This is a genomic window from Alteromonas sp. (assembly GCF_984505615.1).
The window spans coordinates 173,015-230,685 of sequence record NZ_CFHOXV010000002.1 but is presented as its reverse complement, the minus strand read 5'-3'; the positions used below and the strand labels follow the sequence as shown (position 1 = coordinate 230,685).

Below are 57,671 nucleotides of genomic sequence, written 5' to 3'. Positions count from 1 at the left end.
TGGCTTCATCCAGTTCCATCAATTCAGTTTGCAGCGCATGGTTAGCGCGAATTTCTTCATTTACCCGGTTTTCAATTGTCAGCAACTGCTCTGCCGTCACGCCCTCAAAATGGGAGAAGTCAAAACGCAGGCGTTGTGCTTCTACCAGAGAACCTTTCTGAGTGACATGCTCACCTAAGATTTCTCTCAGTGCAGCATGCAGCAAGTGCGTCGCACTGTGATTTTGCTTCACGGCTTCACGATTGCTGTTGTCGATAGCCGCAGCCGCTTTTTCGCCTTTACGTATTTCACCGACGACCTTACCTTTGTGCGCGAATGCATTACCCATTTTCTGGGTATCAGTAACAATAAATTCACCGTTAGCTACTTTAAGCACACCACGGTCGCCGGCCTGACCACCGGACTCGGCATAAAAGGGCGTCTGGTCTAATACCACAATACCTTCCTGTCCGTCGGTGAGCGATTCGCAAAATTGATTGTCATGAATAAGTTCGACAACGTTTGCCTCACCTTCCACATCGGTATAACCGGTGAATGCTGTTTCATGTTCAATTTTCAGCAGGTCATTATAATTGGCACCGAAGTTACTGGCTTTCTGAGCACGGGCACGCTGAGCTTCCATGGCCTTTTCAAAACCGGCTTCGTCAATTTTTACATTGTGCTCGCGGGCAACATCGTTGGTTAAATCAACCGGGAATCCGTAAGTGTCATACAGTTTGAACACCACTTCACCGGGAATCGTATCGCCTTCCAGTGAAGATAACGTGTCATTGAGCATGTTCATGCCCCGTTCCAGTGTTTTACTGAATTGCTCTTCTTCAACCCGCAATACTTTCTCAATGACAGGTTGCTGATCAGCCAGTTCAGGGTAGAACTCACCCATCTCTTTCACCAGAGCCGCTACCAGTTTGTAGAAGAAAATGTCTTTCGCGCCAAGTTGATAGCCGTGACGTACTGCACGACGAATGATACGGCGCAGTACATAGCCGCGACCTTCGTTGCCGGGCATTACGCCGTCACATACCAGGAAGCCGCATGAACGGATGTGGTCAGCTACAACACGCAAAGACTTGTCTTCCAGGTCTTTAGCCCCTGTAATGTCAGCAGTCGCTTTAATCAGGTTCTGGAACAGGTCAATTTCATAGTTGCTGTGCACATTCTGAAGAATGGCAGAAATACGCTCCAGGCCCATACCGGTATCGATAGAAGGCTTAGGCAGCGGTTCCATGGTACCGTCTGCCTGCTTATTGAACTGCATGAAAACCAGGTTCCAGATTTCAATAAACCGGTCACCGTCTTCTTCAGGCGTTCCCGGAGGACCACCCCAGATGTGCTCACCGTGGTCATAGAAAATTTCAGAACAGGGACCGCAGGGGCCGGTATCACCCATCGACCAGAAGTTATCTGACGTGCTGATCCGGATGATTTTTTCTGCCGGTACGCCAATGTGGTTCTCCCACAAATCAAAGGCTTCATCGTCTTCTGAATAAACGGTTACCAGCAGTTTCTCTTTTGGTAATCCAAGCTCAACAGTCAGAAAGTTCCAGGCAAAGGAAATGGCGTCTTTTTTGAAGTAATCGCCAAAACTGAAGTTACCCAGCATTTCGAAAAAGGTGTGATGACGGGCGGTATAGCCAACGTTCTCCAGGTCATTGTGCTTACCACCGGCACGCACACAACGTTGTGAAGACACTGCGCGGGAGTAGCTGCGCTTTTCTGCGCCAAGGAAAACGTCTTTGAACTGGTTCATCCCCGCGTTGGTGAACAGGAGCGTAGGATCATCTGCAGGTACCAATGAGGAACTCGCCACTGCCTGGTGGCCGTGACTTTTAAAGTAATCGATAAACTTTTGGCGTATGTCAGCAGTTGATAATGTCATTGAAATCCTAACTTCCTACTCTTGTTAACGGTGAACATCGGGAGCACAAATTTACTCTGATAAAATGGCTCGTCAGATGCCGGGGAATTGTGGTGCACAAGTCACTAAATCGGGCATACGGCCCGCAGGGCGCAAACATATCATGGAACACGCGCCGTTGTTAAGGCATTCGCGGTTAATTTAGTCACCATTTACGGCGTATTGGATGTGTTCCTGAGTAAAGCCCCGGTAATTGAGAAACTGCATTTGCTTTTGTCTGGCTTTGAAGTCCCGCTCCTGCCCTTCGCCAAATTTCTTCTCTTTTACCTTCAGGGCTAATTCAAACCAGTCAATGTCAGCTTCGCTCATCGCAGACGCGATGGTAGCGTCATCGAGTTTATGCTGCGCCAGCTCACGCTTTATTCTGGCCGGCCCCTGGCCTTTCGATGCGCAGGCGCGGACACGCATTTCTGCGTATCTGGCATTACTTTGAATATCAGCGTCGGTGAATTCCTGCAAAATAGCCGACGACAAACCGGCGTCGAAACCTTTCTGTGTCAGTTTTGTCAGTACCTCCACATGGCTGTGCTCTCGTCGTGCCAGCATGCGCGTAATCGCGTCGATAATGATTTTGCGGTCAGGGTCTGTCATGTTGAAGAATGTTTAAATTAGCTCTAATGTAAATGTACCGGCATTCATGGAAGAGTTCGTCGCAGTACAATGCAGTGACTAACCACGATACAGCAGTGAATTAAAAACGTGTTTACTGCGAAAGTAAAAATGAAATATACCACATCCTTTATCTCATCGATTAAAGACATTGATTCATCACAGTGGCAGGCACTTGCACGGGACGCAGGTCCGTTTCTGCAATATCCGTTTCTTGCTGCCATGGAAGCATGTCACTGCGTAGGTCCTGAAACAGGCTGGCAACCTCATCATTTGAGTGTCTGCGACGGTGATAAACTCGTTGCGGTGATGCCGGGTTACCTGAAAGAAGACAGTTACGGGGAATATGTTTTTGACCACAGCTGGGCACATGCCTACGATCAGCACGGGCTGAATTATTATCCCAAGTGGATAAGTGCAGTGCCTTTTACACCGGTCACCGGCAACAGACTTCTGATATCTCCTGAGTATGAAGAAAGGGACATTCTGCAAGTAGCAGTGCCTGCTCTGAAGGCATTGTCAGAACAAGGATGCTCATCTTCTCACATTCTTTTTTCGCCATATCAAAATAGCAAGAGCTGGTATGAGCAGGGCTTTGCCCGGCGCTATTCCGTGCAGTTCCAGTGGTACAACTATGGCTATCAGACGTTCAGTGACTTTACCGCCGCACTGACATCGAGAAAGCGTAAAGCCCTGCGTAAGTCACGGGAGAAACTTGAACAGGCCGGTGTTTCGCTGACAAGAATTACCGGTGATGCCCTCACCTCTGAACACATTGAATTTTTCATCCGCTGCTATCAGCAAACTTATTTAAAACGATCCGGCCACACGGGATATCTGACTCCGGCTTTTTTCCGCCAGATCTTCAGCTCTATGGCATCGAATGTTTTGCTGGTCGTCGCCGCACAAGAACAGGAACCTGTAGCCAGTGCACTGTTTTTCTATGACGATAACGGGCTTTACGGGCGCTACTGGGGTGCAATGAAAGAGGTCGACGGCCTGCATTTCGAGACTTGTTACAATCAGGGCATTGCTTTTGCTGTTGAGCATGGCATACCTTTATTCAACCCCGGCACACAGGGCGAACACAAGATTTTACGGGGCTTTGAGCCCACCTGGTGTGTATCTCTTCACAAATTGTATGATGCAGATTTCCACCATGCTGTAGAACAATTTTTACAGCAGGAAACGCCACAGATTGCCCGTTACTTTCAACAGGCAGCCACTGTGTTACCTTTCAATGAAGCGATGCAAACAACACTAAGAACAACAAGTACAGCAGTGGTCACTCCGGACGCTGCAACAACAAAAAAGAGAAACGACAATGAAGTATAAATTACTCGCTGCCACTATTGCAGCGGCCTTAAGTTTAACCGGCTGTAGCAAACCGGAACAAAACACCACAGCCTCATCATCAGAGGCACAGTCTGCCGTACAAAAAGGCAGTGCGGAACTGGGCAGCTTCGGCATCGACCTGACAGCAATGGACAAAGCCGTAAAACCCGGCGACGACTTCTTTTCCTATGCCAGCGGCACCTGGTATAAAAATTATGAACTTCCGGCAGATAAAACCCGCTTCGGTGCATTTAATGCCCTGCGTGATCGCAGCGAAGAACAGGTTAAAGCCATCATCGACGACCTGATGACCAGGCAAGATCTGAATGCTGAAGAACAGATGGTAAAAGATTTCTACACCGCTTACATGGATGTGGAAGGCATAAATGCGAAAGGTATTGAGCCTGTTTCGGATGTATTGTCGAAAATTCAGGCCATCGATAACCGTCAGGCACTGACAGAGGTGTTCGGGAATGCCTGGTTATACGGCACAGCAACGCCTCTGCTGGGCAGCATGTGGTACAACCGTCTTGATCCCAACGAGTATCAGGTCAGTGTCAGTGTTGGCGGCCTGGGTCTGCCTGACCGGGACTATTACTTAAGTGATCAGGAACGCTTTGTTGATATTCGTGAAGCATACCTGTCTCATATCGAGAAAATGCTGTCGTTTGCCGGTGTTCAGGACGCTGCACAGCAGGCACAACAAATTATGGATCTGGAAACCCGTATTGCTCATGCCCAATGGCCGCGGGAAAAACGCCGGGATCGTGATCTGACATTAAACCAGATTGAAAGATCGTCTCTTTCCGATGCGTATCCGGGTTTTAACTGGGATACCTTTTTCGCACAAAGTGGCTTGAAAGTACCAGAGCTGAACATCACTACCCCGCAACCCGTTAAAGATGTCATTACCATCATCAACGAAACGGATCTTGCTGTGTGGAAGGCGTATCTGACTTTCCATACTCTGAGTGAAAATGCCTCTCTGCTGCCGGAAGAGATTTACCAGACATCTTTTGAATTCTATAACAAAAAGCTGAATGGTCAGGAAGAACCGGAAGCCCGCTGGAAACGCGCTGTTGCACAAATGTCCGGTACGCAGTCTCTGGGTTTCGCGCTGGGCAAGATTTATGTCGACCGTTACTTCCCTCAGTCTTCGAAAGAGCAAATGTCTGAACTGGTTGAAAACCTGCGCGCAGCGCTGGGCAAGCGCATTGACAACCTGGACTGGATGGGTGAAGAAACGAAGAAAGAAGCGAAAGAAAAACTGGCGGCTTTCCATCCTAAAATCGGCTATCCGGACGAATGGGTAGATTTAAGTGGTCTGGAAATATCTTCAGATAAGCTGGTTCAAAACATTCGTAACCTGCGCAAATTCTTTAACGCTAAAGATGTGGAAGCAGAACTTAAGCCGACTGACCGCGAACGCTGGGGTATGACACCTCAAACGGTCAACGCATATTACAATCCGTCATTTAATGAGATTGTATTCCCTGCTGCCATTCTTCAGCCTCCTTTCTTCGATCCGAATGCAGACCCTGCCGTGAACTATGGTGCTATCGGCGCTGTTATCGGACACGAAATGGGACACGGTTTCGACGATCAGGGCGCCAAGTCAGACGCCAAAGGTATTCAGCGCAACTGGTGGACTGAAGAAGATTTAGCTTCTTTTACTGCCAAAGTTGACCAGTTGGGTGCTCAGTATGATCAGTATGAGCCAATCCCCGGCAACCATGTAAATGGTCGTCTGACCATGGGTGAGAACATTGGTGATGTGGGTGGTTTGTCAATGGCCTATGAAGCCTACAAGCTGAGCCTGAATGGCAAAGAAGCCCCTGTCATCGACGGCTTCACCGGCGATCAACGCTTCTTCCTCGCCTGGGCACAGGTATGGCGTGAGAAACGCACTGAGCAAAGCCTGATCAACCAGCTCCGCTCTGATCCGCACTCTCCGGCCCGATACCGTACACAGGCGCCACGTAATCTGGATATCTGGTATAAAGCTTTCGACGTCCAGCCCGGCGATGCCTTGTATCTTGCACCGGAAGACCGCGTTCAGATCTGGTAACACGCTGACTGACTTGCTCCTCCGCACGGGGGAGCAAAATAAGCTCTAATGCCCTCCAACAAACTTTGTTCCTTACTCCTTCCTCACTCCTGAGAAACCAATATTTATTAAATACTTTGACACCAAATGCCACCGGTAGCATTATTAACTGATTGTAAATCTTGTAAACCAATTAACTTCCCGCAGTCGTAACATGACTCTTTCGGGAATACCGGAGCTTTCATGATATTCCGCCTTACCCTGATCCTGTGTTTTCTGATCCCGCTATCAACCCGCGCCTCTACTGAGCAAGACTGGCAAATTGCGACCGGAATTTTGCAGCAAATACGCCTGCCGGACATTCCGGATAAACAGTTTGTTGTGGAAGACTCACCTTCAATCAGAAAGACCGCCAGACAAACCATCCAGCAAACTATCGACAAAGCAGCGGCTGCCGGTGGTGGAATTGTTCATATTCAGGAGGGTATCTGGCATGTTGACGGGCCTTTGCACCTTAAAAGTAAAATCAATCTGCATCTCGGGAAAAACGCCACACTACTCTTTTCAGCTACGCCCTCTGATTTCCTTCCGGTTGTGAAAACACGCTGGGAAGGAACGGAAGTATTTACTTACTCACCAATGATTTACGCTGCCAATGTGGAAGATGTGGCTATCACAGGTGAAGGCACAATAGACGGCAATGCAAACTCTGCTTTTATCAACTGGTACGAAAAGCAAAATACTGACATGCATGCGCTGAGAAGAATGGGTTTTGACAGTGTGCCTGTGCAACAAAGGCAATTCGGTGAAGGGCATTTTCTTCGCCCCCCCCTTATCCAGTTTTTCCATGCCAAACGTGTTCTGCTGGAAGACTACACGGCCAAAAACTCCCCCTTCTGGGTTAACCATCTGGTATACACCTCTCACGCAACGGTTCGCAGGGTGAAAGTAGACAGCCACCTGTACAATAACGACGGACTGGACATTGAATCCAGTCAGTTTGTACTGGCAGAAAACAATCATTTCCGCACCGGTGATGACGGCATCGTAATCAAGTCCGGCCGCGATGCGGATGGCCGTAACATAGGTATTCCCAGCACTGATATCGTCGTAAGAAATAATGATCTTGGTGGCGAAGACGGCATTGGTCTGGGGTCGGAAATGTCCGGTGGTATCAAACGGGTTTTCTTCGAAAATAATACCCTCCACGAAGGAGATTCGGCTTACCGTTTCAAAAGCAACTTAGATCGTGGCGGACGTGTTGAAATGATTCGGATCCGCGGGAGTAAAGTCGCCTCATTTAAACATCTTTTCTGGTTCCAGCTTAATTACCCGAGCAATCTTCACGGTAATTTTCCGGCAACTTACACTGACATCATCATTGAAGATACGACCGTAGAGAATGTGGGTACTGTGCTTGAAATCCATGCTCCGGATGCAGCCCCTGTTTACGATGTCACTTTCCGGAATATCCGTATCAAAAAGGCTGACATTCCGCTGATTTTGGAAAATGCAGAAAATATTCATTTTGAGAATGTGCAGATTGGCAACCAGTTCTGGAACGGTAAATTCTCTGCGTTGAAGGATGCGGAAGCGGTGAAAGATTAGTTAACTATTTTGTAATCGCGATCACATTTTTATTGACAATATCATTAACAAGTCTGTAACGTTACGCCTAATTTGCCACCGGTGGCAAATTTAACACTGTCCAGTTCACACATGCACTTTCATTTATAAATATGTGTGAACATGGCTGTCATACCCTACGACACCCATTGTTGATTTCGTGCCGCTGTTAAGCACCCTACAACAATGCAGGACGAACTGAGCAGAGGAACACCATGAATAAAAACCGTTTCCGTAAAAACCCTGTATTCAGCGCGATGATTGTTGCGCTGAGCTGTTCTACTTCTTCCATGGCATTTGCACAGGAAGTACAAACTGAAGATACCACAGCAGAAGATTATGAAATCATTGAAGTCAGCGGCTTTCGTGGCGCGCTGAACCGTGCATTGTTTGAAAAACGCAGTGCTGTGACTTCAAAAGAAACCATACTCAGTGAAGACATTGGTAAATTTCCGGACCTGAATATTGCAGAGTCATTGCAACGGGTACCGGGTGTGGCAATTTCCCGCGAAGGGGGTGAAGGTCGCCAGATTACGCTGCGCGGCTTAGGTCCTGACTTCACCCGTACCACGTTAAATGGAATGGAAGTCCCGTCCAGTACCGACGGAACCGATTCCGGTGGTGGTGTAAACGGTGGCCGTGCTTTTGACTTCAACGTCTTTGCCTCTGAATTATTTAACCGGGTAGACATTCAGAAAACCTCGTCTGCATCTACGGAAGAAGGCGGTATTGCTGGTACTGTCGACCTGTATTCCGCGAAACCTTTCTCTAATCCGGGCTTTCACGTAGCTGCGTCAGGTCAGGCCGGCTATAACGATGTTACGGAAGAAGTCGATCCGCGCATGGTCTTTATGATCAGCAACACCTTTGCTGACGACACCATCGGCGCACTGTTTTCCGTTGCCAAATCACAGCGTACCGTCCGCCAGGAAGGTTTCGGCACCGTCCGCTGGACCACGCCGGTAAGAGACGGAGGTGGCATTTATACCGACACCGGGAACACAACCATCAACGGTACAATCAATACCGGTCCCTGTGAGGCTGACGGCGAAGCTGTCGACCCGGTAAACTGTTTATGGACACCCCGCCTGCCCCGCTATGATTTCTTCGGTAACAATCAGGACCGTCTGGGCATAACCGGTTCATTGCAATTTGCAGTCGGAGACGCAGGTACAATCACTTTCGATACCCTGCATTCCACGCTGGAGAACCAGCGTACCATGTACAACAACTTTGAAATGTTCCGCAGCACATTCAGCGATATCACACCGGTGTCACTGACAGTGGATGAAAGCGGTAAGCAGGTTGTTGCCGGTACCTTTGACAATATGACATCCCGGGTAGAGAGTCGTCAGCAGTTATCAGAAACCGACTTCAGCCAGTATGTGCTGAGTGGTGAGTTCTATTTATCTGATGAACTGAAAATGAATGCTATGGCCGGTACCGCTAAATCAGACGCCCGTTCTGAACAGTACCGCTATAACATGACGAACCTGACACCCCATACGTTCAGTTTTGATTTCAGTGGCAATGCCAATGTTCCGGTGATGGATTACGGTTACGATATCACCGACGCCAGCCTGTACGATTTATCTGATGGCCGGTTACGGGCCACTGACGTTGAACGCAAGAACGACACCGCGAAAGTCGACTTTATCTATACCAATGACAGTGTAGAAATCAAAATGGGTATGGCCTGGAACGACCGTACCGTCGCCTACAGTGAAGAGCAAATTAACGGCTTCCCTGATCAGGACTCGGCGGTAGGATTTGCAGAACTCATCCCTTACGACGACTTTGGTAACGGATTTGACGGAGAACTGAATCGCTTTATTGTGGCTGACTTTGGTGCTATCGAGTCTCAGCTGCTGGATAAAACCTGGACTCCCCGTACAGAGCAAAGCTGGGAAGTTGGCGAAGAAACGCTGGGTGGTTACCTTGAGTTTAATTCTGAGTACGATATCGCTGACATGAGCTTACGCACTAACTTCGGTATGCGTTATGTGAAAACCACGTCCACGGCCTCGGGCTACATTCAGCTGGATGAAGTCACTGTTGAGAACGACTATGACAATTTCCTGCCGTCGATGAACCTGTCTTTGTCGGTGACTGAAGATGTCATTGCCCGTCTGGGTTTATCACGCACGATGACCCGTCCTAGCCTCAGTTCACTGAACCCGGGTAATCCTTCATTTTCTTACGTAAACGGTACTGTCAGTTCCGGTAACCCGTATCTGGACCCGTTCACGTCTAACAACGTCGATTTGGGACTTGAATGGTACTTTGCGGAAGAGTCTTTACTGGCAGCTAACTACTTCTATAAAGATATAGAAACGTTTATCACCTCAGCAACAGAAGAGCGCCTGGTTGATGCGGTATATCTGCCATTTATTGATTCTGATCCGCAGTATGATCCTGCACTGGCCCTCGACCCGCGTACTGTGCCGTATACACATACCTCACCAGTAAACGGTGAAGGCACTACGGTAAATGGTTTTGAGATTATTTATCAGCAGCCTTTCCGTTTTCTGCCGGCTCCGTTTGACGGTTTAGGCACGGTGATGAACTATACCCGTGTGTCAGCAGGTGAAATTACCGGGCTTTCAAAAAATACCTATAATGCGACCCTCTATTATGAGCGGGAAGATTACGGTATCCGCCTGTCGCTGAACAAACGTGATGACTACATTACGGATTACAGCGGCAGTAACGGTAACGCGGAAGAAGCCACTACCGGCCCGACATACGTTGATTTGTCTGCTTATTACAATTACAACGAGAACCTCACATTTACCATCGAAGGCATTAACCTCACTGATGAATATGAGCGTTTGTTTACCACCGGTGACGGTTCACAAAACCTTATCCGTGAATACAACCATACAGGCACTCAGATCTTCCTGGGGGCCAGATACACCATGTAATTGCAGCCTTGCCGGATAATAAATATCCGGCATGGTCTGACGACGACACAAACTAAAAAGGCTTCCCCCCGGGAAGCCTTTTTCAGTATTACTGAACGTTAATTAATTCAGTTACACGCTGGCAAGATGTTGGGTAGCTGAACCGCTACCCTCAGCCTTTCCCGGCTGATTCACCATTTCAACAGCTTTCGCCAGTGCCTCTTTACGTGTTACACATACTGTTACACCGCTTTGATGCGCATTGATATTATTCAGTACCGTGTTAACCGCTTCAACAGCACCGCACATCAGTACCTGGCGGCCAGCGGCCTTAGCATCAGAAGTAATGGTCTCAACGGCCATGGCAGCGGAAACATCCATGGTTGGTACACGACTGAAATCGAGGATCAGGGCACTTGAACCACGACTGACTTTTTCGCGGACATGATGCCCTAAGTCTGCGGCAGCACCAAAGCTCAGAGGACCACCGAAACTGAAAATCTGCACCTTGCCTTTCGTCTGCTTGAGCAGCGCATCTTCTTCCGGATCCTGAAGAGTGTCAGGGATCTTCTTCACTTCATCTAACTGCAGTTGTGCAACCTGCTTAACATAGGCCAGGGCAGCCAGAACAACACCCACACCTACTGCCGTAATCAAATCGACAAATACAGTCAGGCCCAGTACCAGCAGCATCAGCGCGAAGTCCCAGCGAGGCCCGGTGTGGGCACGCTTCAGATAACTCCAGTCGATAATATCAAGACCTACCTTCACCAGAATACCAGCCAGAACAGCATGAGGGATCTTAGCCGCAAGAGGGCTCAGACCCAGCACAATAGCCAGTAACACAAGTGCGTGAACCATGCCTGATAAACGGTCTTTACCACCGCTGCGGATATTCACCACAGTACGCATGGTTGCACCGGCACCGGCAATACCACCAATCAAACCGGCAACCGTGTTACCCACACCCTGCCCGATCAGTTCTTTGTTACTGTCGTGACGTGTACGGGTCATGTTATCAGCAACCAGCGAAGTCAATAATGAGTCGATAGCACCCAGAATGGCCAGAATGAAGGCAGCCTCGAACACTAGCAGCGCCTTAGACTGGTCGAATACAGGCAAGTGCAACTCAGGCAATCCTGTAGGAATGTCACCTAATACCGGGGTTTCCAGAGACAAACTCACCAGTGTGCCGATGATAAGGGCAGCCAGCGCGCCGGGTACAATTTTGCCAAGTTTGGCAGGCCACTTATAAGCAATAATAAGCGTGCCCAATCCCAGACCCAGGGTCACAAAATCGATATCAGCAAGAGCCGTAGGCAGATAGATTAATGCGCCCATTGTACCGCCCGGAGGCTCATGGCCCATTAACCGTCCCAGTTGCAGGATGATGATGATCGCACCAATGCCTGACATAAAACCGGAAATAACCGGATAAGGTACAAGCCGGATATACTGACCAACTCCGGTGAAACCCATTATGATTTGCAACAAACCGGCAAGCATAACAGCGGTAAATATGAGGCCTAAGTCACCCGACAGAGATGCAAACAGACCAGCCAGAACCACAACCATCGGACCTGTCGGACCGGAAATTTGCGATGGTGTACCACCCAGCAAAGCTGCAAAGAAACCTACGGCAATCGCGCCGTATAAACCCGCCATCGGGCCTACGCCCGACGCAACACCTAACGCCAGCGCGAGAGGTAGAGCAACAATACCGGCCGTTAACCCGCCGGTAAGGTCACCACGTACATTATTAAATAAGCCTTTCATGGGTTATTCCCCCTTGCTGTCTTTTTTACCGAAAGGCTTACCGCCGTAAACCTCTTGCAACAGTCTGAATTCTTCAGCTTTTTCGTCATAGCAAAGTACATTGCCTGACTCTATGTCGTACACCCAGCCATGCAATTGCACCTGCTTAGTGGCAATTTTAGCTGCAACGGCAGGATGGGTTCTGATGTGCTGTATTTGCTGTAACACGTTTTCTTTAGTGACTTCATCAAGGTGATCAGCTGTCAGCTTTCCGTGTTTTTCTTTCACCACTTCTGTGGCACAACGACAGTGACTCAACCAGTCTTTTACATGCGGCAGGGCGTCTAACTTTTCAGGTGCCAGTGCGCCTTTCATTGCACCGCAGTCTGAGTGCCCGCAAATGATGATATGGCTTACGCCCAGAGCCGCTACGGCAAACTCGATCGACGCTGTCATACCACCGGTATGATTTGAATGCGGCGGCACAATGTTGCCCGCGTTACGGCAGATAAAGAGGTCACCCGGGCCGGTTTGAGTCACGAGGTTGGGGTCGATTCTCGAATCAGCGCAGGTGATGAACAGGACTTCAGGATTTTGGCCGTTTGCCAGTTTCTGAAAAACTTCTTTGTTTTTCGGAAAGACTTCTTTTTGAAACTTGGCAACGCCGGAAATGACATGATCCATGATAATTACCTCATATTAACATATTGTTATCATTATTTTCTAAAGAAAGTTTTAACTGATAGCTTTATAGAAAAACACCGTATCTCGCGATAGATAAAAACTATCAACATGAGATAAGTATCAATAATGCAGTCAGTTGAACGATAACGCAGTTAGCGGAGGTAAAGCAAAGGGGCCAAATCGCCGCCCCTTTTTAAAAGGCCGGTACGGAAGTACCGGCAGGTTGGGAAAGGTAAGTTACCTATTGTTGAAACTGAATCGTTTCAACTTTGATATTTTTACTGTCAGCCTGATTAAGATAGTCTTTCACCAGCTCTTTTACATCAAAGGCTACAGATTTACTCTTGGAGAAATCCAGTACAACTTTTGAGTTGCCGGGAATCGAGTTCAGCTTTTTCAGAATGCTTGGTTTGTTGAAGAAAGACACTTCTTCGGCCATAACAATGTGGTGCGTTTTGCTGCCACCTTCGTCTTCGTTCACTGTTTCAGTGAACTGGTACGAGTTGCGGTAGCTATGTTTAAGCGTAAAGAAAACACTCACACCCAGACCAACAACAACACCGGTCAGCAAGTCTGTGAACAACATTACGCCAATGGTAATGATAAACGGCAGGAACTGCTCCCAACCCGTTTTGTACATGACTTTGAACATAGCAGGCTTAGCCAGCTTATAACCCACAGTAATCAGGATAGCTGCCAGAGAAGCCAGCGGGATCTGATTCAGCATAGACGCAGCGGCAAACACAGCAATTAACAGAAACACACCGTGCAGAATGGCTGAAACTTTCGTTTTACCACCAAACGCAATGTTCGCAGAACTGCGTACAATTACCTGAGTGATTGGCAGACCACCAACCAGACCAGACACGATGTTACCGATACCCTGCGCTTTCAGTTCGCGGTTTGTGGGCGTGGTATTTTTCTGCGGGTCCAGTTTATCAGTCGCTTCAACACAAAGCAGTGTTTCGATGCTGGCAACCGCCGCCATAACAAGCGCGATGGTGAATACATCAATGTTCAGCATCTCCGAAAACGCCGGAAACGCCATTTCTGCCTTGAACGCCTCGAAGCTGTCGATAACCGGTAAACTTACCAGTTGATCAGACTGCAGAGGCATACCAGCCTGAGCCAGCATGATTGAAGCTACGATACCCAGTAACACAACGACAATCGGTCCCTGAATCAGCTGGAAGATTTTATGTGCTTTTGTAAGGTACTTATCCCAAATCACCAGCAGCGCAAGAGACACTGCCGAAATGGCAATAGCAGCCGGAGACATCATAGAAACCGCGTGCTCAATGGCAGAGAACGTATTCTCACCGTTAACCTGATTAAAGGCTTCTTCGCCCAGAAAATCAGAGTGCCAGCCGAACAGGTATGGCAATTGTTTAAGTACGATAAGCAAACCGATACCGGCAAGCATACCAGTGATAACTGACGTCGGGAAAAAGTACGCGACAAATCCGGCACGCATGAAGCCCAGAATTAGCTGGAACACACCCGCCAGAACCACAGCACAAAGGAATAACTCCCAGCTTCCCAGAGTACCGATGGCATCAAAAACGATAACAGCAAGACCCGCCGCCGGACCACTCACACCAAGGCGTGAACCACTGGCCAGACCGACGATAATACCACCGACGATTCCGGCGATTACGCCGGAAAATAACGGTGCGCCGGACGCCAGGGCGATACCCAGGCACAACGGCAGAGCTACAAAGAAAACGACAATACTGGCAGGTAAATCGCTTTTAATTTCTTTGAACGATAGATCAAATTTCATAGGCTATCCTTATGCGCCTGCTACCAGAGTGCGCTCGGCATAGGCCTGTTCCATTTCCTTGAACGTTTCCGTTTTCGGGTCATAACAATGGATCATGCCGGTTTCAATGTCGTAAACCCAACCGTGAAGCTGAACGGCTTTCGTAGCCAGCTTCGCAGCAACAGCAGGGTGAGTGCGTAGGTGTTGTAACTGCTGTAACACGTTTTCTTTGGTTACTTCGCCAAGCTGATCGGCAGTCAGTTCGCCGTGCTTTTCTTTCACAACTTCGGTTGCACAACGGCAGTGACCCAGCCATTCTTTTACATGTGGCAGGCTGTCCAGTTTCTCAGGGGCTAATGCACCTTTCATTGCGCCACAGTCTGTGTGGCCGCATACAACAATGTGCGTTACGCCCAGAGCAGCAACAGCAAATTCGATAGAGGCAGTCATGCCACCGGTTTGATTGCTATGTGGAGGTACAATGTTGCCGGCATTACGGCAGATAAACAGTTCACCCGGGTCTGTCTGGGTAACCAGGTTAGGATCGATACGGGAATCGGCACAAGTGATGAACAACACTTCCGGATTCTGACCGTTAGCTAATTTTTGGAAAGTTTCCTTTTTCTCAGGATAAACATCACGCTGGAATTTAGCTACGCCAGAGATTACGTGGTCCATTTAATACTCCTAAATTAAATTGAATAAAATACTGCTACATTCAGATACTATTAAGATTGACTGATAGCTTTATAGAATTATAGAGTAAATGGAGATAGCAATAAGCTATCAGAGACAGCGGATTTTAATCGAGTTAGCAGGACTACACCATGTTATTCAACGGCAAAACCCCATCGTTGAACCAGATCAGGTACTTCGTTACCGTCGCAAAACACCTCAATTTTCGCAGGGCGGCAAATATTTTAGGGATCAGTCAGCCCACGTTAACCAGCCAGATCAGTGCGCTTGAAAACACATTGGGTCTGATTTTGTTCGAACGTTCCCGATCAGGCACGCTGTTATCAGCACAGGGGAAGTCGTTACTTGAATACGCAGAAGCTGTGCTTCAGTCGACGATGCAGTTTGGTGAGATGGCACGGTCACTTGCTCAGGGCGAATCCACAACCTACCGGTTGGGGATCCCGCCGACGCTGGGCCCTTATCTGCTGCCCCATATTCTGCCGGACATTCATCGTCTGCGTCCCGGGCTGAAATTCTATGTCCGCGAAGCAGCCCCCAAACAATTGCTGCAAGGCCTGCTGACCGGCGAATTCGATATCACTTTGTCTCCCATGTCGAACCGCGACTCGCAAATTCAGGTTCAGCCTTTGTTTATAGAACCGCTGAAATTTGTATTGCCGGCAGACCATCCAATGTCCGGCAGGCAATTTATTGAACCGGAAGAAATTAGGGGCCAGAAAATTATGGCACTGGAAGACCGGCATCACTTTCACTATCAGGTACAGGAAATTTGTACTCAACTGGGTGCAAATGTCGACCGCGACTATGAGGGGACGAGTCTGGATACCTTGCGGCAGATGGTTGTTATGGGCATGGGAATGGCTTTTATGCCCGGACTCTATGTTCATTCTGAGTTGCATAACCCGGAAGCCCTTCACGTGTGTGAACTCGCTGATATGCCGGTAGTACGTCAGCACATGCTGGCATGGCGGAACACCTCCCCTGCCCGCGCTACGTTCAGAGAACTGGCGAGTCTGATGCGAAGTGTGATCAGCGACCGGCTGGCCACAGCGGTATCAGTCACTGATATTTCCCCGTCATAAGCAAGGTAAACCATTAGCCGGATATTGTGGCAGCTTCACCGCTGCCTTTCACAATCTATGAATTTAAGTGATACATTTAGCAAAACCAGTGAAATTAACTCATCCGCGCTATGTTAGACCGTCAACACCTCAAAATTATTGCTGCCATTCATGACTACGGCACGCTCACAGAAGCCGCCGGACATCTGCATCTGACCCAGTCTGCACTGAGTCATAGTATGAAAAAGCTGGAACAGCACAGCGGTGCACCGCTATGGGAAAAAGATGGCAGACGACTGCGACTGACGGATGCCGGCAATGCAGTACTTAATCTTGCCCACCGGCTGTTACCCCAGTTTGAACACACGGAAGAGCAGCTGCGTCAGATCGCCTCGGGTAAACAAGGCGTGCTGCGCATCGGAATGGAATGCCATCCTTGCTATCAATGGCTCCTGAAGGTCGTCAAACCGTTTCTGGCGGATTATCCGGGGGTAGATGTAGACGTACGTCAAAAGTTTACGTTCGGAGGCCTGCAGGCGCTGCACGGCTATGATATTGATCTGCTTTTAACACCTGACCCTCTTCACTTGCCCTCTTTGCAATACGAGCCGGTATTCGGCTATGAGCAGGTGCTGGTAATGAGCCGCGACCACAGACTGGCAGCCAGTGAATGGGTACCGCCAGAAGCGCTGGCAGAAGAAACCTTACTGACCTATCCGGTAGAGCCGTCCAGACTGGACATCTTCTCTCACTTTCTGACGCCTGCAGGCTGTACAGTGAAAAAGCACAAAACCATTGAAACCACTGAAATCATGTTGCAAATGATCAGTGCCGGCCGGGGTATAGGTGCACTGCCTAAATGGCTTATTGAAGAGCAGGACGGCAGCTTAAACCTGACAACTGTCAGGCCGGGGGAAAACGGTATCGCCAAGTCACTGCACATGGGGTTCAGAAAGAGTGATGCTGATGCACCGTTTATCAGAGCCTTTATCGGACTCGCCAGAGCGTTAGGTACGCCCTGAGCAGGAGCAGCATGCCAATTAAAAAGAAACAGACAGATACGCTTTAAACGGCTGGCAGTTGCGGCGTTTCACCCGGGCGGCACAACAATACCTGACAATGATGTTGGGTCAACGCCGTTCCCATATCTGAAAGCCAGCTGTGATAATCATCTTCACTGGCACAAAACACGGCTTTTATATCGTGTTTTTTCACCAGAGAAAGCAGCTCACTGGCGTAACGCAGTTCAACACCCAGTATAAAGGTGCGGTGATGCCAGGGCTCTTCATTCATAAAATAAGCCAGATGAAACGCAGGATTTTGCTGAATTCTGGTCGCCAGCTGGTATGACGGATAGTCAGTTCCTGCCACCACCACCGCCGCTGCGGGTTGCGCTCTGAAACGTCTGAAAATACGTCGGATGTTAATCATTCATCGATAAAGCTTAACCGGTAGCACTTTACCCTCCGGCTTTGCTGGTTTAAGGTTATACAGTACAAATATAATAAATTAATTCTTTTGCAGAACCAAAGCAGTTTGCCACTGACAACGGGTTCATGCTTTGCATTTTCAGGCTCAGGACCGGCGCACATACGCCTTCATTACTTAATCAGAGCCCTCACTATGAACAAAAAAATTTACTGTCTGACAGCCATTCTCAGCTTAATGGCGGCCGATGCGATAAGCTGTCAGTTCCATGAGCCGACGGAAAATAACATTCCCCAGTTTCCGCCGCTGAAACCTGCGTTGCATCCGGTCATGTTGCAGCATTTCAGTCCGCCGGTACAGGCCCCTATTCAGGTTTCACTGTCGGTGTCTAATGATGCCTTTAACCGCGCCAACCTGCTACTGAGCTATGAAGTCCACCCTGATTATCATAATGTGAAAGCTGACATTATTGCCGGCAAAGGCGTAAGGATAATGGGAAGAGACAGTCTTTATCTCACCCGCCTGAAAGAAGACAAGCAAATTCAGTATCGCAGTGGCAGCGGCGACGATAAACGGGTAAGAGTGCGCATTTCTGCAGTGCGTAACGGTGTGCCTGTTATTGTAGAAAAAAGAATTGATTTGACGACATAAAAAACGGTGCCGGAGCACCGTTTTTCAATGATTTTTAAGCAGACCCGACGTTTAGTTTTTTACCCACTGCAATAACAAATTATTGGCCGGCATTTCATGGATGTTCTCCAGCGTGAGTGCCGGCGCCCATGCCTGCAACTCCTGTATATCCCGGTAACCGCCATAGCCACTGGCTATCAGATGTTGATGAAACTCTCTGTTACTTTCGCTGCTGAATGCACCGTTGTCTGTAAACGGGCCATACTGGCAAAATACTGCACCTTGCGGCAGTGATTCAGACAGGCTCTGCATCATCATTTTAATTTCGGCTTTCTGCATAATATGAGCAGTATTCGCTGAATAAACACCGTCATATTCAGAAAACGGCAACCTGTCTTTGCCCACGGTGAGGTTAAGCGGCGGTAGCAAATTTTCAGACGGGTACGCAGCTATCCATTTCAGTACCCCTTCGTGATACTGCGGCTGATCACTGGTCTGCCATATCAGGTGAGGTAACAAGGGTGCAATGTGCACCGCATGCTGTCCGGTGCCACTGCCCACCTCAAGCACACGCTTACATTGACTCAGGGCCACTTCCAAAATGGCAGAAATGGGCCCTTTGTTATTTTCGCATGCCTGTGAGAAAGGCAGTTCATCAGTCATAAGTGACTCCGGCTGTCAGGCGGGTTAATCATCCAGATTCGGTGCTAACCATTTTTCAGCTTCTTCTGTGCTCCAGCCTTTGCGCTGTGCGTAATCTTCAAGCTGATCACGCTGGATTTTTGCCACAGCGAAATATCTGGATTCAGGGTGCGAGAAATACCAGCCTGATACTGCTGCTCCCGGCCACATAGCATAACTTTCAGTCAGCTTCATGGTGGTATGCGCTTCGGCATCGAGCAAATCCCAAATCAACTGCTTCTCAGTGTGCTCAGGACAGGCTGCATAACCGGGTGCAGGACGGATCCCCTGGTACTTCTCGCGGATGAGCGCATCGTTGTCGAAGTTCTCATCAGGCGCAAAGCCCCAGTAGTCTTTTCTCACCTGCTCGTGCAGATATTCAGCAAACGCTTCTGCCAAACGGTCAGCCACGGCTTTCACCATGATGGCGTTGTAGTCGTCTCCGGCTTTGTTGTAGGACTCAGCCAGCTCGTCTTCACCGATACCGCCGGTAACAGCGAACGCACCGATGTAGTCAGCAATTCCACTTTGCTTCTCAGCAACGAAGTCTGCCAGACAATAGTTGGCAAACTTGTCTTTCAATGTTTGCTGACGCAAATGACGGGAAACGCCCAGCACGGCATCGCGGTTATCATCCTGATAAATTTCAATATCATCGCCAACCCGGTTAGCAGGGAATAAACCAATTACTCCTTTTGCCTGCAGGCTGCCATCAGCAATGACTTTATCCAGCATTTTATTGGCATCGGCATACAGCTCTTTTGCCTGCTCACCCACCACTTCATCATCAAGAATGCGGGGGAATTTACCGGCCAGTGACCAGGTCAAAAAGAACGGTGTCCAGTCGATATAATCTCTTAATATCGCCAAATCGACGGACACAGGTGTTACGCCCGGCGTTTTAGGCTTTACAGGCAGAACAGAGTAGTCCGGCTTATACGCATTAGCCCGCGCTTCTGCCAGCGTAACCGGCTTACTGCGGGGTTGTTTCCGGGCATGCTGGGCCCGTACTTTTTCGTATTCGTCTGACAGCTCTTTTTCAAAGTCTTTGCGGGACTCAGGGTTAATCAGCTTCTGGCACACACCCACGGCGCGGCTGGCATTAGGTACATAAGCGACCGGATGGCTGTAGTTTTGCTCAATTTTCACCGCAGTATGGGCTTTGGAGGTCGTCGCACCGCCGATAAGCAGTGGTAAATCTAACCCCAGGCGCTCCATTTCTTTGGCCACGTGTACCATTTCGTCCAGCGACGGGGTTATAAGACCGGATAACCCGATCATATCCACGTTTTCTTCTCTGGCCACCTGCAAAATCGTAGCGCAGGGCACCATCACACCCAAATCTACTACTTCGAAATTGTTACATTGCAGTACCACGCCAACGATGTTCTTGCCGATATCGTGCACGTCGCCTTTAACGGTGGCCATCAGGATTTTACCGTTACTCGATGACTTGCCGTCCTTTTCCGCTTCGATAAACGGTTGCAGGTGAGCAACCGCTTTTTTCATCACCCGGGCAGACTTAACCACCTGGGGCAGAAACATTTTACCTTCACCAAACAGATCACCGACCACGTTCATGCCGTCCATTAACGGCCCTTCAATTACGTGCAGCGGACGTTCAGCCGCCAGTCTGGCTTCTTCAGTATCTTCAATGATGTAATCGGTAATACCTTTAACCAGCGCATGTTCAAGCCGCTTGTTCACCGGCTGCTCACGCCACGAAAGATCTTCTGCCGCCGCGGCTTTGCCATCGCCCTGATATTTGGGTGCGATGTCCAGCAGACGCTCAGTGCCGTCTTCACGACGGTTCAGGATCACATCTTCCACAGCTTCACGGAGTTCTTCAGGGATCTGATCATACACTTCCAGCTGACCGGCATTCACAATGCCCATATCCATACCCGCACGGATAGCGTGATACAAAAACACCGAGTGCATGGCTTCACGTACCGGGTTATTGCCCCGGAACGAGAATGAAATATTAGATAAACCACCGCTGATATGGGCGTAAGGACAGGTCTGACGGATAACGCGGGTGGCTTCAATAAAGTCCACCGCATAATTGTTATGTTCTTCAATGCCCGTCGCGACAGCAAAAATATTCGGGTCGAAAATGATATCTTCCGGCGGGAATCCGACCTCTTCGGTAAGCACCTTATAGCTGCGCTGACAAATCTCAATTTTACGCGCTTTGGTATCGGCCTGGCCGGTTTCATCAAACGCCATGACCACCGTTGCGGCACCGTAGCGCTTGATCAATTTAGCCTGATGAACAAACTGCTCTTTCCCCTCTTTCAGGCTGATTGAGTTCACAATCGCCTTTCCCTGAACGCACTTGAGTCCGGTTTCAATGACTTCCCACTTTGATGAGTCAATCATGATCGGAACACGGCAAATATCAGGCTCTGAAGCAATGAGGTTCAGAAATGTACGCATGGCCTCAACAGAATCTAACATGGCTTCGTCCATGTTGATGTCTATCACCTGCGCACCGTTTTCCACCTGCTGGCGGGCTACATCGAGGGCTTTCTCGTACTCGGCATTTAAAATTAAGCGTTTGAATACGGCCGATCCGGTAACGTTTGTCCGTTCACCGACATTAATAAAGGTTGAAAACTCTGCTGTCACAATAACACCTTAGTGAACAAAAGGTTCTAGCCCGGAAAGGCGCATTTTAGGTTCAAAAACCGGTACGGTACGTGGTTTCACGTCTTTTACCGCTTCTGCCATGGCACGAATATGTTCAGGTGTACTGCCGCAACAACCACCTACCACATTCACCAGACCGGACTCTGCCCATTCTTTAATGTGTGCTGCCATTTCTTCTGCGCCCAAATCATATTCACCGAACTCATTGGGTAGACCGGCATTGGGGTGAGCCGAGACCAGGCATTCAGAAATATTACTGATTTCTTCAACGTACTGACGCAGCAAATCCGGACCCAATGCACAGTTGAGGCCCATAGATACCGGCGATACATGACGCATGGAATAGTAAAAGGCTTCCGCAGTTTGTCCTGACAAGGTTCTGCCCGATGCATCGGTAATAGTACCTGATACCATCACCGGTGCGCGCTCACCGCGTTTCTCAAATACGGTTTCTACCGCGAATACTGCCGCTTTGGCATTCAGGGTATCAAAGATAGTTTCTATCAAAATAATATCTGAACCGCCATCTAACAGCGCTTCTGTGGACTCGATGTAGGCTTCTACCAGCTCGTCAAAGGTTACATTCCGCTTGCCGGGGTCATTTACATCCGGTGAAATTGACGCTGTGCGGTTTGTGGGACCGAGGACCCCTGCCACATACCGGGGCTTATCCGGTGTTTTTGCAGTAAATTCATCACAGGCTTTACGGGCCAGCTTAGCAGCAGCAAGGTTAATGTCTTTCGACTGCGCTTCCATGTCGTAATCTGCCATGGCGATGGTGGTAGCATTGAACGTATTGGTTTCAATGATATCTGCACCGGCTTCAAGATAAGCGCAATGGATATTGTAAATAATGTCCGGCTGAGTAATTGCCAGCAAATCATTATTGCCTTTTACATCGCAATGCCAGTTTGCAAATGCCTCACCACGATAATCGGCTTCTTCCAGTTTGTGCTCCTGGATCATAGTACCCATGGCACCGTCCAGAATCAAAACGCGCTTTGCCGCTGCATCCAGAAGTTGTTGTTTTGTACCTGATGTCACTTATTACCTCTTTGGCCGGGGTTTCTCAGCCAGCTGACTCAAATCATAAGGTGTTGTCTGATAAACATAGTAGTTCAGCCAGTTATTAAACAGCAGACTACCATGGGAGCGCCAGCGAACTAAAGGCGCTTTTGCGGGGTCATCGTCCGTAAAATAGTTAGCCGGCACTGCCGGATGGGCGTCCGCCTGTAAATCACGGAAATACTCGTCATGCAGAGTTTCCGGGTCGTATTCAGGATGCCCGGTAACAAACACCATACGCTTATCTTCAGATGCGATGGTGTATGCACCCGCCTCATCAGATTCCGTAATGACCTTCAAACCTTCAACACTGTTATATTCGCCGGAGTCAATATACCCGAAACGGGAATGAGGCGCATAAAAAACCGGATCGAAACCTCTCAGCAGCTCGTTATAAGGATCGAGCACTTTATGCTCAAACACACCAGACAGTTTGGTTTCTCTGAGTTTTCTCTGCACACCGTAGAAATGATACATCGCCGCATGAGCAGCCCAGCACAGATAGAGTGTGGATTGCACATTACGTTGTGCCCACTCCAAAATCTCTGTCATCTGATCCCAGTATTTCACTTCCTCATAAGGCAAGTGAGCCAGCGGTGCACCTGTTACGATTAAACCGTCGTATTTCTTATCAGCAATTTCAGAAAAGTCGTGATAGAAGGCGTCCATGTGAGATTGAGGCGTGTGCTTTGGCGCTAATTTGTCTACGCGGATCAGGTTCACGTTCACCTGCAGAGGTGTGTTAGACAGCAAACGTAAGATTTGCACTTCCGTTTCAATTTTATTGGGCATGAGATTCAGGATCCCCACTTCCATGGGGCGAATATCCTGTGTCGCTGCGCGGGTGCTGTCCATAGTGAAGATATTCTCACCTGACAACACATCCTGCGCGGGAAGTTGTTCGGGAATACAAATAGGCATGGCAGCTCCAACAATTAACGGATAATAACGTTATTGTGGCTAAATCCCGATAGATGTCAACATCTTTACGGCTGGACGTCTAAACGGCTTAACGCGCCAGCCGTTCTGATGTTAGAACGACGAGATCACTGTTACTCCCGCAGTGGTTGACGTGTCCAGCGTAGTCAGAGCCTCAATAGATTCCGCCAGAGAAATGGTACGCCCAAGCAGTTTTTCAGGCTTCAGTTTCCCGGACATTATCATAGAAAGCATAGCATCGTACCGGAAAGCCTGCATGCCATGACTGCCAATGATTTCCAGCTCATCACCAATCACACGGCCCATGGGAATAGCCGGTGTTGCATGCTCTGCCATTAACAGGCCAACCTGAATATGTTTACCGAGTTTGCGCAGTGACTGAACAGAATTGACACAAGTGACAGAGTGACCCAGCGCATCCATTGATACATGAGCACCACCCTGCGTGATCTCTCTGATTGCTTCGGGCACGCTGGCCACTTGTGATGCATTGAGCGTAACCGCCGCGCCCACCTGTTTCGCCAGGGCCAGTTTGTCATCCTGCAAGTCCACGGCAATAACGTTTGCGCCCAGTGCACTGGCTATCATTACTGCGGACAGACCAACACCACCGCAACCATGTACGGCCACCCACTGTCCTGCAGAAACTTTTCCCTGATCGACAACAGCGCGGAATGATGTAACAAACCGGCACCCGAGGCTGGCCGCGGTTACAAAGTCGAGATGCTCAGGTAATGCCACAAGGTTTACATCGGCCTGATCAACCGTGGTGTATTGAGCAAAAGATCCCCAGTGAGTAAAGCCGGGCTGTGTTTGATTGCCGCATACCTGATGATTACCTGAGTGACACTCGGGGCAACTCCCGCAGGCATTGATAAACGGAACTGTGACGCGGTCACCGGTTTTGAAGCGCTTCACATCTTTTCCAACGGCTTCAACAATACCGGCAAACTCATGGCCGGGAACATGCGGAACAACCACGTCAGTATCATGACCTTGCCAGCAGTGCCAGTCGCTTCGACACACACCGGTTGCTTCAACCTTAATAACAACACCGTGACTCGCCGGCGTCGGGTCGGCCACATTTTGAATAACCGGCATCTGTGCAAATTTCTCGAATACGACAGCTTTCATTGTTGTTCCTCCAGAATTATGATTTATCAACAGATTAAAAGATACTGAAGGGGATTATCTTGCTTTCATGTACGGAAACACGCCAAAATAGGTAAGAAAGCTCTCTTTTAACCCACAAAATAAGAAGACTATGCCCGTAAAACCTCTTGATAAGACAGACAAGGCTATTTTAGACCTGTTACAGCACGATGGCAGGTTAACTAACAGCAAAATAGCCAGCCACCTGTCGCTAAGCGAAAGTCCGTGCTGGCGCCGCCTGAAGCGTCTTGAGGATGATGGTTATATCTGTGATTATCAGGCTAATCTGGACCGGAGAAAATTAGGGCTTGGCGTTGTTGCATTTGTTCAGCTTACGGTATCTGAACATGATGAAACCAGTACGAAGAAGTTTGAACAGATTATACTGGCTTCAGAACATGTTCTAGCTTGCCACAATACTACCGGAGAGTCTGACTTTCTGTTACAGGTAGTCGCGAGGGACTTAGATGATTACAGCCACTTTGTTGAGAGTTACTTGCGCAAATTGCCGGGCGTGACTGCCATTCGCTCCAGTTTGTCACTACGCGAAATTAAGAGCGCTACCCGTTTACCTGTCCGGTGAGCTTTATCCCCGCTGACGGTGCATGCTGATAAGCAGCTCAGCTTCAGCCCGGGGCAGGTCGCAGGCTTGCATTACCTCTTCGACGTCAGCGCCTGCTTTAACCAGTTCAGCGGCACGGGTGTATAAGCGCATGGACGGGTCCTGACTTTTTACTTCACGTAACTGGTTTTCGAGTTGCGTGCATTGATCTGCCAGCTCCCGCATGTGTTTGCCCTGTACCATTGAACGGGTTTGCATTTCACCGTTCTGGTTTTCCAGGTCATTAATTTCCAGTTGCAGGGTATCGATGTGTTCTTTTTGATAGCGGACAGTATCGTCGAGTTGTTTAAACTGACGGTTGAAGAAAAAGTACATCCATATAACAGCAATGACGGCGAGTAACCCTGTAGCAACAGCGAGTAAAGATAGTGCCGGCACGTCCATATTGATGTGTTTTCTCCCTTTGGTAATAGCACTGTGCCGGGCAGCACAGCGAAGATACAGGCATAGATGAGCGCCCGCCGGATTAGCAGGCGCTGTATGAAGTTAAAGACTGCTCAGTTCATCCCACTCGTCATCACTGAGAAGCTTATTAAGATCTACCAGAATCAGCAATTCACCATCGCGGTTACTCACGCCCTGAATGAACTTGGCGCTCTCTTCAGTACCCACGTTAGGTGCACTATCAATTTCAGATGATTTCAGATAAACCACTTCGGCAACACTGTCTACCAGGATGCCGACAACCTGCTCATCGGATTCGATAATTACAATCCGTGTGTTGTCGGTAATATCGGTTGGCATAAGGCCAAAGCGGGCGCGGGTATCAATAACCGTCACAACATTACCACGCAGATTGATAATGCCTAACACGTAATCCGGTGCACCGGGAACAGGCGCAATTTCGGTATAGCGTAAGACTTCCTGAACCTGCATTACGTTAATACCGTAAGTTTCGTCACCTAAGCGATAGGTAACCCACTGAAGCACCTGATCGTTATCCGGCGCGTTATTCGTTGTGCTCTTGTCATTCATGAACCTGGCTCCCCGGGCTATGGCGTCTGGTCGTTACTGCCTAAGCCGCTATTTAGCATTGCGATTAACTGATATACGTCTATTAACGCACACATTTTTTCTTTTACCATGCCCGCTAACCATGGACGCTTGCCTCCTGACTCGCGCCATTTTACCTCGTCCCTGGTCAGTGTAACGGTGTTGACCAGTTTGTCGCTGGCTAAGCCCCACAAACTGTCCCCTAACATAATAAGATACTGATAGTTTAGCGTTTCTGCGAGATTTTGGTCGTATTTTTCTGGCATAACCCACATTGCAGTATCGACAACGTTTATTTTTTGATCACGATGAAGCATTACGCCCTTGAACCATTTGGGTTTTCCTATCAGTCCACCCACTTTTTCAATCCGGTGAATGCCACCTAAAGTGATGAGCGGCACAGCGAGTGTTAATCCTGCCACCTCGAAAAAGAGTGCCTGAAAACGATTTTCCAGCATGTCTTTCACAGGCGTGGTTTTAACCGGCGGAGGTACTGCCCCGCTCAGTTGTTCAACGGCTGTGTCGGTAACCTCTTCAGTTACTGGCGGCGCTATGACCGGCTCAGCCACAGGAGCAACCACAGGTTCTTTGGCGATAATGTCCGCCGTGGCCTGTTCCAGCAAACGGGCAGTGTTAGCCGTTACTTCAGCCGGATCTTCCGGGCTTTGTAACAAGCTGTCGAGATACGCCTGCATCACATCTTCGCGGGCGAAGGGCGTACTTTTACTCATAGCTGACTCACTGCTCCAGTTCATCTAACAATTTGGTGTAGGCGTAAACGCCCCGCGCTTTCGGATAGACAACAGACGCAGGCGACTGCGCCTGGCTGGCATCACGGAAGCGGGTATCCACAGGAATCATCCCGTGCCAAACCTTATCACCGTAATCTTCATTCAGTTTTTGTAGTGCCTGGATGGCCGCATTCGTCCGGCGGTCAAACATAGTCGGCACTATTAATGTATCAAATTCTTTTCTTAACGAACGGCCCATAATCTCAAGTGTATGGATCATCCGGTCAAGGCCCTTTAATGCCAGAAATTCGGTCTGCACGGGCACAATGACTTTATGGCATGCAGCCAGCGCATTAACCATCAACACGCCAAGTACCGGCGGACAATCCAGCAACACATAGTCAAATTCGTTGCGTACAGTATCCAGTGCCTTTTTGAGAATAAGCCCCATACCGTTTTGCATACCCATTTGCCTGTCCAGCGTGGCAAGTGCCATTGAGGCAGGCAAAATATACAGACTGTCTAATTTTGTCGGACACAAACAGTCAAGCACTCTATCGGCAGTAATCTGTTCATGATTAATAAAAATATCGTAAACAGAAGCATTTAACTCCTCGGCATCCATACCAAAATAATAACTCAGCGATGCATGAGGGTCGGTATCAATAAGCAGAACGCGCTTTCCCTGTTGCGCCAGAATGCCGCCCAGCGTCACGGTGGTAGTGGTCTTCCCTACCCCGCCTTTCTGGTTAGCAATCGTCCATATTTTCAACCTTCAACTCCTGCTGACTGAACTATTTCTGCATCATTTCCGTGAGTATGCACGAAGCGATATTATCAATGGCTATGCTTTTTTCTGCGATGTTCGCTTTCGCAACCGCCTGTGGCATACCGTATACCACACAGGTGTCCTGATCCTGCGCCCACACTTTGGCGCCTTTACGGTGAAGAGCTTCACAGCCTTCACGTCCATCAGATCCCATGCCCGTCAGAATAATACTCAGTACATCGCCGCCGTAAATATCCACCAGACTGTTAAGTGTAATATCCACACTGGGTTTGTAGGTATCTTTCTCATGTTCATGGGCATCACGGAGAACAATATTCGGCAGTGACATAGACTCTACTACCATTTGCTTGCCTCCGGGCGCAAGATAAGCGCAACCGGGTTTAAGAATATCCCCGTGTTCAGCTTCTTTTACCGAAATCTCGCAGTTATTGTTCAGCCGCTGGGCGAACGCATTAGTAAACGTGCCGGGCATATGCTGAACCAATAAAATCGGATATGGAAAGTTAGCCGGCAGCCCTGACAACACTTTTTGCAATGCCACAGGACCACCTGTAGAGGCCCCGATGGCCAGACATTTATACCGCTTTCCTGATGCCTTAACTTTAGAAACAGTAGGCTGGGATGCAGTTTCAGTACGTCCGGTGAGGATAGACGAGCTTTTAAAGAACGTCGCTTTAGGGGCATTGGCAGGCATTGGTGGAGCGGGCTTTGCCGCTGGCTCTCTGCGTGAAATCACAGGCCGGCGTATGCCGACACCACGCCGGGCCAGTAAACGCACTTTAGTCCGCAGTAAGCCCACGGCCTCTTTACGCTCTTTAGATATTTCCTCAAATTTCTTTGGCAGAAAATCCAGCGCACCGGCTTCCAGCGCGTCAAGCGTTGCCTGAGCACCTTCATGAGTCAGAGATGAAAACATGAGAATAGGTACAGGGCGTTTCTGCATGATCGCTTTTACAGCGGAAATACCGTCCATAACCGGCATTTCCACATCCATTGTCACCACATCGGGTGACAACTTCATCAGCATATCCAGTGCTTCTTCACCGTTTTTGGCTTCGCCAACAACCTCGAGTTCTCTGTCCTCATCCAGAATTTCGCGTACACGACGACGATAAAACGTCGAATCGTCCACAACAAGGACTTTAAAAGCCATAGTAATGATGTTCCTTTAATTGCGACTATGACCTGCGCGCATATCGCTTAAGCAGACTCGGGATATCAAGAATTAACGCGATTCCGCCATCCGATGTAATGGTTGCACCAGCCATACCCGGTGTACCTTGTAACAAGGCATCCAGTGGCTTGATCACCACTTCTTCCTGACCAATCAATGCATCCACCACGAAGCCCACCTGCTGTGTACCTATTTGCACTACAACAACATGGCCTTTTTCTTTCTCGATATTTTTCGGGCCGCGGATAAGCCATTCACCAAGGAAGAATAACGGGATAGCCTTAGAGCGGACGATCATCGTCAACTGACCATCTACCGTATTGGTTTTCTTGATGTCCATGTTGATAATTTCGTTAACAGCGCCCAATGGCAATGCAAAGGTTTGCTGACCGACAACAATCATCAGAGTTGGCAGGATTGCCAGTGTTAACGGTACTTTGATTTCTAACCGGGTGCCTTTACCCAGATGAGAATCAATGTTTACGGTACCATTCAGCTGGTTGATTTTAGTTTTAACCACGTCCATGCCCACACCACGACCGGAGATATCACTGATCTCTGTCTTGGTAGAGAAGCCCGGCGCGAATATCAGATTAAACGCTTCCACATCAGACATACGGGCGGCGGCATCAGCATCAAGCACGCCACGACTGATAGCGATTTCTTTCAGCTTTTCCGGATCCATCCCTTTACCATCATCGGTGATAGTAAGCAGGATATGATCGCCTTCCTGTGATGCTGCCAGTTTCACTGTACCCATGCGCGGTTTTCCCGCATTGGCACGATCATCCGGCATTTCAATTCCATGGTCGACGGAGTTACGCACCAGGTGAACCAGGGGATCGGCCAGCGCCTCAACCAGGTTTTTATCCAGATCCGTTTCTTCCCCTTCAAGCTCAAGGGTAATTTCTTTTTTCAGGCTACGGGCAAGGTCGCGGACAACCCTGGGGAAACGACCGAAGACTTTCTTAATGGGCTGCATGCGGGTTTTCATTACCGCGCCCTGAAGATCACCGGTCACCACATCCAGGTTAGCGATAGCCTTCGACATATCTTCGTCATTGGTATTGATACCAAGGCTTAACAAGCGGTTACGAACCAGCACCAACTCACCGACCATATTCATAATCTGGTCAAGGCGTTTGGTGTCTACCCGAACAGTAGTTTCTGCCTGCGGGGCTTTTTCTTCTTTCTTAGGTGCAGCTTTTGCAGCAGGTGCTGCGGGCTTGGAAGGGGCAGCGGGTGCGGCTGGCGCAGCCGGAGCCGCTTTTGCGGCCGGAGCAGGTGCAGCAGCTTTAGCAGGTTGAGCCGGCTTGGCAGGCTCTGCAGGTTTAGACTGTTCCGCTTTGGCAGCCTGAACGGCTTTAGTTGCCTGAGTGTCAACTTCAACACCACCGGCAATGCCGGGTCCCTGACCTTTACCGTGTAACTGGTCTAGCAAAGCTTCAAATTCGTCATCGGTGATTTCGTCACCGTCAGAACCGGCTGCAGCCTGTTCCGCTGCCGGTGCTGCGGCCGCCGGTGTAGCGGCAGGTGCGGCATCGCCACCAAACTGTCCTTTACCGTGAAGCTCGTCTAACAGAGCCTCAAATTCATCATCGGTGATATCTTCACCATCTCCGCCTGCGGCTGCTGCCGGAGCGGGCGCAGGTGCAGCTGGCTTTGCAGGTGCATCTGCCGACGGTCTGCCGGGCGCACCGGAACCATGTAGCTGGTCCAGTAATGCTTCAAATTCATCTTCGCTGATATCTTCAATGCTGTTATCACCGGCAGGCTCTGCAACAGCGGTGGCTTCCGGTGCAACCGGTACCTCTTCAACAATCAGCTCAGGCTCTTCTGCTACCGGCACTTCTTCTGCCGGTGCTGCCGTTTCCCCGCCAAAAATATTTTCGCCGGGGGCTTCTGGCTTGCTCAACTTATGCAGAACATCAACAAGATTTGAATCAGCGGCTTCGAGTGGCTCACGGGCTTTTACCCGCTCAAACATTTCCACTACGACGTCTGTCGCTTGCAGAATGACATCCATTAATTCCGGCGTCAGTGTACGCTGGCCATTACGCATTACGTCAAAGACGTTTTCTGCGCCGTGACAAATCTCAACCAGTTCAGTCAGAGATAAGAAACCTGCGCCACCTTTTACCGTGTGATATCCACGGAAAATCGCGTTGAGGAGGTCAGCGTCTTCCGGATTATTCTCCAGGTCAACTAACTGTTCCTGTAATTGTTCCAGGATTTCTCCGGCTTCGACCAGAAAGTCCTGTAATATATCCTCATCAACATCAAACGACATTCATTCGCTCCCCTAAAAACCAAGGCTCGACAGGAGATCATCCACGTCATCCTGGCCTTGTACTACGTCATCCCGCTTCTCAGCGTTCATGATTGGCCCTTCCGCTTCAACAGCGTCCGGTTTATTCGTGGTGCTCTGTGCTTTAACAGGTGCATCCCGTTCACCGAACACGGTCAGCATATTCACAAGGCTGTCTTCGACTTCTTTCACCAGATCAATCACTCTGCGAATAACCTGGCCTGTCAAATCCTGATAACCCTGTGCCATTAATACTTCGGTCAAAAGGCTGTTAAGTTTAGAAGAATCTTTCGACATGTCCTTAAACAGGGCGTCGATATCCATACATAAACTCTTGAATTCACCGAGCTCAATCTGACGGGTCATAAGCTTTTGCCATTCAGGCTCAATAGCTGTGATCCGGTCTGATAAAGATTCAGCAATGGGCATACAGGACTCTACAGCGTCCATTGTAGTATTAGCCGCTTTTTCAGTTTCTTCAATTACGTAGGTGAGACGCGTTTGCGCATCAGGAATATCGTCATTAGCCAGACCAGCAATTCGCTCGTCTAACTGGAAGGTGTTGAGGGCGTCATGAAGTTGACGGGTAAGTTTGCCAACTTCAGCAAAAAGTTCGACAGACTCTTTGGCAGATACGGCCTCAAGCAGGGCGTTGGCGGAATCGTCATCGCCCTGCTCAAGATATGCTACCAGCTGTTTTGCTTCTTCGAGCGAAATAGGGACTTTTTTAGTAGGAGACATCCAGTAATCCTCTTCTCTGGCGGGAGCGGCTGGATCAACCTAAACGCTCAAAAATCTTGTCGAGTTTTTCCTTAAGTGTAGCGGCTGTGAAAGGCTTCACAACATATCCGTTTACACCTGCCTGTGCTGCAGCAACGATTTGCTCTTTTTTCGCTTCAGCTGTCACCATCAATACTGGCAAGTGCTTGAGTTTGTCGTCTGCACGAATAGCGCGTAACAGGTCGATACCCTGCATACCTGGCATGTTCCAGTCGGTCACGACAAATTCAAAGTCGCCTTGCTGGAGCATGGGGAGGGCCGTACTTCCATCGTCAGCTTCCTGAATATTGGAAAATCCAAGATCTTTAAGCAGGTTCTTTATGATTCGTCTCATAGTAGAGAAGTCGTCTACTACAAGAATTTTCATACTCTTGTCCAAAATAGCCTCCGGTGAGGATTATCAATCGTTATTAATATTAGTATGTTTTATTCTTCTGCCTGCCATGATTGCATTCGAGCTTTTAGTTTTAACATGGCCTGGCTATGAATCTGGCTGACCCTTGACTCACTGACTTCAAGAACTTCACCGATTTCACGTAAATTCAGTTCTTCATCATAGTACAGGGACAGTACAATTGCTTCCCGTTCAGGTAATGTTGTGATGGCATGCGCCAACGCCTTTTGAAACGCCCCCTGCATTAAATCTTCGAGGGGTGAATCATTACCTTTATTCTGTTCTGTGCTGATTACATCTTCTGATACACCCAGGTCTTCAATACCGACAAGTTTACCGGCATTCACCTCGTTAAGCATTTGATGATAATCATTAATACTGACATTTAGCTTAGCAGCAATTTCTGTATCACGCGCGTCTCTGCCAGTTTCTCTTTCAACTTGTGTTATGGCTTCCGTAATAGCACGGCTATTTTTATGCACTGAACGGGGTGTCCAGTCGCCCTTACGGATTTCATCCAGCATAGCACCACGAATACGGATACCTGCGAAGGTTTCGAAACTGGCCCCTTTCGAGCCGTCGAAATTTCTGGCTGCTTCCAGCAATCCGATCATCCCTGCCTGAATCAGGTCATCCACCAGCACACTGGCAGGCAAACGCGCCATCAGGTGATGGGCAATACGTTTTACAAGGGATGCATGGCGCTCGACCAGCTGCGACTTGTCGGTCTGCTGCTGGTAAGCTGCCGCTTTACTATTCAACGTTGGCTTCCTACTGCTTGCTTCGTCACCAGTTGTTCAATGAAAAATTCCAGGTGACCACCCGGCTGAGCCGGTACCGGCCAGTTAAGCGCTTTGGTGGCTAACTGACTAATCGCGACGGCCGCAGGAGAACCGGGAAATGCATCCACAATAGCGGTTTGCTTTCTGACTGCCCGACGAATATTTTCGTCGAAAGGTACAGTTGCCACCAATTCTAGTGCCACATCCAGGAATCTGCCTGTCACTTTTGATAATTTACTGAATAATTCCTGCCCTTCACGAATGTCCCGAACCATGTTTGCCACTATTTTGAAACGGAACACGCCGTGCTCACGGTTCAATATTTTAATCAGTGCATAGGCATCGGTCAGAGAAGTCGGTTCGTCACAAACCACGACCATGATGTCCTGCGAGGCACGGGAGAAACTCAGTACCATATCGGAAATACCGGCAGCGGTATCTACAATCAGCACGTCAATCTGCGACCGCAACTCACTGAAAGCACGGATTAATCCGGCATGTTCTGTGGGCGATAACTCAGTCATTGCCTGAGTACCTGAAGTCGCCGGAGCGATTTTAATACCGTGAGGTCCGGTTACCAAAACATCATCAAGTGTGCATTCACCGGATAATACGTGAGAAAGGTTCTTCTCAACACGCAGACCCAGCATGACGTCAACGTTCGCTAATCCTAAATCGGCATCGAGTACCATGACCCGCTTACCTTGCTTGGCCATAGCAATCGCCGTGTTTAATGTAATGTTGGTTTTACCAACACCACCTTTGCCGCCGGTAACGGCAATAACCTTTATGAGGCGTGATTGATTCATCTTTCGTAAGCTACTCGCTTGATCTTCGATCATACTGCCTGAACTGAATTAACTTCATGATTACGCTTAGTATGATTCAAACCGTACTTTTTATAAAGCTTTGCAGCGGCAGATACGAGAGATTTTGCATCAGCAACTTTAATATCTTCAGGTACCTGCTGCCCGTCGGTCACATAACTAACTGGCAATTGCTGTTCAACAGCAACACTTAAAACCTCACCCAAACTGTAGCATTCATCAACTTTCGTGAAGATACATCCGTCAAGCTTAACGGAATTATACGCTTCAATGATGCGTTGCAATGCAGGATATTGGGTATTTGCCTGCGCAACCAGGTATTTACGGACAGGTTGCATTTGTCCGTGATTAAATTGACCAAGTTGCTTAATTAAACGACTGTCGCGCTGACTGAAACCAGCCGTGTCTATTAATATTAGACGCTTATGGCGTAACTGGAAGAGAAGTTCGGCTAATTCTTCACTGCTTTGCGCCTTCCTTGTAGTACAGCCAATAATTTTGCCATACGTTGCCAGCTGTTCATAAGCGGCAATACGGTAGGTATCGATAGTGATCATAGCCACCTGATCAGCACCGTATTTTTGCGCATAGCGTGCTGCTAATTTAGCAACAGTCGTGGTTTTGCCTGTTCCCGTTGGACCAACAAGAGCAACCACACCGGTTTGGGTCAGGATATCATTACCGGAAACATTAAGGCGATTAGCCAAAAGGTTGAGAAGGTAAATCCATGCTTCCCGCTCGGTGTATTGAGACGGGGTGTAATGCACCAGTTGCTCAGCCAGTGAAGCGCTCAGCCCCATACCGGTTAAACACTGGGTCAGATAACTGTGTACAGGGCGCTGACGCTGCTTTTTGGCATCCATCAAGTCTGCGACCTGATATTGTAAAACGCTGCGAAGAGAGGCCAGCTCCTCTTTTATCGCATCCAGCTCACTGGCAGGGGCACCGGCAGACTGCTGACTTTCCGCCGCTTTAAAATCGGGATTCATTTGAGATACCGGTGCAGGCCTTTGTTCTTTTGCAGAAAATACATCAGCAAATGAAAACGCCTCTTCGTCATGAGATGCAGCGGGTTGTGGGTTGACCCCACGGGTATCTGCGGCAAATGCAGACGATGTTTGTGGTGCAGGAGAAACTGCAGGATTCTGACGGTCACTTCCGGCAGCCGCAGCTTTTTCTGCAGCCTGCTTTTCAAGTAACGCCCGTAAGGTATCCGGACCATCGTCACCGATAATTTCGCTGAGGCTTGGCGTCGCCTTTTGTGCAGCTGTTTTACCTGCGTCATGGCGGGTGTTGAGTTTTATTTTTGCTTCCGGCTCTTTATCGTAAGCGGCGACCAGCTCAATACCGTCTGCCACTTTGCGATTCGACATGATTACGGCGTCACTGCCCAATTCTGCTTTTACCTGGCTTAATGCTTCCCGCATATCTTTGCCAAAAAACCGTCTGATTTTCATCTCAACCTCTTCACTCACCCGGCGTCAGATTATTGACCCACAGAGCTGACAATTTTGATTTGTTTGTCATCAGGGATTTCCTGATAAGACAACACATGCAGGCCAGCTACCGAATACTTCAGGAAGCGTGACAGCACAGGTCTTAACATGCCTGACGTCAACAGTACCGCAGGCTCGCCATTCAGTTCTTGTTGTTGTGCGGCCTGTTGCAGGGATTGCTGGAGCCGGTCTGCCAGTCCCGGTTCGATGCCGGCGCCGTCCTCTCCTCCTGCCTGAAGTGACTGGTGCAACATCTGTTCCAACTCTGGTGCCAGAGTTATGACAGGCACTTCTTTCGCTCCCTGACTGATTTCCTGCACAATCAAACGCTTCAGCGCAATACGCACTGCAGATACCAGCACATCCGGATCCTGACTGCGGGGTCCGTATTCCGATAAGGTCTGAACGATAGTACGCATATCGCGGATGGGAACGCCTTCGAACAATAAGGTTTGCAGTACTTTTACAACGGTGCTCAGCTGCAAAATATCCGGTACCAGCCCTTCCACCAGCTTAGGACTGGATTTCGCCAGCATATCGAGAAGTTGTTGTACTTCTTCATGACCGAGTAACTGGTAAGCATTGTTGCTGAGTAACTGACTGAGATGTGTCGCTACCACGGTGGCCGCATCCACTACTGTGTAACCAAGGGTTTGCGCATGCTCCCGCTGATTCGGCCGTATCCACACGGCATCCAGTCCGAAAGCGGGGTCTTTAGTCGCCCGTCCTTCCAGCTTACCGAACACCTGCCCGGGGTTAATCGCCAGCTCTTCATCATGACTGATTTGCGCATCTCCGATGGTCACACCCAGCATGGAGATCGTGTAGGCATTGGGGTCGAGATCCAGATTATCGCGGATGTGCACCGGCGGAACCAGAAAGCCCAGTTCCTGAGACAGTTTCTTCCGCACACCTTTTATACGTGTAAGCAATTCGCCGCCCTGTGATTTATCCACCAGCGGAATGAGCCGGTAACCAACTTCAAGGCCGATAGTGTCAACTTGCTGTACGTCATCCCAACCCAGCTCTTTAATTTCCGGAGCAGGCTGGTCAGCACCACCTTCCATTTTGGCCGGCACAGCCGGTTTTTCTGCCGCTTTCTTCGCCTGCACACCCTGCCAGTATGCATAACCGGCAGCAATAGCAGAGAAACCCAGAAAGGCCACGTGGGGCATGCCGGGCACAATCCCCATGACAAACAGCACCGCTGCGGCAATATACAGAGCCTGCTGATTACCCAGCTGTGTCCGGATTTCCTTACCCATTTCCTGGGTTTCGTTTTCACGGGTGACGATAATTGCCGTTGCCACCGACAACAACAGGGATGGGATCTGGGCAACCAGACCGTCACCGATTGTCAGAATAGTGTAAACTTCCAGCGCATTTCCAAACGACAAGTCATGCTGAATCATGCCGATAAATAAGCCACCGACGATATTAATCATCATGATGAACAAACCGGCTACCGCGTCACCTTTAACGAATTTTGATGCACCGTCCATCGAGCCGTAGAAGTCTGCTTCTGCGGTGATTTCTTCCCGGCGCTTGCGGGCTTCATCCTGATCGATATAGCCGGCATTCAAATCGGCATCAATGGCCATTTGCTTACCGGGCATGGCATCAAGTGTAAATCTGGCGCTGACTTCAGATATACGGCCGGCACCGGCTGTCACTACTTTGAAGTTGATAATGAGCAGGATGGCGAATACCACCACACCCACCGCATAGTTACCACCAATAACCACGGCTCCGAAGGCTTCGATTACCTTCCCCGCAGCATCGCCGCCTTCATGACCATACAGCAAAACGACCCGCGTCGAGGCAACATTCAATGCCAGCCGCAACACCGTAGCAATCAGCAAAACCAGGGGAAATATACCGAAATCCACCGGTTTTTGGGTAAATACAGCCACAAGAATAATGACCAGACTGAGGGCGATGTTAAAACTGAAAAGAACATCGAGCAGAAAGGGCGGCATGGGCAAAATAACCATGCCCATGATCGCCAGCAAAACGACAGGCGCCCCCAGACCACTGGTGATATTTTGAATCTGGTTTTTGTCGAACCGCTGCAGATAGCCGGATAGCTGCATAAAATTTGCTCTCGCTAACAGAAAATTGACGCTTACTTCGTGTCTGTCAGTGTCAGTTCAACTAATGTGCCAGTTTGAAAATGTTTGCCTGCGTGCGCCCGGCGGTGTTTTTTGAACTATAGTTAAACCGGATGAGACATGCTCAGGACAACAAGTGCCGGAATACCCGTTAAAACAGCGACGTATTGCATTTAAGAACAATATTATTCCTGTTGTCGCCGCGACAGGCCTGATATTTATGTCTTATTGCACCTTTGCGGCACCGGCACAGGTATCTGCGCCCGATGATGCGGTTATCCACGTCATTAAGTCTTTTCATCAGCACCCGCAGGAAACCGTACTTGGTCTGGAGGAGATGCTTGATGATGTCCTGCCCGACTATACGCCTGCCACCATTCAATATCTGCTGTCGTACTTTTACATGAAACTGGGTGATTTCAGCCGCTCAGAGTCTCTTCTGGAACAGGGGCTTGAAAATGTAGATCAAGTAGGCGAACCGTTGCTCTATCACCGTTTACTGTTGCAAAAATCGCAACTTTACGAAAAAACAGAGCGCCAGGTGCTGGCGCTGCATTATGTCGCTGTCGTCAGTGAGTGGGCACAGCAGCATACTGTCACCCAGCTGTACATCGGTGCATTAATAACGGAAGGATTAATTCAGCAATCACTACAAAATCGTGAGGCCGCGCTGACAAAACTGATCATTGCCCACAGAATTGCATCGGAGAACGCGACTCAAATCCTGCCTGCTCACATAGCTGGTCTTATTGCATCGGTGTTTCAGCAGGCTGAACAGTACGACAATGCCCTTCCCTATTTGCAGGAGGCGCTGGAATTTGCCGTCACCAGAAACAACCGGGTCAATCAGCAAAACCTGTTACATAAGCTTGCTCTTTCTCACTTTGCTACGGGCGACGAAATTGCAGGGCAGCGTTATTTCGACGAAGCAATGACCATTGCCCGGGAACTGGCAGACAAAAATGCGCAGGTGGAATTACAACTTCTTGACGCTGACAGGTTAATGAAAAAGAAAGCCTTTACAGAGGCGCTGGCAATTTACCAACACTTAACAGCGATTCAGGAAATACTGCCATCTGAACAGTATTACGGGGACATTTTACGGGGCTTATCAAACGCCCATTATCATACCGGCAACTTCGGCACCGCACTGGACACACTGGCCCGCGCAGAAACGATTTCTGCATCAGCTACGCCTAAAGAAATGATTGAGTCACGGATACTGGAATCAAGAATTCAGGCGGCATTAGGCAACTACGGCGAGGCCTATCAAACCCTGGAAGACGCACGCAATAAACAAGTAAAACGCCTGAATGAAATCAGTGCTGAAAAGTTGTTCAAACTGCAGACTCTTTTCGACGTTGATAAGAAAAGTCAGGAAAATGCCGCCCTCAAAGCGATGACAAAAGCTCAGGAATTGCGGATAAAAACAGAGCGCCAGCGGGGCTTCTTTATGATATCAGCGCTCGTTTTACTTTTCAGTCTGTGCGTGGCACTGGTTATTTTGCAGAAAAAGCGCGCCAGGTATCAGCATAAACTGGAACAGATTGCGATGACTGACAGCCTGACATCTCTGCTAAACCGCCAGCATACCTTTAAATTACTGGAAGAACAGGCTGACATTGCCGGGGCCTGCGGCAAAAAACTAGCTGTCGCCCTGCTCGATATCGATTTATTCAAACAGGTAAATGATAATTTTGGTCACGCTGCCGGCGATGAAGTATTACGCACCTTTGGTGCTCTGGTCAGAGACAATTTCAGAAAAACCGATATTACAGGCAGAATAGGCGGTGAAGAATTTTTACTTATATTTCCTGATGCGGATATTACAGAGGCAAAAGCTGCTACAGACAAATTCAGAGCTGCCCTGAAAACGGCCGGAAATGCCCTTCCCTATGCATTGGGCCCGCTTACGGTATCCGGCGGGATAGGATACGTTACAGGACCTGATACGATGGCCGCAGAACTGGAAGCCATCGACAAAGCATTATATCAGGCCAAAGAAACAGGCCGCGACGCCATCATTGTTGTGGATAAAAGTACTGACGGGTTTACCGTCTGAGTTCAGGTGGGATGGGCAAGTCTTTCTTAAGTGGCTTAGGCCGTTTGCCCTTACCGGCTTTAAACGCCCGCAACTGATACACATACGCCAGTACCTGTGCCACCGCCATGAACAATTTATGGGGAATTTCGTGCTCAACTTCAGTGGAATAATAAATAGCCCTTGCCAGCATGGGTGACGGCACAACAGGCACTTCATGGGCACCGGCAATTTTACGGATGTGCATGGCCAGTTCATCAATTCCTTTTGCCACCACCACAGGCGCTCTGCCGCCATTATCATCGTATTTAAGTGCCACGGAATAGTGCGTCGGGTTAGTCACAACCACATCCGCTTTCGGTACTTCCTGCATCATCCGGCGGGCTGCTGCCTGATATTGCAGGCGACGAATACGTCCTTTCACCTGAGGATCACCCTCGGCATTTTTACGTTCGTCTTTCACCTCCTGCTTGGACATTTTCATTTCTTTGTTGTGCTTGTACAGCTGGTACGGCACATCAAAAATAGCGATGGGGATCATGCCCAGTGTCAGCAGGAAAAACGCCCATTCGAGCATATTCAGTGCATGGAACAAATTATTCGGGTACAACCCAAGGTCAAGATGCAGTGCTTCATCCTGAAAGTACATTAACGACACCAGCGCCATGGCACCGATAACAAAGAACTTGGCAATGGACTTGAGCAGTTCCACCAGGCCATTAATACCGAACATGCGCTTAAAACCGTTTAGCGGATTCAGTTTATTCATTTTCGGCGACGCCGATTCCCAGGTGAAATTGTATCCGCCCAGCGCAATAGAGCCGTATATACCGGCGGCCATCGCAACGACCATGTATAGTAAAACAGGCGCTGCCACCGCAGAAAAACCATAAACCCAGGCCCCAAACATGTGAGTTGCGTCATAGGTTTGATCACGGGAAAGTTGGAACATGTTCTTCATCATGCCGAAAATAGCCTGTGCGATGGTGCCTCCCATGACAAGAAACATGACACCACTGACCACCAGAACCAGTGTCGTAGATAACTCTCTGGACCGGGCAAGCTGGCCTTTTTTTCGTGCGTCGTCGAGTTTTTTCCCCGTGGGGTCTTCTGTTTTTTCCTGTTCGTCAGCCATCGTCTACCTCACACGGGACAGATCATCAGCAACTCGCACATGAATTGCTGAGCACGTTGCCACTGGGTGGCAAAGTGGGACGTAAAGTTATCGAGGGTAATCCAGATAATGATTAACCCCATGATTTGTGCAATGGAAAAACCAATGCTGAAAATATTTAACTGTGGCGATGCTTTGGTCATCACCCCGAACGCAAGGTTCACGATCAGCAGTGACACGATAGGCGCCAGCGATAACGTAATCGCAGACACAAACATCCAGCCGCCCCATTCTGCGATATCGCGGAACTGATCTGCTGTCCACCAGGCTTCGCCGATGGGAAACGCATCAAAGCTGATAACAATCATCTGGATCATGGCCAGATGGCCGTCAACGGTCCAGAAAAGTAACGTCGCCAGGATCAGATAAAACTGACCGACTGCCGGCACGTTAATTCCGTTTACCGGGTCGACAATGGAGGCGAACCCCAGACCGGTTTGCATGGCGATGATCTGACCTGCCAGAACAAAGGTGTTCAGGACCATCATAGAAATAAACCCGATGGCGATTCCAATCAGCAACTGCTGAATAACCATCAGAAAAGATCCTACGCCGACCAAATCGTCCACGGGTACCGGTTTAACGACCGGCATAATCACCAGAGTCAGAAAGATAGCCAGCAGGGCTCTCACCGACTGGGGGATAGATTTGGCACTTAATCCAATCATGGCTGCAAACATGCCGCTGATGCGCATAAACGGCAGCAACATATCAGCCAGAAACTGATTAATGGTAGATAAATCCACGTTCACGGAACGTAACCTTTACCCGACGACCTGAGGGATTTGATTGACCATATGAAAGGTAAAGTCCATCAGTTGCTCCACCAGCCAGTTACCTCCCCACGCCAGTGCCAGCAAGGTCACGATAAGCCTGGGCAGGAAACTCATTGTCTGTTCGTTGATTGACGTGGCCGCCTGAAATACTGCCACAATCAGACCCACAATCATGCTGGGCACAATCACCGCTGACACCAGCAGGATAACCATAAACATGGATTCACGGAGAATTTGAACAAAGACTTCAGGTGTCATGTGTTGTCTCCTACACGCCCATGCCGAAACTGGTTGCCAGGGTGCCGAATATCAAGTTCCAGCCATCCACCAGCACAAACAGCATTAATTTAAAGGGCAGTGACACAATCATCGGCGACAGCATCATCATACCCATCGCCATCAAAATGGAGGCCACGACCAGGTCAATAATGAGGAACGGAATAAACAACATGAAGCCAATTTGAAATGCGGTTTTCAGCTCGCTGGTCACGAATGATGGGATCAGAATGGTCAGCGGCACATCTGCAGGCTCATCATACTTATCTTCATCGCCGGCAATACGGACAAAGGTTTCCAGATCTTTCACCCGGGTTTGTGACAACATAAACGCCCGCATGGGTTCTGCTGCTTCTTCCAGCGCCTGGCGGGAGGTCATTTCCTCGTTCAGATAAGGTTGCAGGGCGCGCTCATTTACCTCCTCAAACACCGGCGTCATGATAAACATAGACAGAAACAGGCTCACGCCGATAAGGATTTGATTGGAAGGAGACTGTTGCAGGCCAATGGCCTGACGGAGAATGGATAACACTACGATAATACGGGTGAATGACGTCATCATCATAATAAACGCAGGAATAAGGCTCAGCGCAGACATGATGAACAATGCCTGCAACGTCATTGAATAATCCTGCGTGCCGTCCGCATTGGTGGTCACAGTGACAGCAGAAATCCCCTGCTGGGCACTGGCAGGCAGAGCCAGAAGAAATAATAGCGGACAGAGTGTCAGAAAACGGCACAACCATTTATTGTTTATCATTGCCCTCTCCTTTCACTGCCGGATTCATGGCGCCAGCCATAGCTTTAACCAGTTTCTGACGAAAATCGGCACCGTTACTCTCCTGTCCGTTTCCGGCAGGTGCTAATGGCGTTTCCAGTTTACTGAGATGATTGATGTTGTGAGCAGTCACGCCGATGAGATGCTGCTCGTCACCCACCTGAATAACCATAATGCGCTCTTTGGCACCGGCCATCATGCTGGCAACCACTTTCATCTGCCCGTTCGCAGCATGAGTGACATTAAACCGGCGCATAAGCCAGGCGAGGGAAAATATAATGCCGACAACCACCAGCAATGATAGAAAAATTGACAGTACAGACGTGGGATTAGTTATTGACTGGGTGCTTTGAGCACAGACCTGATGGCTAAATAACAGGGGCAGCAGAATGCAACCCCCTGTTTTAGAAAGCGTTTTAGCGAAGCTTTTTGATTCTCTCGATTTGACTGATAACATCCGTTAACCGAATACCAAACTTATCGTTGACCACTACTACCTCTCCATGAGCAATCAACGTGCCATTTACCAGAACATCCAGTGGTTCACCGGCCACCCGGTCCAGCTCGACCACGGAACCCTGGTTCAATTGTAGCAGGTTACGGATGCTTATCTGGCTGCGTCCCACTTCCATAGAAATGGTCACAGGAATATCTAAAATGGTATCGAGTTTCTTTTTCTCTTCCTGAGTAATCGGCGCATCATCGGTCAGCTCATCTAACTCAGCAACCTGAACGTCATCACCACCTTCACCTTCGCCAGCTTCAGCATCAGCCTGCTCGGCCATGGCTGCGGCCCAGTCGTCCATTCCGTCATTATCACTCATGACTTTGCCCTCTTACTAAGATCGTCACTACAGATCTTCTTCAAGTACTTGCAGCTCAGCGTCGTTATCAATAACGCGCCCGCCGCGGGTTAATAATTGCAGTTCCGATTTCACCGACGTCGGACGCGGGATCTTATCGGAAATTTTCAGTGCCAGCGCATCTCTGGAGCGTCCGAGCTTAGCCCGGAACGTGGGGAGATCTTCAATCAGCACAGTAATGTGCTCCGGCATTTCCACCGGAATGATATCCCCGGCTTTAAATTCCATAATTTGACGCAGCGGCACGTCCACATCCAGCATATGCGTGGTTAATGCCACTTTTACGTCAAGAATTTCGTCACGCAGTGCCTTACTCCAGCGTAAATCGGTGTCTTCTTTATCAGATTGCACACCCGCATCGAGTAATTCACGAATAGGTTCCAACATGGAATAGGGCAACGACACGTGAAAATCACCACCGCCACCGTCCAGTTCTATGTGGAAGGAACTGATAACTACCACTTCCGTGGGGCTGACAATATTAGCCATGGCCGGGTTAACTTCAGAATCCAGATACTCAAAAGAAACATCCATGACCGGCGCCCAGGCTTCTTTGTAGTCTTCGAAAATAATTTTCAGCAACATCTGAATAATACGCCGTTCAGTAGGCGTAAATTCACGTCCTTCGATTTTCGCATGATAGCGGCCATCACCACCGAAGAAGTTATCCACCAGAATAAACACCAGCCGGGCTTCCATGGTGATGAGCCCCGTTCCTTTCAACGGACGGAAGCGCACCATGTTCAGACTCGTGGGTACAAACAGCGTGTGAATGTACTCGCCGAATTTGATCATCTGGATGCCGTTGATAGAGACTTCGGCAGACCGTCGCATCATGTTAAACAAGCTCACCCGCAAATGCCGGGCAAAACGCTCGTTAACAATTTCCAGCGTTGGCATACGGCCACGTACAATCCGGTCCTGCGAGGAGAAATCATATTCCAGCGCAGATCTGTCGGAGGGTGCGTCCGATACCTCTTCTTCTTCGACATCATCGACACCGTGTAAAAGCGCGTCAATTTCGTCTTGTGATAATAAATCGCTCACTGTGATAACCCGTTATTGCATCACGAAACCTGTGAACAATACCTGTTCAACCACTTCTGACCCTGTATATTCCTTCATGGCCGACTGTACTTCTTCAAGGGCTTTTTCCCGCAATTCGATTTTGCCCGCTTCTGTGACCAGATCATCGGCATTACTGCTGCTGAAGACTTGCAATAAACGCCCCTGAATAAGCGGAATATTCACTTTCGCAGTTTCTTCATTATCAGTGCCCCTGACCAGTAACTGAATTTTAATCTGTACCGTACGCTCACGGCCACTGCCCGGAATATGGAACAATAAGGGTTGTGGTAATGCAACATATAAGGCAGTTCCCACTTCCGCTGAACCTGATGCCGGAGCAGCTTCCGGTGCTTCGCCTTCACCTTCGGCGGCTGCGCCTTCTTCGCCTTCACCTTCGGCGGCTGCGCCTTCTTCGCCTTCAGCTAATGCTTCTGCTGCGGGCTCATCACCACCGGCAAACAGAAAGAAATAAGCGCCGGCACCGCCACCAATCAATACCACAGCAATAATGATGATCAACATCATCTTACTTTTCTTGCCGCCACCTTCTTCTTCGATTTGTAACTCTTCATCAGCCATTGCGCTTTCCCCGTTAACCATTTTGGCGAGTATTATGGTGAATTACAGACAATTGGCAATAAGCATTGCGTATGTCTGCTCATGGTTAAGCATAGTCATCAATTCCGCCCTGTGCCTGGCGGGTAAGCGATTGTTCTGTTACTTGTGTGTCTTCGCCGGCTTCCTGTGCAAGCTGGCCATTTCCGCCCCCCTGCTGACTGCCTTCACCACCTTCACCGTTGCCCCCCTGTTGTTGCTGACTGACAAAAGATTCACCCAGATTAATTCCCTGCTCTGCCAGCATTTCACGCAGGCGCGGCTCGGCCTGAGCCAGAGCATCTCTGGCCTGCGCTGACTGTACGACAAAGTTTACCGTCGCGGCGTCACCGGATACATTTACCCGCACCTGCATGCTACCCAATTCCGGCGGATCGAGGCGGATTTCCGCCATGGAATTTCTGGCATTGACCATCCAGCGTACCTTCTCAGCCAGTTGCTGCTGACCTTCTGGTTGATGAATATTCACCGGCTTGTCTGCATCAGCGGCCTGTTGAGCGGCTGAGCGTTCTGTGCGGGCCTGCTGAATATCCGCTACGGTAGTATCTGAGCCCGAATGAAGTGATGCCAGAGCTGTCACTGTGGTGCCCTGCGCCAGTTGCGAAGCGGTCCCCGTAATGGCAGTGAGTTGTCTCATTTCAGTTTGCAGCATGACCTCAAGATTCTCCACCGGCGCAACGCCCGCTTCTTCAATGGCACCGGCGATCATCGCTTCCAGCGCTGATTGTTGTTCGCTGCCGCTTTGCAACTGAGCCTGAAACTGCTTAACAGCGTCGATGACGCCTTGTTTTACTTCTGCTTTCTGACCTTCACTGGCGTTATCGGGCAACAGTGCCACCACCTTATCAGCCAGGTTGTCTGTCACCAGTGTCTGTGATTCTTCTGATGATGACGCCAGTATTTTGGCAAACTCGCCGGCTGCACTTTGTGCGACAATGCCCGCTTCAGCATTCGCAGATGCACTGTTGTTCAGTGTTTGCTGTTCTTTCCCGCTTTGTTGATTATCCGCACCGGATTCGCCGCTCATTTCTGCTTTCATCAGAGAAACCAGCAAGGCAGCTTCTGCTTCCAGTTCACTTTCAGTCAATCCGGCATTTTCAGCATTCTCTGAGGCCGCTTTGTTCACATCTTTGCCTGACGCCTTATTCATTGCGGCAATCATGGCGGTAGCCAGCTTCATTGCCTCTTCATCTGAGATTTCTGCATCCCCGGCGGCAGTGCTTTCCTCTTCCTGTGCGGCAATCAGCGCGTTCACAGCTTCGTTAAGGGCTTCAGCAAGGGCCTGTAATGACTCACTGCCGTCAATTTCATTACTTTCACCTGTTCCGGATTGCGTTTTTTGCGCCTCTTTTAAGCCGGCGATCAGCGCTTCAAGCTCATCACTGCCATTACCGGCAAACAGTTCTTCGCCGCTGATCAATGCGTCAAGGTGCAGTTCCTCCGGCAACGCTTCAACACTGGTAGCCAGAGTGACATCACCTTCTACCTGTGCACCGGTGTTAAGTTCACCTTCGTTCAGACGCCGCACGGCATCAACAAAAGACAGCCAGTCTGTGGCATCACCGGCTTCGTCAGTGGCACTCTGCGTATCTGCAGAAGCGGCGATTTCCGCGTTTGTTTCTGACTCAGCCTCTGCTGCTACTGCGGCATTTGCGTCACCGTTTTCAGATGCATTACTTTTCTCAACGTCTGCCTTTTCTTTAGCAGATTGTTTTGCCGCAGTTTGTGCCGATTCAGTCACTTTGTGTTCGTCTGCCACATGGTTTTTATTCCGTTCCATGGGCTCACGGCTTGTTTGTGAATCACGGGAGGAGACACTGCGTTTATTGTCCAGGGATTTGGCATCTGTAGTATTATCAGGACGCTGACTGGCAGAAGAGGATTTTCTTGCCTGCTCTGCCGGTGTGGCAGCGCGGTTAAACACATCAGCAAAGGCCTGTTGCTGTCCGTCAGACGTCGATACACCGGCGGATGTATCGATATCTATCGGCAAAGCGGCAATTTCTGAACGCTGAGTGGCAACTTGTTGCATCATAATCTTAATCCTCTTCCCGGAAACCCCGTATTTCTGTCAAAAAACAGTGGTATTTGCGGGTTAGTTACTTTCACGTTAACAACTACGCAAAACCTGTTCCAGGTCGCCGGTTTCAGACTTTAAAGAAGAAATTAATTACAGCACCGCCGGATTTGTTCATACCGCAACAGCGGCACAGGCAGTTAGAATGGTGATTTAGTTAATTGATTTCTGTAGAATTTCTGCGAGGCATATTCATCAAGCATTTGCTGTTCGCGGCGGGCTTCAATACGCTGTGCTTCCTGTGCTTTTTTGTCGATGAGCATATCCACCGCTTTACGGCGCTTTTGCTGCTCAAGCCAGGCCCGTTTTCGCTGTTCAGCGACCAGTGATGCCTGAGAAATCACATTCATTTGCTGCTGACAGGCTTTATCCAGCTTACCGACAAACGACAAATGCTGATGGTAAGCTTTCGCCGCCACGCCACCTTTGCCCGTTGCCTGTATTTGACGGACATAATCAAGACGGTACTGTTGCAAATTGCTGAGTTTTTGACGCTGTTGAGTAACGTGCTGTTGAGCAAGCTGAAACTGCTGCGCAGCTTTCTGCTCTTTTTCCAGTTCGAATTTTGCAACCAGTGCAAGCTGACTCATTGACGTTATCCTTTACCTAACCCGCCGGCCAGTGCCGACATGCCCTGCAGACACTCATCATAGGGCAGAACGTTTTTCATGCCTTGCTGCAGGAATGCATTAATAGCCGGTTCCGCACGGATAGCGAGATCAATACGGGGATCAGAGCCTTTCGCATAGGCACCGATAGAAATAAGATCGCGGTTTTGCTTATACGTGGAATACACCTGACGAATACGCCGCGCCTGCTGTAAATGCTCGTCACTGGTCACCATAGGCATCACCCGGCTGATAGACGCTTCAATATCAATTGCCGGATAGTGGCCACTGTCTGCCAGCGTACGTGACAACACCACGTGACCGTCAAGAATAGCCCTTGCCGCATCGGCAATGGGATCCTGTAAATCATCGCCTTCGGTTAAAACTGTATAGAAAGCAGTGATTGAGCCCTGACCGGCACTGCCATTACCGGCACGCTCAACCAGTGCCGGTAAGCGTGCAAACACAGAGGGCGGATAGCCTTTAGTTGCCGGGGGTTCGCCTACGGCGAGCGCGATTTCCCGTTGCGCCATGGCATAACGGGTCAGAGAATCAATCAGCAGCAATACGTTCATGCCCTGGTCGCGGAAATACTCAGCAATCGTCACGGCTGTTTCACAGCCTTTCAGGCGCATTAACGGTGAGGTGTCTGCCGGTGCAGCCACAACCACGGCGCGCTGACGTTCCTCTTCAGTAAGGATATCGTGGATAAACTCTTTAACCTCACGGCCCCGTTCTCCCACAAGACCCACGACCACCACATCAGCTTCACAGCCACGGGTCATCATGCCCAGCAACACTGATTTACCCACACCGGATCCGGCAAAGAGTCCCATCCGCTGCCCTACGCCGACTGTGTTCAATGCGTTAATTGCACGTACACCCACATCCATAGGTTCAGAGATTGGCCGGCGTGTCAGCGGGTTGATGGGTGGTTTGGTGGTGGGCACGCGGGTGTCGGTTTTTACCGGTCCTAATCCATCAAGAGGCTGACCATTACCGTCGACCACACGACCGAGCAGACCCATACCCACAGCCAGACCACTTTCACGGTTTAACGGCAACACCCTTGAGCCGGGTACAATCCCGCGCACCGCTTCAGTGGGCATAAGATAAGTAATATCGTCGCCGAAACCGACGACTTCAGCTTCAATTTCCCCTTCAATGGTCTGCACCATACACTGACTGCCAACAGGCAGCTGACAGCCGACGGCTTCCAGGGTGAGACCAATACCACGAACCAGTTTTCCGGCGGCAACCACGGGAGGCTGGGGGATCTGGTCGACAAGATCTTCAAAATAACTGCCCCAGGGACTAGTCATCTGATAGCCCCCGGTCGAGGAGGAATTTGTTAAGTATGTCTTTGCAGCGGCGCTCTACAGACACATCAACAGCATTCTGTTGGGTGGTAATATCGCAGCCGCCACGGGACATTGCCGGTGATTCAATAAACTGCCAGCCTTTCTGTTCCACTACGTCTTTTCCGTAATGCTCTGTGACCAGTTGTATGTCGTCGGGGTGCATGGTGATGTGATAATGGGTTTCGTTCACCGGCAGGGCTTTTAATCCTTCTGCCAGCGCCTGCAAAATAGCGTCTTCACCGGTTTTCACTTCGGTGCGGATCACTGCCCTTGCCAGTGATACAGCCAGCCTGACCAGTTGTTTGCGGGTATCATCATTTACCTGCGATAACGGCGCAGTGAGATTATCTGCAAGAGATGTCCAGTTTGCAGCCAGTGCATCTATTTCAGCCTGAGCGGCCTCCAGACCTTCGGCTTTGCCGGCCTCCAGACCTTCACCATGGCCCTGCTCTTTGCCTTCGGTATATCCCTGCGCTTTGCCTTCCTCAAAGCCGGTCTGCTTGCCTTCGTTGTAGCCCTCATCATGGGCTGACTGACGGATGGCTTCAATTTCTTCAGCAGTAGGAGGCAGGATCTCTTCTTCTTCCGGCTCCGGAGGTTCATATTTCCAGTCGCTGCGGCGATTCAGCGCATTTGTGCGTTGTAAATCCTGCGTTGATTTTTCGTCAGACAAAAACGGCAAATCCCAGGATTTAGCCTCGTTAAATTCGTCATCTGGTGTTGAATTATCACTCATACAATCTGGCACCCGTTAACTGCACAAGCACTTATCACAGGAATTCTTCGCCACCGCCGCCGCCCAGCATAATTTCACCGGAGTCAGCCAGACGTCTGGCAACAGACAGAATTTCTTTTTGCGCAGTTTCCACTTCAGACAAGCGAACCGGCCCCAGTGCTTCGAGATCATCCAGCAGCATTTCAGCAGCACGTTTGGACATGTTACCGGTGATTTTGTTTTTAAGCTCTTCGTCAGCACCTTTAATCGCTTTGAGCAGTGAATCCTGATTAACCTCGCGGAGGATGGCCTGAATACCTCTCTCATCCACGTCAATCAGATTATCGAAGACGAACATCAGATCCTGGATCTGCTGGCTCATTTCCTCATCCTGCTCACGGATAGCATCCATCAACTGACCTTCAATGGAGGTATCGAGGTAGTTCATGATATCGGCAGCAGACTTCAGGCCGCCCATTTTCGCTGCCTGAGTACCAGCCTGACCGGCAAACTGTTTCTCCATGATCTCGTTCAGTTCCTGCAGTGCCGCCGGCTGCACTTCTTCCAGGTTGGCAATACGCATCAACAAATCGAGACGCACTTTTTCCGGGAACTGAGACAAAATCTCGGCACTTTGCTCCGGCTCAAGGTAAGACAATACAATAGTCTGGATCTGGGGGTGCTCGTTCCGGATGATGCTGGCAACCTGTTTGGAATCCATCCATTTGAGTGAATCCAGGCCTTTAGCACCACTGCCCATGAGGATTTGGTCAATCAGGTTTGCGGCTTTATCTTCACCTAATGCCGCAGTCAGCGCCCGTTTAACGAAGTCCTGGCTCTGGAATCCGATGGTACTGTAATTCTGAATTTCTTCGATGAAATGCTTATGCACCGCCGTAATTTTCGGCTGTGTCATGTCTTCGATTTTTGCCATCTCACCACCGAGCTTCTGCACTTGCTTCGGCTCCAGGTGTTTTAAAATTTGCGCGGCATCTTCTTCCGATAAGCTCAGTAACAGGATAGCGGCTTTCTCCACCCCTTCTAACTTACTGATATCGTAACTTTGTTCGCTTTGAGCCATTTCATCAGGCATTACGTTGAACCTTAATCATCCAGTGTCAACCAGCCCTTAACAACCTGTGCAGACAGCTCCGGCTCATTGGCCACCAGCGCACGCACGGCTTTAAGAACATCTTCATCTTTATGCAGATCCGGCAGCATCAGTGAGCCGTCCGGCGCGAAGCCAACCTGTGCTTCGTCGAAATCCTGACTCAGCATGCTGATAGTGTCATCACCCAGGTCGAGACTTTCATCTGCATCAAACTCGTCGGTGTCTTTCGATTCATCAGGATTGATAAGACGACGTAACATGGGTCTTATCACGAAGATAATCAATACAATGATGATCAACCCACCCACTACCAGTTTAAGTATAGGTAAGATTTCCGGACGTTCCCAGAAAGGCACTTCTTCAACACCTTCTGCATCCATCCGCGTGAACGGCACACTGACGACTTCCAGGGAATCTCCGCGGGCGACGTCGAACCCTATACCACCCTGCAGCAGACGGCGGATATTTAACAGTTGCTCCTGACTTTTCGGTGCGGTGGTGACACTGCCGTCTTCCGCAACGGTACGGTCGTGATCCACCGCCACAGACACACTGAGACGTCTGATCACACCGGTTTGCTTTTTGGTATGGCTGATAGTGGTATCCAGCTCATAGTTTTTCGTGGACTCGCGGTTGCTGCGTCCGGGAACCGGCGCTGACTGACCATCCTGTCCGATGGCGTTTTCAGGAATATTAGATTCCAGCGGCGGCTGGTTACTCAGCGCGCCCGGGATACCGCCGGCGATAGAGCCAACAGAATTTGATTCTACCGTCATTTCACTGCGTACAGCAGGAAGGTCCGGATTGTATGTACGCTGGGTTTGCTCCATAGCCGTAAAGTCCATGGAAATATCAGCCTGCGCCGTGTAGTTACCGATCCCGAGAACAGGGATCAGAATGGCGTCAATTTTCTCCAGATATTCCTGTTCACGCTGACGCTCGATTTCATATTCTTTCCGCGCCCGTGCGCTCATGGAATCCTGCGAACCGGAATTCAGCAGACGTCCATTGCTGTCTGTAACGGTAACCCGTGACGGCTCCATGCCCTGCACAGCGGAAGCGACGATATCCACCACCGCATCCACTTCTTCACCGGCAATCACTTTGCCACGTTTGGCCGTAAGCACAACGGTAGCACTGGCTTTCTTTTCCCGGCGGGCAAACACATTTTCTTTTGGCATAGCCAGTAAAACACGGGCTTTCTGAATGCTTGCCATGTCTTCGATTGTGGCTGCAATCTGTTGTTCACGGGCGTGTTTAAGACGCTCCATTTCTACCCGTTGAGATACACCGAATCCCATGTCCTGCATGATGATATCGGTGCCGGCATCTCCCGCACGGGTAAGTCCCTGACGGGTCATTCCCAGGCGCACATCCTGAAACTCGTCGCTGCGTACATATATGGTATTACCTTCCAGCTTGTATTCGATTTGACTGGCATCCAGGTAATCCAGTGTTTCGATAAGCTCTTCGGTTTCCATTTTCGCCAGCGGCCGGAAATCCGGCTCCTGTGCCCACAATAAAATGAAAATGGCGATGGCCACACAAATCACCAGTACAACGACCAGTGCCATCTGGCGCACCATGTCGGCACTGCCCAGCGTGTCCATGAATCCGGATTTGTTCTCCGCGTCTGAACCGCCGGTTTCGCCGGTTGAGTCGCTGACTGTCAGGTTAGTACCTGTTGCTTCGGCCATGACGTACTACTCCACTACACCGGCATGTTCATGATGGTTTTGTAAGCTTCGAGCACCTTGTTACGTACCTGAACGGTCGCTTCAAAGGCAATGCCTGCTTTTTCTTTGGTCAGCATGACTTCGGCAAGACTTAATGACGGGTCGCCCATCTCAAAGCGTTGTTGCATTGATTTTGATTCCATCTGCATGTTGTTCACACCTTCAACGGCCTGTTTCAACATGGCTGAAAAATCGCTGGCAGAGGCATTTTTTACTTCGAGTGCCTGTTCGGGCATCTCTGTAGCCTGCAGACGAGTCTGGCCGATCATTGATTGCATCTCCTGATACAAACTGTTGGCTTTAACGTCCATACCCCACTCCTCACTATATTGCTTATCGTCAGAAAGCTGTCTGACACTGGTTCTTAAACAGACAACAGCAAAAGCAATACCAACTTTTATTTTTCAATTTAATCAGCAAGTTAGAAAGAATGCCAAATTAATGACACAGGCAGGAGAGAAAAACGAAAAAAGCCACGGCGGCTGCCGTGGCAAGAGGCTTTAGTGTGAAACACACACTTGCAATGAATACATTGATGCAATATTAATCAGGCAGGAACGTCGATACCTTCTTCCCGCATTCTGGCCAGTTTGTAGCGCAGGGTACGGGGACTGATACCAAGCTTTTCAGCCACTTCCTTACGTTTCCCTTTACACAACTGCAGGGTATCAAGGATTATCTGATGTTCCTGATGACGCAGCTCAGAACCGAGCTTACTGTCGTCGGTTACCACTTCATCAGCCTGAATACTGTGGCTTGCCAGTGTAGCAGCCATATCAATCATCAGATCAGAGGATTCGATAACTTCACCGTCACACAGGATTAAAGCGCGCTGGATAACATTTTCCAGTTCCCGCACATTGCCCGGCCAGTCATACTGAACCAGCTTGTTTCTGGCGGCACCGGACAAACGCAGCGTACTTTCACGCTGACCGCCGGTATGACGCTGGATCAGGTGTTCGGCCAGCGGAACAATATCACCCGGTCTTTTCGCCAGCGGCAACCAGACCACCGGGAAGACATTCAGGCGATAATATAAATCTTCGCGGAACTCCCCCGCCTCTACAGCCTGACGCAAATCCCGGTTACTGGTGGCAATGACCCGGACATCCAGTGCAATAGTTTTGCGTCCGCCCAGGCGCTCGACCTCTTTTTCCTGTAATACACGCAGTAATTTCGCCTGCAGGGCCAGGTCCATTTCGGTAATTTCATCCAGCAGAATAGTGCCGTTCTGCGCCTGCTCAAATTTACCGGGACATGCCTGAACCGCGCCGGTAAAGGCACCTTTTTCATAACCAAACAATGTGGCTTCCAACATATTTTCAGGAATGGCCGCGCAGTTGATTGCCACAAACGCCTCCGCAGCTCGGGATGACTGATCGTGGATATAACGGGACAGCACTTCTTTACCGGAACCGCTTGGCCCCAGCACCATTACTGTGGCATCAGAACCGGCAACCTTGCGTGACAACTCCAGCAATCTGAGACTGCCGGGATCTGCCGCAATGGGCGTACGGGACTCAATTTTATGTGCCGGTGCATAGCGGCTGACCAGATTCAGCAGTACCTCAGGAGCAAACGGTTTGGACAGATAATCTGTCGCTCCGTCACGCATGGCCTGAACCGCATCATCAATGGTGGCATACGCCGTCATCAGCAATACCGGTAACTGCGGATAACGGGCTTTAATATTTTTCAGCAGGGTCAGACCGTTCATGTCACCCATCTGAATGTCACTGACGACAAGATCAACTTTCTCCGCAGCCAGCTGAATCAGTGCATTTTCTGCAGAAAGCGCAGCAATAACCCGGTAATCAGCCAGTTTCAGCGTGTCATTTAATGCTTCACGCAACCCCGCGTCGTCTTCAACAATCAAAATAGTAGAGTGGCTCATACAAGGTCTCCTGTATTCTCAGGGGATAAAGTGGTCCGGGTAACAGGCAGCGTCATGGTGAAGCACGCTCCCTGTCCCTCTAAATTAGTCACACCAAGCCGGCCTTTGTGTGCATTCACAACAGATTTCACTACCGCGAGTCCCAGGCCCGTGCCATGGGTTTTCGTAGTGAAAAACGGTTCAAAAATTTTCTGGCGCACAGCTGCCGGAACACCCGGCCCCTCATCAATAACAGAAACAGCAATGTGTTCACCGCTGCAAACGGCATTGACGTAGACCGTCCCGCCGGCTTCACTGACCTGACAGGCGTTATGCACAAGATTAAGTAACGCTCCCTGCAGGGCTGTAAGATTGCCGGTAAGTGTGGCGTCAGCACTGAAACCGCTGACGGATAAATTCACGCCGGCCTGACGGGTCATGGTTTCTGCAACAGGAACAATGGCATCTTCGAGTTGTGCAGGTGTCAATACGGACACGACCTGATCTTCACCGGATTTGGCGAACAGCAGCATATCGTTTACCTGACTCTCCAGTTCTTTCAGACGGTCGGTGAGTTTACCGGCAAAATCGGCTGTGGCCGCTTCCCCGAGGCCTTTGCGTTTCATATTAGCGGCGTACAACATCGCAGCAGAAAGCGGCGTGCGGATTTGATGCGCCAGTGACGCCACCATTTTGCCCAGCGCTGATAAGCGCTGCATGTGGCTGACTCTGGCCTGCAATTGCCGGGTTTCGGTAAGATCGGTCAGAACAATAAGCTGGCCCGGCTCGTTATCAAGAGGGGTAATGGATAGCTTTACCCGGCGGCCGTCAATTAATGACACTTCATGGCCGTCGTCCGCACGGGGTTTAAATGAACGGGCAATAATGGTTCGCCAGAGCTGGCCCTCGAGGGGTTCACCTAACAGTGACTTAGCCTGACCGTTCGCCTGACGCACAATCCCCTGCCCGTCAATGACGATGACGCCAGCAGGCATGACCTGCAATAAATGAGATAAACGACTGGCCTGCTTTTTAAGCACATCAATATCATCACTACTGCTTTCCGCCTGTGCAGAATGCGCGTAATGATAGTCAGATAAGTGTACGGATGCTTCGCCGGCAGCGGCTGCGTAGCTATGCCCATCGTATGTCATGATAACCCTCGTCAAAAAGCAGACATTACGTCCTGACTGGGTTAATGCATTTGATGTGCCAGTATTATTTTATATTTAAAACAGTAGGTTACAGAGGTTTTGTAAAAAAGGTTAAAGTCAATTATCTGACGATACCGACTCTTCGCGCTGAATTTCATACTTGCGCATCTTTTCAACCAGAGTGGTTCTGCGCATGCCCAGTTTATCAGCAGCGCGGGCAACAACCCAGTCCTGCTGATCCAGAGCCTGTATGATCAGGTTAATTTCCAGCTCCGACAGATACTCTTTAAGATTTACGCCCTCTTCCGGTAGCTGGGAAGACTCCGCGCCTTCTTCACGGGGGGCAGCATAAACCGAATCTTCAACCGGTGAACGTAAATCTTCTGAAGCAGCTGACTCGGCGAACAATTCATTGAATGCATCGCGTTCCAGCAACTCTTCCGGATAGTCCGGCTCGTAAGCCTGAATTTCACCGTACTGATACTTAGGCGGCAAGTCCTGAATATCAACGATTTGATTAGGGAACAGTATACTCAGCCGCTCTACCAGATTAGACAGCTCACGGACATTACCCGCCCAGTCATGTTCCATTAAAGAGGAAATAGCCATTTCGGTGAATTTAACCACCGATACGCCGTCACCCTGAATACGGCTGATTAATTCCTGCAGTAATAACGGGATGTCTTCGCGGCGTTCACGAAGTGCAGGACTGTCGATGGGAAACACGTTCAGGCGATAATAGAGATCCTCACGGAACTTATCGTCTTTAATCATGTTTTCCAGATTACGGTGGGTGGCAGCAACAATACGTACATTGGCTTTTATCGGTGTATGACCACCAACACGCTCAAATGTCCGTTCCTGCAATACCCGCAGCAATTTAACCTGCATTTGCAGCGGCATGTCACCTATTTCGTCAAGAAACAGTGTCCCGCCTTCTGCCAGTTCAAAGCGTCCTTTTCGTGCACTGATTGCACCGGTAAATGCGCCTTTCTCGTGGCCGAATAATTCACTTTCCAACAGTTCACCGGGTATGGCACCACAGTTAACAGGAATAAACGGGCCTTCTTTACGCTCAGACATAAAGTGAACGTTACGGGCGATAACCTCTTTACCGGTACCGGATTCACCCAGAATCAGCACGGTGGCGTCGGTCGGGGCAACCTGCTCTACCAGTTTACGTACAGTCTGAATTTGCTGGCTGCGACCAACAAGGCTACGGAAAAGACGGGTTTTCAGGCCAGCGGTTTTTACCGGGCCCGGACGGTGACGAGTGTATTCCTGGCAACGATGAATTGCCTGAGTCAGTACCGGGTAAGTAATAGGAAGTGTAGCGGTGCTGACCAGATTGCAATTCGGTGCAATAAGGCCATCCTGCGCCTGAATAGCGACAAACGGGATGTGGGGAAACTGCGCCACCAGGTTTTGAACCTGATCAGCTCTGGCGTAATCAATCATGACCGCTTCAACGGTATGGGTATTCAGATAGCC

The 57,671-nt window shown here is 49.5% G+C and carries 51 protein-coding genes (2 of these 51 running past the window's edge); 9 read left to right on the top strand and 42 right to left on the bottom strand.

All coding sequences use genetic code 11. From position 1 onward, the window contains the following. Positions 1-1,879, bottom strand: the 5' portion of a protein-coding gene (alaS, locus tag AC4PME_RS02610) for an alanine--tRNA ligase (RefSeq protein ID WP_491045117.1). The gene continues 719 nt to the left of window position 1, outside the view; 1,879 of the gene's 2,598 nt are visible here — the first part of the coding sequence; its start codon is at positions 1,877-1,879; its stop codon lies beyond the left edge, outside the window. Between the two features lie 180 nt (positions 1,880-2,059). After that, positions 2,060-2,509, bottom strand: a complete 450-nt coding sequence (locus AC4PME_RS02605; protein WP_119500603.1) for a regulatory protein RecX — start codon at positions 2,507-2,509, stop codon at positions 2,060-2,062. A 129-nt stretch (positions 2,510-2,638) separates the two neighbouring features. Here AC4PME_RS02605 and AC4PME_RS02600 point away from each other — a divergent pair, with 129 nt between their 5' ends. The 4 genes from AC4PME_RS02600 to AC4PME_RS02585 all read left to right on the top strand — a co-directional run bounded on the left by AC4PME_RS02600 (position 2,639) and on the right by AC4PME_RS02585 (position 10,459). Further along, a complete protein-coding gene (locus tag AC4PME_RS02600; RefSeq protein ID WP_491045116.1) occupies positions 2,639-3,862 on the top strand; it encodes a GNAT family N-acetyltransferase in 1,224 nt (407 codons plus the stop codon). Beyond that, positions 3,852-5,930, top strand: coding sequence for a M13 family metallopeptidase (locus tag AC4PME_RS02595; RefSeq protein ID WP_119500602.1), 2,079 nt, complete (start codon positions 3,852-3,854; stop codon positions 5,928-5,930). The genes AC4PME_RS02600 and AC4PME_RS02595 overlap by 11 nt, the downstream gene beginning before the upstream one ends. Before the next feature lie 222 nt (positions 5,931-6,152). Further along, entirely contained in the window at positions 6,153-7,517 is a 1,365-nt protein-coding gene (locus AC4PME_RS02590) for a glycoside hydrolase family 28 protein (RefSeq protein ID WP_491045115.1), read from the top strand. Positions 7,518-7,750: 233 nt separating this feature from the next. Then, positions 7,751-10,459, top strand: coding sequence for a TonB-dependent receptor (locus tag AC4PME_RS02585; protein ID WP_491045114.1), 2,709 nt, complete (start codon positions 7,751-7,753; stop codon positions 10,457-10,459). A 111-nt stretch (positions 10,460-10,570) separates the two neighbouring features. Here AC4PME_RS02585 and AC4PME_RS02580 read toward each other — a convergent pair whose 3' ends face one another. The 4 genes from AC4PME_RS02580 to AC4PME_RS02565 all read right to left on the bottom strand — a co-directional run bounded on the left by AC4PME_RS02580 (position 10,571) and on the right by AC4PME_RS02565 (position 15,317). Next, positions 10,571-12,214 (bottom strand): SulP family inorganic anion transporter, encoded by a 1,644-nt coding sequence (locus AC4PME_RS02580; RefSeq protein WP_491045113.1) that lies wholly within the window; start codon positions 12,212-12,214, stop codon positions 10,571-10,573. 3 nt (positions 12,215-12,217) lie between these two features. Beyond that, a complete protein-coding gene (locus AC4PME_RS02575) occupies positions 12,218-12,877 on the bottom strand; it encodes a carbonic anhydrase (protein ID WP_474844683.1) in 660 nt (219 codons plus the stop codon). 241 nt (positions 12,878-13,118) lie between these two features. Then, positions 13,119-14,660, bottom strand: coding sequence for a SulP family inorganic anion transporter (locus AC4PME_RS02570; RefSeq protein WP_491045112.1), 1,542 nt, complete (start codon positions 14,658-14,660; stop codon positions 13,119-13,121). 9 nt (positions 14,661-14,669) lie between these two features. Continuing rightward, a complete protein-coding gene (locus AC4PME_RS02565; RefSeq protein WP_303574352.1) occupies positions 14,670-15,317 on the bottom strand; it encodes a carbonic anhydrase in 648 nt (215 codons plus the stop codon). Between the two features lie 149 nt (positions 15,318-15,466). On the opposite strand from AC4PME_RS02565, the gene AC4PME_RS02560 reads away from it, so the two are divergent. Both AC4PME_RS02560 and AC4PME_RS02555 read left to right on the top strand, forming a co-directional pair. After that, positions 15,467-16,420 carry a hydrogen peroxide-inducible genes activator gene (locus AC4PME_RS02560; protein WP_119500596.1) on the top strand — a complete coding sequence of 318 codons (954 nt, stop codon included), beginning with the start codon at positions 15,467-15,469 and terminating at the stop codon, positions 16,418-16,420. Between the two features lie 110 nt (positions 16,421-16,530). Next, entirely contained in the window at positions 16,531-17,421 is an 891-nt protein-coding gene (locus AC4PME_RS02555; RefSeq protein ID WP_491045111.1) for a LysR family transcriptional regulator, read from the top strand. Positions 17,422-17,464: 43 nt separating this feature from the next. On the opposite strand, the gene AC4PME_RS02550 is transcribed toward AC4PME_RS02555, so the two are convergent. Then, positions 17,465-17,830: a hypothetical protein gene (locus AC4PME_RS02550; protein ID WP_490708523.1), complete on the bottom strand. Its 366-nt coding sequence runs from the start codon at positions 17,828-17,830 to the stop codon at positions 17,465-17,467. Positions 17,831-18,022: 192 nt separating this feature from the next. Here AC4PME_RS02550 and AC4PME_RS02545 point away from each other — a divergent pair, with 192 nt between their 5' ends. Further along, positions 18,023-18,478, top strand: coding sequence for a hypothetical protein (locus tag AC4PME_RS02545; protein WP_303574355.1), 456 nt, complete (start codon positions 18,023-18,025; stop codon positions 18,476-18,478). Positions 18,479-18,529: 51 nt separating this feature from the next. Here the strand turns inward: AC4PME_RS02545 and AC4PME_RS02540 are convergent, their stop codons facing one another. From AC4PME_RS02540 to AC4PME_RS02520, 5 genes are all read right to left on the bottom strand, one after another. Further along, the gene (locus AC4PME_RS02540; RefSeq protein WP_491045110.1) at positions 18,530-19,120 is read right to left on the bottom strand and encodes a DUF938 domain-containing protein; all 591 of its coding nucleotides are present in this window, start codon (positions 19,118-19,120) and stop codon (positions 18,530-18,532) included. 24 nt (positions 19,121-19,144) lie between these two features. Next, positions 19,145-21,769, bottom strand: a complete 2,625-nt coding sequence (metH, locus tag AC4PME_RS02535) for a methionine synthase (protein WP_491045109.1) — start codon at positions 21,767-21,769, stop codon at positions 19,145-19,147. 9 nt (positions 21,770-21,778) lie between these two features. After that, positions 21,779-22,834 (bottom strand): homocysteine S-methyltransferase family protein, encoded by a 1,056-nt coding sequence (locus AC4PME_RS02530; RefSeq protein WP_491045108.1) that lies wholly within the window; start codon positions 22,832-22,834, stop codon positions 21,779-21,781. Between the two features lie 3 nt (positions 22,835-22,837). Further along, entirely contained in the window at positions 22,838-23,776 is a 939-nt protein-coding gene (metA, locus tag AC4PME_RS02525) for a homoserine O-acetyltransferase MetA (RefSeq protein ID WP_119503335.1), read from the bottom strand. Positions 23,777-23,887: 111 nt separating this feature from the next. Further along, a complete protein-coding gene (locus AC4PME_RS02520) occupies positions 23,888-24,928 on the bottom strand; it encodes a zinc-dependent alcohol dehydrogenase family protein (protein ID WP_491045107.1) in 1,041 nt (346 codons plus the stop codon). Between the two features lie 130 nt (positions 24,929-25,058). Here AC4PME_RS02520 and AC4PME_RS02515 point away from each other — a divergent pair, with 130 nt between their 5' ends. Continuing rightward, positions 25,059-25,529: an Lrp/AsnC family transcriptional regulator gene (locus AC4PME_RS02515; protein ID WP_491045106.1), complete on the top strand. Its 471-nt coding sequence runs from the start codon at positions 25,059-25,061 to the stop codon at positions 25,527-25,529. A 3-nt stretch (positions 25,530-25,532) separates the two neighbouring features. Here the strand turns inward: AC4PME_RS02515 and AC4PME_RS02510 are convergent, their stop codons facing one another. From AC4PME_RS02510 to flhA, 12 genes are all read right to left on the bottom strand, one after another. Continuing rightward, the gene (locus tag AC4PME_RS02510; RefSeq protein ID WP_232373500.1) at positions 25,533-25,952 is read right to left on the bottom strand and encodes a DUF2802 domain-containing protein; all 420 of its coding nucleotides are present in this window, start codon (positions 25,950-25,952) and stop codon (positions 25,533-25,535) included. A gap of 102 nt (positions 25,953-26,054) precedes the next feature. After that, positions 26,055-26,543 carry a chemotaxis protein CheW gene (locus tag AC4PME_RS02505; RefSeq protein WP_119500587.1) on the bottom strand — a complete coding sequence of 163 codons (489 nt, stop codon included), beginning with the start codon at positions 26,541-26,543 and terminating at the stop codon, positions 26,055-26,057. Between the two features lie 17 nt (positions 26,544-26,560). Further along, a complete protein-coding gene (locus AC4PME_RS02500) occupies positions 26,561-27,292 on the bottom strand; it encodes a chemotaxis protein CheW (protein ID WP_119503333.1) in 732 nt (243 codons plus the stop codon). Between the two features lie 7 nt (positions 27,293-27,299). Further along, a complete protein-coding gene (locus AC4PME_RS02495) occupies positions 27,300-28,064 on the bottom strand; it encodes a ParA family protein (protein WP_119500586.1) in 765 nt (254 codons plus the stop codon). 22 nt (positions 28,065-28,086) lie between these two features. Further along, a complete protein-coding gene (locus AC4PME_RS02490; protein ID WP_119500585.1) occupies positions 28,087-29,235 on the bottom strand; it encodes a protein-glutamate methylesterase/protein-glutamine glutaminase in 1,149 nt (382 codons plus the stop codon). Positions 29,236-29,260: 25 nt separating this feature from the next. Continuing rightward, positions 29,261-31,546, bottom strand: a complete 2,286-nt coding sequence (locus AC4PME_RS02485) for a chemotaxis protein CheA (protein WP_491045105.1) — start codon at positions 31,544-31,546, stop codon at positions 29,261-29,263. Between the two features lie 12 nt (positions 31,547-31,558). Then, positions 31,559-32,305 (bottom strand): protein phosphatase CheZ, encoded by a 747-nt coding sequence (locus AC4PME_RS02480; RefSeq protein WP_490708513.1) that lies wholly within the window; start codon positions 32,303-32,305, stop codon positions 31,559-31,561. 34 nt (positions 32,306-32,339) lie between these two features. Next, positions 32,340-32,723, bottom strand: a complete 384-nt coding sequence (gene cheY / locus AC4PME_RS02475; protein ID WP_119500582.1) for a chemotaxis response regulator CheY — start codon at positions 32,721-32,723, stop codon at positions 32,340-32,342. Positions 32,724-32,770: 47 nt separating this feature from the next. Further along, complete coding sequence (locus AC4PME_RS02470) at positions 32,771-33,499, bottom strand: RNA polymerase sigma factor FliA (RefSeq protein WP_119500581.1); 729 nt, start codon at positions 33,497-33,499, stop codon at positions 32,771-32,773. Continuing rightward, complete coding sequence (locus tag AC4PME_RS02465) at positions 33,496-34,362, bottom strand: MinD/ParA family protein (protein WP_119500580.1); 867 nt, start codon at positions 34,360-34,362, stop codon at positions 33,496-33,498. The genes AC4PME_RS02470 and AC4PME_RS02465 overlap by 4 nt, the downstream gene beginning before the upstream one ends. Then, positions 34,359-35,804, bottom strand: coding sequence for a flagellar biosynthesis GTPase FlhF (gene flhF, locus AC4PME_RS02460; RefSeq protein WP_119500579.1), 1,446 nt, complete (start codon positions 35,802-35,804; stop codon positions 34,359-34,361). The genes AC4PME_RS02465 and flhF overlap by 4 nt, the downstream gene beginning before the upstream one ends. Positions 35,805-35,833: 29 nt before the next feature. Then, positions 35,834-37,936 carry a flagellar biosynthesis protein FlhA gene (gene flhA / locus AC4PME_RS02455; RefSeq protein ID WP_119500578.1) on the bottom strand — a complete coding sequence of 701 codons (2,103 nt, stop codon included), beginning with the start codon at positions 37,934-37,936 and terminating at the stop codon, positions 35,834-35,836. A 154-nt stretch (positions 37,937-38,090) separates the two neighbouring features. Here flhA and AC4PME_RS02450 point away from each other — a divergent pair, with 154 nt between their 5' ends. Next, complete coding sequence (locus AC4PME_RS02450; RefSeq protein ID WP_491045104.1) at positions 38,091-40,016, top strand: tetratricopeptide repeat-containing diguanylate cyclase; 1,926 nt, start codon at positions 38,091-38,093, stop codon at positions 40,014-40,016. Here the strand turns inward: AC4PME_RS02450 and flhB are convergent. From flhB to AC4PME_RS02360, 18 genes are all read right to left on the bottom strand, one after another. Continuing rightward, positions 40,006-41,130, bottom strand: a complete 1,125-nt coding sequence (gene flhB, locus AC4PME_RS02445) for a flagellar biosynthesis protein FlhB (protein ID WP_490708510.1) — start codon at positions 41,128-41,130, stop codon at positions 40,006-40,008. The two genes, AC4PME_RS02450 and flhB, sit on opposite strands and share 11 nt — an antisense overlap. Positions 41,131-41,138: 8 nt before the next feature. After that, on the bottom strand, positions 41,139-41,921 hold the full coding sequence (gene fliR, locus AC4PME_RS02440; RefSeq protein WP_119500575.1) for a flagellar biosynthetic protein FliR: 783 nt from the start codon (positions 41,919-41,921) through the stop codon (positions 41,139-41,141). Between the two features lie 12 nt (positions 41,922-41,933). After that, on the bottom strand, positions 41,934-42,203 hold the full coding sequence (fliQ, locus tag AC4PME_RS02435) for a flagellar biosynthesis protein FliQ (RefSeq protein ID WP_119500574.1): 270 nt from the start codon (positions 42,201-42,203) through the stop codon (positions 41,934-41,936). Positions 42,204-42,213: 10 nt separating this feature from the next. Further along, the gene (fliP, locus tag AC4PME_RS02430; RefSeq protein WP_119500573.1) at positions 42,214-42,981 is read right to left on the bottom strand and encodes a flagellar type III secretion system pore protein FliP; all 768 of its coding nucleotides are present in this window, start codon (positions 42,979-42,981) and stop codon (positions 42,214-42,216) included. Further along, complete coding sequence (gene fliO / locus AC4PME_RS02425) at positions 42,968-43,387, bottom strand: flagellar biosynthetic protein FliO (protein WP_119503332.1); 420 nt, start codon at positions 43,385-43,387, stop codon at positions 42,968-42,970. Before fliO ends, fliP begins: the two co-directional genes overlap by 14 nt. A 28-nt stretch (positions 43,388-43,415) precedes the next feature. After that, a complete protein-coding gene (fliN, locus tag AC4PME_RS02420; protein WP_119500572.1) occupies positions 43,416-43,823 on the bottom strand; it encodes a flagellar motor switch protein FliN in 408 nt (135 codons plus the stop codon). Between the two features lie 27 nt (positions 43,824-43,850). Then, positions 43,851-44,909 (bottom strand): flagellar motor switch protein FliM, encoded by a 1,059-nt coding sequence (gene fliM / locus AC4PME_RS02415; RefSeq protein ID WP_119500571.1) that lies wholly within the window; start codon positions 44,907-44,909, stop codon positions 43,851-43,853. A gap of 12 nt (positions 44,910-44,921) precedes the next feature. Then, the gene (gene fliL / locus AC4PME_RS02410; protein ID WP_491045103.1) at positions 44,922-45,509 is read right to left on the bottom strand and encodes a flagellar basal body-associated protein FliL; all 588 of its coding nucleotides are present in this window, start codon (positions 45,507-45,509) and stop codon (positions 44,922-44,924) included. 85 nt (positions 45,510-45,594) lie between these two features. Next, positions 45,595-47,580 carry a flagellar hook-length control protein FliK gene (locus AC4PME_RS02405; RefSeq protein WP_491045102.1) on the bottom strand — a complete coding sequence of 662 codons (1,986 nt, stop codon included), beginning with the start codon at positions 47,578-47,580 and terminating at the stop codon, positions 45,595-45,597. A gap of 182 nt (positions 47,581-47,762) precedes the next feature. Further along, positions 47,763-48,212, bottom strand: a complete 450-nt coding sequence (gene fliJ, locus AC4PME_RS02400; RefSeq protein WP_303574370.1) for a flagellar export protein FliJ — start codon at positions 48,210-48,212, stop codon at positions 47,763-47,765. A 5-nt stretch (positions 48,213-48,217) separates the two neighbouring features. Next, positions 48,218-49,552 (bottom strand): flagellar protein export ATPase FliI, encoded by a 1,335-nt coding sequence (gene fliI, locus AC4PME_RS02395; RefSeq protein ID WP_490708508.1) that lies wholly within the window; start codon positions 49,550-49,552, stop codon positions 48,218-48,220. Next, a complete protein-coding gene (gene fliH / locus AC4PME_RS02390; RefSeq protein ID WP_491045101.1) occupies positions 49,545-50,327 on the bottom strand; it encodes a flagellar assembly protein FliH in 783 nt (260 codons plus the stop codon). Before fliH ends, fliI begins: the two co-directional genes overlap by 8 nt. A 34-nt stretch (positions 50,328-50,361) precedes the next feature. After that, positions 50,362-51,399, bottom strand: a complete 1,038-nt coding sequence (gene fliG / locus AC4PME_RS02385; protein WP_119500565.1) for a flagellar motor switch protein FliG — start codon at positions 51,397-51,399, stop codon at positions 50,362-50,364. Positions 51,400-51,410: 11 nt separating this feature from the next. Continuing rightward, positions 51,411-53,114, bottom strand: coding sequence for a flagellar basal-body MS-ring/collar protein FliF (fliF, locus tag AC4PME_RS02380; RefSeq protein ID WP_119500564.1), 1,704 nt, complete (start codon positions 53,112-53,114; stop codon positions 51,411-51,413). Between the two features lie 14 nt (positions 53,115-53,128). Then, positions 53,129-53,464 carry a flagellar hook-basal body complex protein FliE gene (fliE, locus tag AC4PME_RS02375; protein WP_119500563.1) on the bottom strand — a complete coding sequence of 112 codons (336 nt, stop codon included), beginning with the start codon at positions 53,462-53,464 and terminating at the stop codon, positions 53,129-53,131. Between the two features lie 236 nt (positions 53,465-53,700). Further along, on the bottom strand, positions 53,701-55,047 hold the full coding sequence (locus tag AC4PME_RS02370) for a sigma-54-dependent transcriptional regulator (protein ID WP_491045100.1): 1,347 nt from the start codon (positions 55,045-55,047) through the stop codon (positions 53,701-53,703). After that, positions 55,044-56,180 carry a sensor histidine kinase gene (locus tag AC4PME_RS02365; protein ID WP_119500561.1) on the bottom strand — a complete coding sequence of 379 codons (1,137 nt, stop codon included), beginning with the start codon at positions 56,178-56,180 and terminating at the stop codon, positions 55,044-55,046. Before AC4PME_RS02365 ends, AC4PME_RS02370 begins: the two co-directional genes overlap by 4 nt. 117 nt (positions 56,181-56,297) lie before the next feature. Further along, positions 56,298-57,671, bottom strand: partial view of a sigma-54 dependent transcriptional regulator gene (locus tag AC4PME_RS02360; protein WP_491045099.1) — the 3' portion only. 111 nt of this gene lie beyond the right edge of the window; only the last 1,374 of its 1,485 coding nucleotides appear in the window; the start codon falls outside the window, past its right edge — the gene reads right to left on this strand; the stop codon is at positions 56,298-56,300.

Excerpts from the sequence above, each read along its gene's own strand:
- AC4PME_RS02605 (WP_119500603.1), bottom strand. The coding sequence starts at position 2,509 with ATGACAGACCCTGACCGCAAAATCATTATCGACGCGATTACGCGCATG.
- AC4PME_RS02600 (WP_491045116.1), top strand. The coding sequence starts at position 2,639 with ATGAAATATACCACATCCTTTATCTCATCGATTAAAGACATTGATTCA.
- AC4PME_RS02595 (WP_119500602.1), top strand. The coding sequence starts at position 3,852 with ATGAAGTATAAATTACTCGCTGCCACTATTGCAGCGGCCTTAAGTTTA.
- AC4PME_RS02590 (WP_491045115.1), top strand. The coding sequence starts at position 6,153 with ATGATATTCCGCCTTACCCTGATCCTGTGTTTTCTGATCCCGCTATCA.
- AC4PME_RS02585 (WP_491045114.1), top strand. The coding sequence starts at position 7,751 with ATGAATAAAAACCGTTTCCGTAAAAACCCTGTATTCAGCGCGATGATT.
- AC4PME_RS02580 (WP_491045113.1), bottom strand. The coding sequence starts at position 12,214 with ATGAAAGGCTTATTTAATAATGTACGTGGTGACCTTACCGGCGGGTTA.
- AC4PME_RS02575 (WP_474844683.1), bottom strand. The coding sequence starts at position 12,877 with ATGGATCATGTCATTTCCGGCGTTGCCAAGTTTCAAAAAGAAGTCTTT.
- AC4PME_RS02570 (WP_491045112.1), bottom strand. The coding sequence starts at position 14,660 with ATGAAATTTGATCTATCGTTCAAAGAAATTAAAAGCGATTTACCTGCC.
- AC4PME_RS02565 (WP_303574352.1), bottom strand. The coding sequence starts at position 15,317 with ATGGACCACGTAATCTCTGGCGTAGCTAAATTCCAGCGTGATGTTTAT.
- AC4PME_RS02560 (WP_119500596.1), top strand. The coding sequence starts at position 15,467 with ATGTTATTCAACGGCAAAACCCCATCGTTGAACCAGATCAGGTACTTC.
- AC4PME_RS02555 (WP_491045111.1), top strand. The coding sequence starts at position 16,531 with ATGTTAGACCGTCAACACCTCAAAATTATTGCTGCCATTCATGACTAC.
- AC4PME_RS02550 (WP_490708523.1), bottom strand. The coding sequence starts at position 17,830 with ATGATTAACATCCGACGTATTTTCAGACGTTTCAGAGCGCAACCCGCA.
- AC4PME_RS02545 (WP_303574355.1), top strand. The coding sequence starts at position 18,023 with ATGAACAAAAAAATTTACTGTCTGACAGCCATTCTCAGCTTAATGGCG.
- AC4PME_RS02540 (WP_491045110.1), bottom strand. The coding sequence starts at position 19,120 with ATGACTGATGAACTGCCTTTCTCACAGGCATGCGAAAATAACAAAGGG.
- metA (WP_119503335.1), bottom strand. The coding sequence starts at position 23,776 with ATGCCTATTTGTATTCCCGAACAACTTCCCGCGCAGGATGTGTTGTCA.
- AC4PME_RS02520 (WP_491045107.1), bottom strand. The coding sequence starts at position 24,928 with ATGAAAGCTGTCGTATTCGAGAAATTTGCACAGATGCCGGTTATTCAA.
- AC4PME_RS02515 (WP_491045106.1), top strand. The coding sequence starts at position 25,059 with ATGCCCGTAAAACCTCTTGATAAGACAGACAAGGCTATTTTAGACCTG.
- AC4PME_RS02510 (WP_232373500.1), bottom strand. The coding sequence starts at position 25,952 with ATGGACGTGCCGGCACTATCTTTACTCGCTGTTGCTACAGGGTTACTC.
- AC4PME_RS02505 (WP_119500587.1), bottom strand. The coding sequence starts at position 26,543 with ATGAATGACAAGAGCACAACGAATAACGCGCCGGATAACGATCAGGTG.
- AC4PME_RS02500 (WP_119503333.1), bottom strand. The coding sequence starts at position 27,292 with ATGAGTAAAAGTACGCCCTTCGCCCGCGAAGATGTGATGCAGGCGTAT.
- AC4PME_RS02490 (WP_119500585.1), bottom strand. The coding sequence starts at position 29,235 with ATGGCTTTTAAAGTCCTTGTTGTGGACGATTCGACGTTTTATCGTCGT.
- AC4PME_RS02485 (WP_491045105.1), bottom strand. The coding sequence starts at position 31,546 with ATGTCGTTTGATGTTGATGAGGATATATTACAGGACTTTCTGGTCGAA.
- AC4PME_RS02480 (WP_490708513.1), bottom strand. The coding sequence starts at position 32,305 with ATGTCTCCTACTAAAAAAGTCCCTATTTCGCTCGAAGAAGCAAAACAG.
- AC4PME_RS02465 (WP_119500580.1), bottom strand. The coding sequence starts at position 34,362 with ATGATCGAAGATCAAGCGAGTAGCTTACGAAAGATGAATCAATCACGC.
- flhF (WP_119500579.1), bottom strand. The coding sequence starts at position 35,804 with ATGAAAATCAGACGGTTTTTTGGCAAAGATATGCGGGAAGCATTAAGC.
- flhA (WP_119500578.1), bottom strand. The coding sequence starts at position 37,936 with ATGCAGCTATCCGGCTATCTGCAGCGGTTCGACAAAAACCAGATTCAA.
- flhB (WP_490708510.1), bottom strand. The coding sequence starts at position 41,130 with ATGGCTGACGAACAGGAAAAAACAGAAGACCCCACGGGGAAAAAACTC.
- fliQ (WP_119500574.1), bottom strand. The coding sequence starts at position 42,203 with ATGACACCTGAAGTCTTTGTTCAAATTCTCCGTGAATCCATGTTTATG.
- fliP (WP_119500573.1), bottom strand. The coding sequence starts at position 42,981 with ATGATAAACAATAAATGGTTGTGCCGTTTTCTGACACTCTGTCCGCTA.
- fliN (WP_119500572.1), bottom strand. The coding sequence starts at position 43,823 with ATGAGTGATAATGACGGAATGGACGACTGGGCCGCAGCCATGGCCGAG.
- fliL (WP_491045103.1), bottom strand. The coding sequence starts at position 45,509 with ATGGCTGATGAAGAGTTACAAATCGAAGAAGAAGGTGGCGGCAAGAAA.
- AC4PME_RS02405 (WP_491045102.1), bottom strand. The coding sequence starts at position 47,580 with ATGATGCAACAAGTTGCCACTCAGCGTTCAGAAATTGCCGCTTTGCCG.
- fliJ (WP_303574370.1), bottom strand. The coding sequence starts at position 48,212 with ATGAGTCAGCTTGCACTGGTTGCAAAATTCGAACTGGAAAAAGAGCAG.
- fliI (WP_490708508.1), bottom strand. The coding sequence starts at position 49,552 with ATGACTAGTCCCTGGGGCAGTTATTTTGAAGATCTTGTCGACCAGATC.
- fliH (WP_491045101.1), bottom strand. The coding sequence starts at position 50,327 with ATGAGTGATAATTCAACACCAGATGACGAATTTAACGAGGCTAAATCC.
- fliG (WP_119500565.1), bottom strand. The coding sequence starts at position 51,399 with ATGCCTGATGAAATGGCTCAAAGCGAACAAAGTTACGATATCAGTAAG.
- fliF (WP_119500564.1), bottom strand. The coding sequence starts at position 53,114 with ATGGCCGAAGCAACAGGTACTAACCTGACAGTCAGCGACTCAACCGGC.
- fliE (WP_119500563.1), bottom strand. The coding sequence starts at position 53,464 with ATGGACGTTAAAGCCAACAGTTTGTATCAGGAGATGCAATCAATGATC.
- AC4PME_RS02370 (WP_491045100.1), bottom strand. The coding sequence starts at position 55,047 with ATGAGCCACTCTACTATTTTGATTGTTGAAGACGACGCGGGGTTGCGT.
- AC4PME_RS02365 (WP_119500561.1), bottom strand. The coding sequence starts at position 56,180 with ATGACATACGATGGGCATAGCTACGCAGCCGCTGCCGGCGAAGCATCC.